This is a genomic window from Flagellimonas pelagia (genome assembly GCF_003584135.1).
Classification (GTDB): domain Bacteria; phylum Bacteroidota; class Bacteroidia; order Flavobacteriales; family Flavobacteriaceae; genus Flagellimonas; species Flagellimonas pelagia.
The window spans coordinates 287,186-344,856 of the sequence record NZ_QXFI01000013.1; the positions used below are offsets into that span (position 1 = coordinate 287,186).

Genomic DNA, 57,671 nt, shown 5'->3' on the forward strand with positions numbered 1-57,671 from the left:
TCGGCATTGGAAACGGCCCCTTCCACCTTCATTTGCAAGGGTGTCAATTTCTGCTGTACCAGTTCCGTGATACCCGGTTTTATTTTAGATTGCAGGGTGTCCCCGGATTTGGCCATTGGTGCTTGGTCGAATATTGGTACGATCTGTACCCCTTTTCCTCCAATGATTCCCGTATCGAACAATTCGGCGATGCTATTTTCAGAAAAATCAAATTCATTGCTCACGGAAAGGGTCACCAGCAATTTGCCGGAACCATCCTTAAACTTGATACTGGTCACATTGCCGACGTTGTAGCCATTGATGGATACCTGGGTACCAGGTTGCAATCCGCCTACATTATCATATATGGCATAAAATGTTTTGTTGTTATCAAAAAGTGGTGAGGATTTTAAGTAGCTCAGCCCAAAGATAAAGGCCACGATTCCAGCGACTATGATAATCCCGGTCTTGATTTCCCTGGATAGTTTCAAAAGATTCGGTTTACGGTTTAAACAAAATTAGGAATATTTTTTACAAGGACGACCACTGATCTGATTGCTACTTCAAAGCATCTGTCAATGGTACCCTGTTTCCATTTTTATAGGCAACGATGTACGAGGTGGTGTAGCCCTTGGCATCTGCATTGGCCTTGAGCTTTTTGGCCTCGTCATATGTGTTAGCATTACCATACATATATCGGAACAGATTTTTGTAGGGCTCCTTGGTCATTTGGTCCAATCCATTAAAGTTTTCACTCTTCAATGGAATGTTTTTGGCACTTGCCATAATCTGTACCTTGTATTCAATTCCTGAACTAGCGGGCTGGGACACCACTTGCGTTTCGGTTTTTGTTTCCTCTTTTAGTGGTGTTGCCTTGGGTTCCTCTTTGATAGGGGTTTCATTTTTCTTGGTCTCTTCGGGAACATTCACGGCAACTTCTGTATCCTCTACCTTTGGGCTCGGGGTACTTGCCACCGTACCGCTACCCACTTCTTCCTTATACGCTAAAACGGCATCCGCAATTGCCTTGCCCATTTCTTGTTGGCCTTTTTTGGAATTCAGATAACTGCCTTCGCTTTTATTGGTCAAGAACCCGGTTTCTATCAATACACTGGGCATAAAGGTTTGGTGTAATACAATAAAACCGGCTTGCTTTACCTTTCTATCTTTTCTATGGAGCCTGCTGGTGAAATTATCCTGCAATTTTTTGCCCAACTGGATGCTCTGTTCCAAAAATTCTTCCTGCATAATGGTCAACCCAATAATGGATTCAGGGGAGTTGATATCGTACTCGGCATAGCGGGTGGCATAGTCATCCTCCAAATAAATAACGGAGTTCTCTTTTTTGGCCACCTCAAAATTTTGTCGGTTGGCGTGTAATCCCAAAACAAAAGTCCCAGCCCCATTGGCATCCGAATTGTGGGAATCGCAGTGTACCGAAACAAATAGATCGGCATTGGCCTGATTGGCAATCTGTCCACGAACGAACAGATCAACAAAGGTGTCATCATCCCGGGTATATACCACTTTGATGCTTGGGTCTTTCTCCAATTCTTCCCCGGCCTTGAGAACAATGGCCAAGGCGATATCCTTCTCCAAATATCCATTTCCTAGGTTTCCGGGATCATGGCCGCCATGTCCAGCATCCAATACAACCACGAACTTATTTTTCGGTGGCACCTTAGTTTCATTTTTTGTAAAAGATGTCAACGGTAGGACAAAGAGAAGAAAAACTAAAAATGCTGACCGACTTTTATTCATAAGAACTGCTTGATTATAGTGCTCTGTATTGGTTAAAAATATGGTAATCCCACATAAGTAGACCAAAAAATATATGTAAGTTTGGGGCCAAAAACTGGGCCAAACTAGCACAAAAATAGGATTTATCACGTTGCAAGCAAATAAACATCTTCTAGTTTTCCTATTTGTTCTTCTATGTGGCAATGCGACCTTAAGTGCTCAGGAAGACCAGATTACACCTTTGCCCATCAAAGCGGCAAGGGATACTATCCAGGCCCCTATTCTTAAGACCAACATCTTCGATAAAACAACGGCGACCGACACTATTGAAGTTGATACAGTCCCCAAAAAACAACCTTTATTGTTGGATAAGATCAAGTACAAGGCGAAGGATTATGTCAAACTCAGCCAAAAGGACAATAAAATTTATCTGTACGATGAAGCGGAAATATACTATCAGGATACCGAACTGAAAGCGGGGGTAATCGTAATGGACTATGTTAAAAATGAAGTCTATGCCGGGCGGATGAAGGACTCCTTGGGCAATTATTCCCAATTACCTTATTTTAAGCAAGGAGACAATGAGGTACGACCGGATTCCATCCGATTTAATTTTGACACCCAAAAGGCCATAATATGGAATTCAAGGACCGAACAACAAGCTGGATTGGGTCAATTGGGCAGCGATGCCATGAAGGTATATGCCCAAGTGACCAAAAAGGAGAATGACTCTGTATATTTTTTGAGTGAGGGCAAACTGACCACATCAAAGGACACCATAGATCCCGATTATTATATTAGGGTACGGAAGGCCAAGTTCGTGCCCAAGAAAAAAATCATTGCAGGTTTCAGCAACATGTACATTGTGGATGTCCCAACGCCTGTTGCCTTGCCTTTTGCCTATTTTCCCTTAACCCAAGGTAGAGCTCCAGGGCTTCTCTTCCCTACCTTTGGTAACGATCCCAATCGTGGTTATTTTATCCAGAACGGTGGATATTATCTACCCATTAGTGATTATGTGGATCTTAGTGTGACGGGAGACTATTATACCAATGGCAGTTATGGGTTTATCGGGCAATCCATCTATACTAAAAGGTATAAGTTCAAGGGTAATATCAGAATCAGTTATGAAAACCTTATACGAAGTCAAAAAGGTTTTAGTGATTATAGCAGAACAAGTAATTATAATATTCGGATATCCCACACCCAGGATACGAAAGCCAGTCCAAACTCGCGGTTTTCTGCTTCGGTAAACCTTGGTAGCAGCCAATATTACAATAACTCACTGAACCAGGTAAATCGTAACAATTCGCAAACGAACACCTTTGCCTCATCCATCAGTTATTCCAAGACTTTTCCGGCGTACCCTTCCGTGAATACCAGTTTGACCTTGAGCCATACCCAAAACTCCAGGACACAGATCATCAATATGTCCCTTCCTACTTTTCAGGCCAGTATGGAACGTATTTATCCGTTCGTAAAAAGGGACGAGGTGAAAAAAGGAATTTTCGAGAACATCAACTTTCAGTATGATGTGAACGCACAGAACAGCATCACTACTACAGAGGAAGATTTCTTTACCAGTAAAATGTTCGATGAGGCCAAGATCGGGGCCAGGCATAGGTTGCCCATTGCCACCAACTTTAAGGTGGCCAAATATTTTAGCGTAAGCCTTAGTGGCACCTATGAGGATATTTGGACTTTGGAAACCATCCGTAGGCAGTACGATGCGGCCGAAGAAGAAGTAGTGACTGACACCATACCCGGTTTTGACCGCTTTAACCGATATAGTTTGGGCACCAGTATCGGAACCACGCTTTACGGTACTTGGAATTTTGGGGAGGGCAAAAAAATACAAGCGTTGCGACATGTCATGCGACCTTCCATCAGCTATAGCTATGCACCATCGTTTGAACAATTTTATGATACCTATGTGGATGGTGATGGCGAAGATGTACAATACACTCCTTTTGAAACAAGTCTATACGGAAGACCTTCCCTATCGCGTGGGAGTTCGGTCAGTTTCAGCCTTCAGAATACTTTGGAAGCCAAGGTCCGGGACAAGGACTCGACAGCTACGGAGCCCAAAAAAGTCAGTATCCTTAGCAACTTAACCCTTTCCACCAGCTATAATTTTGAAGCGGATTCCTTAAAATTAAGCCCAGTGAGCTTGAGTGGAGCCACAGAGATCATTAAGAACGTACCCATCAATTTTGCGGCAACCTTCGATCCCTATGCCATTGATAATAGTGGAAGAAGGATCAATACCCTGAATATAAAAAATGGGGGGGGGCTGGCCCGCTTGACCTCCGCCAGAATAAATACCGGGTTTTCGTTGAATAGTGAGATGTTCCAAAAAGGCGGTACCAAAAAGAAAGATGATAAAAATAATCAGCAAAATACTGATTATGGCGCTAACCCATTTGAACTGGAAGGTGCTCAAACCGGTGACCGACACTTTGGCAATGAAAGGGAGTTGGACAATGAGGATATACCGCTATACAATACCAAATTACCATGGGATGCCCGTTTTACTTATGTAGCTACCTACAACAATAGTAACAGACAGGGCGAAATTACTAACCACTCCCTCATGTTTTCAGGAAACATTCAGCTTTCCCCTAAATGGGAGGTCGGCTTCAACTCCGGATATGACCTCAAAAACAAGGGATTTGCCGATACCCGATTTGCCTTTAAACGGGACTTGGGAAGTTTTAAGCTGAGTTTTGACTGGACTCCCTTCGGAAGGTATGAAAGATGGTATTTCTTCATCGGGATCAAAAGCTCCATCCTCAGCGACCTTAAATGGGAAAACAGAAGCCAGCCATTTAGCAACCGATAATATTTTTACATACCTTGAATCCATAACCTAGAAACCTTGAACACATGAAAAAAATCATCAATACTTCCAAAGCACCTGCTCCTATTGGCCCCTATAACCAAGCTACCTTGATCAAGGACACACTATATATTTCTGGGCAAATTCCAATTGATCCATCCACCGGAGAACTTGTGGAAGGGGACATCAAAAAGGAAACTAAGCAGTCCATGGAAAATCTTAAGGCCATTTTGGAAGAAGCGGGGATGACTTTTGAGCACGTGGTCAAATCCACCATCTTCATCAAGGACATGCACCAATTTGCACAGATCAATGAGGTATATGGTACTTATTTTGATACCGAGACGGCACCAGCCAGGGAAACCGTGGAGGTTGCCAACCTTCCAAAGTTCGTGAATGTGGAGATTTCTATGATTGCCGTTAAATAGTCTCTTTATGGAACTCCACGAGGCCTTCTATGGGCCTTCTTCGGATGACACCCAAAATCAAATCATTGCGTTCCAGGCAAGCTTCGAGCTCGTCCTGTAAAAAATGGGCGATACTCCCCACAAAACTGATGGGGACCTTGGTGGCCAACTCGAACTGCATGATGTAGTTGTTCACGAACTGTTGCAGTCCTTTTTCGATAACACCCTTACAATAAGGATGTTCCTTGTTCTCAATGATAAAACGGGCAAAGGTTGCCAAATAGGTGTTCGGGTTGGGCTGCTTGTACAAATGCTCCTTGATCACGTCCGCATCCAAATCATATTCCTTGGCGAACTTGATACCCAAATCCTGTGGCATCTTGTGAAAGTAATAATCGCGCAACAGCTTTCTTCCGAAGAAATTTCCGCTGCCGTCATCCATCAAAATATACCCTAGAGAGGTCACTTTTTGAATCAGTTGGTGTCCATCATAATAGCTACAGTTAGACCCTGTACCCAAAATACAGACGATGCCCTGCCTGCCAATTTTGGTGGTGGAATAAATGGCTGCGAAGGTATCTTCCCTTACTTCCGCTTTGGCGTTGGGGAAGAAATCCTTAAAAATGGCTTTTAGGAAATTTTTCATTCTATCGGTACCACAACCGGCACCATAGAAAAACAATTGACGTACTTCTGTCCTATTTTTGGAAAGTTCAAAATTATTGGCCAAACGATCCTCGATGACTTCCCTGGTCAGTACCTCGGGGCTCAATCCTAAAGTTTGGGTCAAGAACAACTGCTCCCCTTTTTCATCTAGGGCTATCCAATCGGATTTAGTGGCACCACTATCCACGATCAAAATCATACGTCAAAATTTTATGTGAAATCCTGAAAAGGGCAAAAACCCTTCTCAGGATCATCAATGTAAGATACTAAATTATAGGCTTGCTGCGTGCAATGCCAATTCAACCAATTTGTTGGAGTAACCGGTCTCGTTATCGTACCAGGAAACTACCTTGAAGAACTTGGAATTCAATTCGATACCTGCGTCGGCGTCAAAGATGGAAGTCCTCACGTCACCAACAAAATCTTGGGATACCACCAATTCATCAGTATAACCCAAGATACCGGCCAATTCACCTTCAGAGGCTTTTTTCATGGCTTGCTTGATTCCTTCATAAGAAGTTTCCTTTTCCAATTTCACGGTCAAATCCACTACGGAAACATCGGCAGTAGGAACCCTAAAGGCCATACCGGTAAGCTTTCCTTCCAAGGATGGGATTACTTTGGTAACCGCCTTGGCTGCACCGGTGGCAGCAGGAATAATGTTCAATAGGGCACTTCTACCTCCTCTAAAGTCTTTTCTTGAAGGACCATCAACGGTCAACTGTGTGGCAGTGGTAGCATGTACCGTGGTCATCAATGCCTCAGCAATACCGAACTCGTCGTTAAGCACCTTGGCAATCGGGGCCAAACAGTTGGTGGTACAAGATGCATTGGAAATAATAGTGTCGGTTGGCTTCACTTCTTTATGGTTTACACCCATAACAAACATGGGGGCATCTTTTGAAGGAGCGGAGATCACCACTTTTTTTGCACCACCATCAATGTGGTATTGGGCCATTTCCAAAGTGGTGAAGATACCGGTACACTCGGCAACGATTTCAGCACCAACTTCGTCCCATTTCAAATTCTTGGGATCACGTTCGGCAGTAATCCTGATCGTTTTACCATTTACGACCAAATGGCCGTCTTTCACTTCTACGGTCCCATCGAACAAACCATGTACCGAATCGTACTTCAACAAGTAGGCAAGATGGTCCACGTCCAACAAATCGTTGATGGCCACAACATCCACATCGCCTCTTTTAACGGTTGCCCTAAAGACCAACCTTCCAATTCTACCGAATCCGTTGATTCCTATTTTCAAATTTGACATTTTTACTTTTTTAAAGTGTTTACATTAAGTTGTCATTATATCGGAAACTCTGATGAGTTCTTCGTCTATTTCTGTATGGGCCTTGATGGCTTCCGCCAATGGGGTCAATACCATTTTGGTATCGCGAATACCCACCATGAGGTTCGATTTACCTTCCAGAAGACTTTCCACGGCCTTTACTCCCATTCTACTGGCCAGTACCCTATCAAAACAAGTTGGGCTTCCTCCGCGTTGCATATGACCCAAAACGGATACGCGCACATCGTATATCGGCAAATGTTCTTCCACATATTCCTTGAGTTGGAAAACGTTCTTCCCTATCTTATCACCTTCTGCAACGATTACAATACTGGACGATTTGCCAGAAGCCTTACTTCGCTTCAGCGATTCCAATAACCTTTCAAGACCGAGGTTCTGCTCGGGAATCAAAATTTCCTCTGCACCGGCACCCACACCTGCATTCAAGGCAATATGGCCAACATCGCGACCCATTACTTCCACAAAGAACAAGCGGTTGTGGGAACTGGCGGTATCCCTGATCTTATCGATTACCTCAACAACGGTATTGATGGCCGTATCAAAACCAATAGTATAGGAAGAGCCCAAAATATCATTGTCGATGGTCCCGGGAATTCCTATCACAGGAAAGCCATACTCCGCATTGAACTTTAAGGCACCTGTGAAACTTCCGTTCCCTCCGATGACCACAAAAGCATCAATACCTTCCTTGACCAATTGGTCATGTGCTTTCTTTCTACCCTCCGGAGTCCTGAATTCCTCACAGCGGGCCGATTTTAATATAGTACCTCCCTTGTTTATGATGTTGTTTACGCTACGGGCGTCCATGGGCTTAAAATCCCCTTCGATCATTCCCTGGTATCCTCTGTAGATACCCACACACTCCTTTTCCAAATACGCACAGGTACGAACCACTGAACGTATGGCCGCATTCATCCCCGGTGAGTCCCCACCTGATGTGAAGACGGCAATTTTCTTAATTTCTGAAGCCATTAAAAATTTTAAGAGGTCAAAACTAGGAAACTTTATTGAAATTATGAATGGCTTAATAATTTATTTAATTTCAACGTATTCCTCAAACGTTTTCGTAAAAATTTAGATGAAATTCGTGTAAAAATACAAATCTCCTAGGGCCTGTTCGGGATATTGTCCGCCTTTTGTGAAAACCGTATAAGACTATCCCTTCCCATTACCTCCGAAGTGGGTCTTTGGGGTTCCGGTTGTACTGCTTTCTCTTTCTTTTGGAAGACCTTTTGCATCAACTCCTTGAAACTATCAAAATCCACTTGATAGGACAGACCCACACCTTGGGTATACCCTTGTCGTTCTGCCAAAAATTGCTGAATCTGATTTTCCCGATTGAATATTTTTGCACTTAAGGTTCCTTGGTCGTTCAACAACACCTGTACTTCCACATCCCCGGCAACTACCGTTTCCGATACCCCTCCTACAGGTACCCCAACCCTGCCATTCACCAGAATTTTGTCGGAAATTTGGGTAGAAACTGTCACCCCGATCCTATTTTCGGTTCGGGTGTCGGCATTGGGATCTAAAAGTCCTTGCTCGTAAGATACCCCAAGATTGAATTTATCGTTGTTACTCCCCAAAATGGAGTTGAGCAAACCGGAGGCGGTCTGTATCAAATTTCCTGTAACAGCTTGTTGGTTGATTCCTGTTTGGGCATTTACAAAGGTTCCCTGTGCCAATAGGAAAAAGGCATTACGCTCCTTCACTGTGGGATCTTGCAATCTATATTGAAGTTCCGATTGTACCACGGAATTGGTTCCTGGAAAATCGATGTCAAAATTAACGTTGGGCCTTTCCAATTCGCCATCCAACCGAACGACCACCTCGGTGGCTATCCTACCCGTATACCCGGCATTGTCCAACAACGGGGCCGGATTGGCATTCAGGGAATATACGGCTTCCAGATTCAACTGGGCGGCCAAAGGATCACGTTCCCAAAGAATGGTACCTCCGGGACGAACTTTGAATTTCTTATCGATGATACCACCGTATTTAAAATTGTATTCTCCCGTTACCGCTACGAATTCCCCATACATGTTAAACTTACCATTGGTGTTGATCTCGATCAACAGGATTCCTGCTCCGGTACCCTTTAAGGAACTTCCTGAAGCCCTATCCACCACAATTTCAACCTCCGCTTCAGGAGTAATGGTTAAGTCAAATTTCATCTCTAGACCTTGGTACTCTTCCAAAACCCGTTCTTCCTCGAAGGAATTGGTTTGGTTCTTATTGATGAAATTGATGAATGAATAGTCCCCAACACTGGTGACATCGCTCAATGGGATTTTAAGGGATGTTCCTTTTGCAGTGTTAGCATCAACAGTAATGGTCAAAGCATCTGTGGGACCGTAAATACTACCTGTACCATTGATAAAACCTGTACCATAATAAAGAGATTCCTCATCAAACTCAGTATTAAGGATCATAAAACGGTCATAATTGGTATCCACATCCAAGCCAAGGTACCAATTGGAGAATTCAGTATGGCTAATGGTACCATCAAGAGTCGCCTTGGTTCCTTCTACGACATCAGATAAGCCTACTTTTTCAAAATAGAAAGTTTGGTCGAAGAGTCTCACTCTGGACATTGGAGCAAAGTCGTAATCCACATTCAGGTATGGTATTCCAATCCCGGCATCGTTCAAGGTCAGTTCCCCATTTATGGATGGGTTGGTCGCTTCTCCAGTAATCCGGGTGCTACCATTGACCTTCCCACGAATATTGGAAATGACACCATCTCCCAAGGGACTGAAGGGTTCCAGCGAGAAATCGGTAAAATCGGCCGTCAAGTTCAATTCCTGTTTGTTGTTGAAGTTGGTCACCTTTCCGTTGATGCTCAGTTTTTCCTTCCCATTGTCGTTCAACCAGGTACTCACCCCAAACTCGGTCAGGTCGTTGTTTCCGAAAATACCGATCTCCATGTCGCCCAAATGGATATCGTTGACACTAAAATCCTGAATCTTCAGACTTGATGTGGGCAGATATTTGCCATCCTTCTGTAAAATATTGAGGAAACCGTCCACGGCCCCGTTCATCTTCAGGCTGTCAATGGCAGGGGTAATCTTGTTCAACGACACCAATTTAAATTGAAGGTCCAAATCCTTATAGGTGGAATCCGCTATTTCCCCACGTAACCGAATCTGTTCGTCGTTGTTATTGTCCATCACCAGGTCCTCGATCTTAATGCTGTCCAAAGCGCTATTGAAGATTACTTTGTTCTTGCTATTCCCGTCACGGTTCAACACCCAGGTATTGCCCTTGAAACTGACATCGGATTTTTTGAGCCCGATCACGGATTTGTTGTTCTCGTTGAAGGTGTGGTAAAAGTTTAAGTTGTAGCTATCGTTATATTGGCTACCTCCCTTAAATTCCGTCCTAAAGAAAAGGGTATCCTTAAGGGTAGTGTTGATCAAACTGAAATCCTTGATATCATAATAGGCCGTGGAAAGGTCCTCCACCGAAACGAAGGTGTTGAAAAGAGGATTCTTGTTGTCGATCTTGAGTTCCAAATTATCGAATTTATTCCCAAATGCCTCTATACTCGGCGATTTAAAGGTGAGCTTAAAGTCCCTCTCATCTGCCTGAATGCTACCACGGATAAAGGTATTGGCATCAAAAACAACTTCTGGGAAGAACACGTCCACAATTTTGTTGTATATCTTAAAATTGAAGTCCACATGCTGGCCATCCGAAATCTCGAACGGTTTATAATTGGTGTAAATACTACCGATGGAGTTTTGAACCAATCTACCCAACTCCTCTACCTTGAACTTACCTTTCATATAACCGGTGATGATATCCGGGGAATTGATCTCTACTGTGCGCACGGTATCCTTGTCGAAGGAGGAGTTCACAGTAAAATCCTCAAAGTAGTAGGTGTCATTTATATTTTGATAGGTGGTATTGGTAAAGTTCATTTGCCCGACCATGTCATCCAGGTTGTTTCCTTCGATATCCATGTTCACGTGGCCTTTGAAGATGCTGATGCTGTCGTCAATAAAGTTCAATTCCTTCAAGTCGGCATAATCCACCGCGGCAACAAAGTTGAACTTGTTCTCCCTTCCCCCAAAATCTGCCAATCCTTTAAAATCGAACCTGAAATTATCATCATTACACAACAGAATCCCATCAAAGAGCTGATCCTTCAAAATACCCGAAACCTTTATTTTGTTGTATTCATAGTTGTTGTATTCCAACTTGTATATTTCTCCCCTTACCTCGGTATTCAGACTTTCGGCGACAAATCCCTTACCCTCCACATTCATGTCCAAAGAAGTGAATCCAAGTTGGTCATCATTGATGAAATCACCCAAATTAAAATCCATCAGCGAAATAAAACCAATATAGGAAGCATCCTCTATGGTCTGAATATTGGTCATCTGCAAATCCACATAACTGTCACCCACTGCCGTGTTCAGATTCACCGTGGCATCGATAGAGGTTTCGGTGACTTCTACATCCCCCCTAACGGTAAACTGGCCCAATTTCTGTACGGATTCCGGAATGTTCTCTCCCAAGATTTTAGGCAAGATTCCCCTCAACTGATAGTAACTCGAAGTGAGGTTGTCGATATCACCACGTAACACAAAAGGAGCCTGCTCACTGAACATGTTATCGAACTCAAAGTCGCCCCTGATCCCCGTGTTATCCGTGTTCAAAAACAAGTCCTTCACCTTGATCTGGTTAAGTACCCCGCTAAAATCCCCTGTAAAATTGACCACTTTGTCCTGGCCAAATTCATTATAAAATGTGTTCACCTCATTAAGGGCGACCGTGGACTCAGTAAAATTGGCATTGAGCTGTACGCGGTCCACAAACTGGGCAAAATCCTCCCGATCGTAGGTAAACACCAGATTGCCTTTCAGTTCCGATTGTTCGGTGTCGATGAGCAGGGAGTCGAAGCGCATCTCCTCTTTGGTGTACTTAAAATCCGCCGCCAGCTTTTTCAAGAGAATACCCCGACGCGCCAGCATGGAAAGATCTTCGATTTTTGTGGTCACTTCGGGTCCCAATATCTGAAAATCGGATGCCAAGATGGAGACGTCATTGAAATCCAAAGTTTTTGGTTTTTCCAAATTGTCATCGATCAAACGGAACTTTCCGTTATGGATCTGTATCTCATCCGAAGAAAGGAAAAAAGGAGGAGTCCCCGGGTCCCTTGGTTTCCCATCATCCAGTTTAGCCACAAAAACATCCAGATTGGTGTCCGTTTCCCCTTCATAAGTCCTTAGGTTGAAAACAAGGCCGTCCACCTCAATGTCCCCAAATTCCATTTTGTTGTTGGCCATATTCCGAAGGCTCAAGATGGAAGTGGTCAGTTTGTGGATGTAGAACAAGGTGTCCTTTTTATAATCCTCCACATAAATTCCCTTAACCCCTGTGTTCAGATTGAATAGGGAAAGACTAACGCGATCGATCTGAATATTGGTCCCAAATTCCTCGTTTACGGAATCCATGGCATATTTGGCCAACTTGGTCTGTACAACGGGCATGGAAAGCACCAGCGAGCCCAATACCATGAACAGCAAAATAGCCAGTAGGATGCGCAACAGTATTTTACGAAGTTTTTTGATAGGGCTTTATGTTTTACCTTTGATGACCAATTTTTGTTCCAAAACCAGTGACAGATACAAAAAAATATATTCTTGCGATCGAATCATCCTGCGATGACACTTCTGCTGCCGTACTTTGTCATACAAATGTACTGAGCAATGTAGTGGCTACGCAAGAAATCCACAAGCAATATGGAGGTGTTGTCCCAGAGTTGGCTTCTAGGGCACATCAACAAAACATTGTTCCCGTGGTGCACCAGGCCTTGGCCAAAGCAAATATCGATAAAAAAGAACTATCCGCCATAGCCTTTACACGAGGTCCGGGACTCATGGGTTCCTTGCTCGTTGGCACCTCATTTGCCAAGTCTTTAGCTTTGGGTCTCAACATTCCTTTGATCGAGGTCAACCACATGGAAGCCCACATCCTGGCGCATTTCATTGAGGATGAAAATAAGTCCAAACCCACCTTTCCTTTTTTGGCCATGACCATAAGCGGTGGACATACCCAAATTGTAAAAGTGACCGATCATTTTACCATGCAAGTATTGGGTGAAACATTGGATGATGCCGTGGGCGAAGCTTTTGACAAAAGTGCCAAGTTGATGGGACTACCCTATCCCGGGGGTCCTTTGGTGGACAAATATGCCAAGCTGGGAAATCCTAGTGCTTTTGATTTTCCAAAACCGAAGGTAGATGGGCTCAATTTCAGCTTTAGTGGCCTAAAAACAAGTATCCTGTACTTTTTGCGAAGGGAAACCCAAAAGAACCCCAAATTTGTGGAAGAAAACATCAACGATATCTGTGCATCGGTACAGCACACCATTTTGGATATTTTGATGGAAAAACTCCAAATGGCTGTGGATCAAACCGGAATCAAACAGGTAGCCATTGGTGGCGGTGTTGCCGCTAACTCTGGAATCCGGGCAAGACTGAAGGAAGCCGAGGAAACCTTGGGTTGGCAAACCTTTATTCCTAAATTTGAGTATTGCACCGATAATGCCGCCATGATCGGAATTGTGGGCTACCTTAAATTTGAAAAGGGAAAATTTACGGATCAAAGTGTGGCCGCCAAAGCCCGTTATGCTATCGGCAGCTAACCAACCTTAAACTTAAGACCATGCAACTTTTCTTTAACCCTTCGTTGGACAGCAGCATCAAACAATTTGTTTTTCCTCCCGAAGAGAGTAAACATATTGCCAGGGTGCTCAGGAAAACCGAAGGGGACATTGTACATATCACCAATGGAAAGGGATATCTGTTCGAAGCAGAGATCTTGGTCCCTGATCAAAAGAGGTGCAAGGTCAAGATCGTTTCCGAGAGCAAATCGGTTCCCAAGCGCTATAGCCTTCACATGGCCGTAGCCCCTACCAAAATGAACGATCGGTTTGAATGGTTCCTCGAAAAGGCAACAGAAATAGGAATTGATGAAATCACTCCCCTGATCTGTGATCACTCCGAACGAAAAACGGTTAAATTGGAGCGCATGGAACGGGTGTTGCAATCCGCCATGAAGCAGTCCTTACAAACCGTATTGCCAAAACTTAATCCTCCGATGTCTTTCAAGGATTTCATGGAAATCGAAAATACCGGACTAAAATTTATTGCCCATTGCGATGAAGGGGAAAAGATGGAACTTAAACGTAGGGTAATCGCGGATATGGACACTACCATTTTAATTGGTCCCGAAGGAGATTTTTCCATGGAGGAGATCGATGCCGCAAAGGCTAAGGGCTTTGTCCCCATTTCTTTAGGGAATAATAGACTTCGCACAGAAACCGCGGCCATCGTGGCATGTGCCACGGTAAACATCATCAATAGTTAATACAGTATTTTCTTTTTAGCGGCCCCTGTGATATCCAAGTCGGCCGTCTCCAATAGGAGCATTAAAGTGAGCCCGTCGTTCTTAGAGATGATATCCGGAATTTGGATGGATGATTCCCCTCTTGAATGTTTCAATTCAACATATTTTTCCTGTACCACTATGTTGCTGTTCTTTAAGGTTCGGTTTCTGTTCTCGCCTCTTTTTACCTGGGTGACCCGTTCGTCAATCACTAAAACCGCCCGAAGCAATTTATGATCAATCTTACCGGTTGCTACATACGAAAATGCTACTGTCCCGTTGGCCACATCAGTATTGGTAATCTTGATCATATTCTCTGCACTATGGGTTTTATAAGCATCAATTTTGGAATACAGTTCCGCACGGTTGGATCCCACAAAGTGCTCCCTCCCATTGATCACCATTTGAGGAGTGTAGATACTGTTCGACCTAAACTTTTCCCCGTAGGCCCTTTGCTTCTGGGTATACTCTGGCTTTGCAAAGGGATCCTTCCAACCTATGTAGTCCCAATAATCCACATGATAAGACAAGGCAAAGACATCATTCGGGAATTCCTGTTTCACCTTCCATAAGAGCGCATCCGCGGGAGGGCAACTGGAACATCCTTGGCTAGTGAACAATTCCAACACCACGGATGAAGGGCCTACAGCAGTATCTTTAGGCTTATGAATATCTTCAGTAGGGTATGCCTTCAATAAAGCGAATAAGGACATTATAAGAAGAGTAGATGAGACAATTATGATTTTTTTCACCATGAATACTGTACATTTGACTAGTTGGTTAATCGTAACTCCATGAAACACCTTACCCTTTTGGCATTGATTTTAACGCTTTTTGGATCAGGTATGGTCAAGGCGCAGGAAATTGCCGTGCTCAAATATGGAGGTGGTGGCGATTGGTATTCCAACCCGACCTCCATACCCAATCTTATCCAGTTTTGCAATGCCAACATCGGTACCAAGATCAATCCCCAACCGGAAACAGTCGAGCCGGGCAGCGTATCCATATTCAAATATCCATTCCTGCATATGACGGGTCATGGCAATGTATATTTTACGGACGAAGAGGCCGAGAACCTTCGGACCTATCTGCTTTCAGGTGGTTTTTTACATATCGATGACAATTACGGCATGGCCCCGTACCTCAAAAGAGAACTGGAAAAGGTCTTTCCAGACAAACAATTGGAAGAATTGGGTGCCGATCATCCAATATTTTCACAAAGATTCAACTTTCCGGAAGGTTTGCCAAAAATCCATGAGCATGATGGAAAAAGACCTCAGGCCCTGGGCATTTTTGTCGAAGGAAGATTAGTGCTTCTTTTTACCTTTGAGTGTGACCTTGGGGATGGCTGGGAAGACCCAAGCGTGCACAACGATCCAGAAGACGTGAGGCAAAAGGCTTTGCAAATGGGAGCGAATATTGTTGAATATGCCTTTAAAAGCTGATACATGGATGCTAAGACCATAGCAAACGGAATACTGCGTGCAGTGGCCATATTGGCCGGAGTGGTATTGCTTGCCCTTTTTCTTTATAAAATACAGTCCGTATTGGCCTATTTGGCCATAGCCGCGGTGATTGCACTATTGGGAAGACCCATTGTCCTTTTTCTAAGGAGACGGTTGAAATTTCCCAACACTTTGGCCGTGGTGACCACCATGGTGTTTATGCTGGCCATTTTCTTGGGGATTTTGTCACTTTTTATTCCGCTTATTTCCGAACAGAGCAAGAATCTTTCCCTATTGGATATTGATGAGCTTAAATCCAATTTGAATACACTTTATCTGCAGGGGCTGGAATATTTTGGGGCCTCGACTGGCAGTGTCAACAATCTTATCGAAGATGCCCATATTGAGGAAAGTATGCTCAAAGGACTTGATCTAGGTTTTATTCCCAATTTCTTGAACTCGCTTGTCAATGCGTTGAGCAGTTTCAGTGTCGGATTGTTTTCGGTTTTGTTTATTTCCTTTTTCTTTTTGAAGGATAGCAACTTGTTCCAAAATGGCATCTTGACCTTTGTACCCGACAATAAGGAAAGTAACCTTATAAAATCCATCGACAAGATCAATGGTTTACTCTCCCGATATTTTGCCGGAATCCTGCTCCAACTTTTTATCCTGTTCGTGATCTATATGATTGCCCTGCTCATCGTGGGGGTGGAAAATGCCATTGTCATTGCATTCCTATGTGCGCTCTTCAACATCATTCCCTATGTGGGTCCCATCATTGGTGGCGTCATCATGATCACCCTTACGATGACGAGTTCATTGGGGGAAGATTTCAGCACCGTAATCTTGCCAAAAGCGCTTTATGTTTTGATCGGATTGGCCATTGGCCAGCTGGTGGACAACTTCTTTTCACAGCCCTTTATTTTTTCCACAAGCGTTAAATCCCACCCATTGGAAATCTTTCTGGTCATCATCATTGCGGGGCTACTTTTCGGGGTCGTGGGAATGGTCGTTGCGGTACCTGGGTACACCGCAATAAAGGTCATTTTAAAGGAGTTTTTAGCCGAAAATCCCTTTGTGAAAAAATTGACCAAAAACTTATAGTGTCAGTTTGAATAAATTAATATTAAATACTGGTATACAGGATTTTATATTTGAAAATCAGAATACTGACATTATGTCGGTTTTGCTCAAAAAACCCATGTTTGAAGGGGTTTCCCAAAAGGAACTCGCCGAGCAACTCGAATCCCGAAAAAAATGCCAGGACAAACTCCCAACTTGGTTTAAAACCGAAGGTATTTATTACCCCAATAAACTGAACATTGAACAGACCAGTTCCGAACCAACGGCCGAATACAAATCTCGACTGGTATCTGGAAAAAAGCTGTTGGACATCACTGGTGGTTTTGGTGTCGATTCCTATTTTTTTTCAAAGAAAATGAAGCAGGTGACCCATTGCGAAATCAATGCCGAATTAAGTGAAATTGCTTCCCATAATTTTGAAATATTGGGAAGCAAAAACATCAATTGTGTTCCCGTGAACGGTATCGAATTTTTAAAAAACACAATCGAGAATTTTGATTGGATCTATGTAGACCCATCCAGACGAAATGATAAAATAGGAAAGGTATTTTTGCTAAAGGATTGTATCCCCGATCTCACCCAACACCTCGACGACATTTTACAAAAGACATCAAATGTTCTGATAAAAACATCGCCTCTTCTTGATATCAAACAGGGTATTTCCGAACTCCAATTTGTAAAAGAGGTACATATATTGGCTATCCAAAATGAAGTAAAAGAACTGTTGTTCGTTATCGAAAAAGGGTATGTTGATACTATTGACATCAAAACAATGAACCTCTATCAAGGACAAGAAGACCACTTCAACTTTAACCTCACTGAAGAAGAAAATGCTCCTTTGGAATTGGGGGAACCGCTCACCTACCTTTATGAACCCAATGCAGCTATTTTAAAGTCGGGCGCTTTTAAAACCGTTGGAAATACACATCAACTAAGAAAACTGCATCCCCATTCCCATTTGTACACCTCGTCAAAACTTGCAGAGTTTCCGGGACGAAGGTTTGCCATCCAAACCGTGCTTCCCTACTCCAAGAATACATTGAAATCATTAGGAGTGACAAAGGCGAACATTACCACCAGAAACTTTCCCCTTTCTGTGGCCGATTTGAGAAAGAAACATAGGATTGCCGATGGTGGGGACCACTACCTTTTTTTTACCAAAAACATGGACGACACGTTATTGGTACTGGTTTGTGAAAAAGTATAGTTCAGTCCAACTGTTCGACCCATTCAAAAAACAGATTGATCCAGTTCCTAAGAACAGGGTCATGTAGTGCCAATGAAAATCCATGCCCCCCCTTTGGATAGATATGCATGGCTGCCGAAACCCCTTCCTCACGAAGTGCCCTAAAAAACAAAATGCTGTTTTCAACGGACACACCATCGTCATCTGCTGCATGCACCAAAAATGTTGTTGGTGTATTCTTGTCCACATGTTTTTCATTGGACAAGTAGTCTATTTGTTCTTGGGTAGGGTTGTCTCCCACCAAGGATTTTCTAGAACCGCTATGTGTGCTTACCGCTCCCAACGTAATCACCGGATAGACCAGAGCCATAAAATCGGGGCGGGCGCTTAAATCATCAATATCGTCCTGTCTGTCATATACCTTCTCATTGTAATGCGTGCCCAAGGTAGATGCCAAATGCCCTCCGGCCGAAAAACCCATAATCCCAATTTTATTGGGGGAAATATTCCACTCGCCTGCATTTTGCCTCACCATCCTTATGGCGCGTTGCGCATCTTGCAAGGGAACAATATTTTTATTGCTGGTGATGGATTTGGACCATGGCAATCGATACTTGACCACAATGCCGGCAATTCCCTTGGCATTGAAGGCCTTCGCAATATCAGTGCCTTCCCAATCATAGGCAAGCCCATAGTAGCCTCCCCCAGGAAATATAAGCACGGCTTGGCCTGTTGCAGTCTTTTTGGTAGGTAAGTACACCTCTATGGTAGGCTCTTGCACGTTCGTAATCCACAAAATGCCATCATCGTTAAACGTCGCATCTTCTTTTTCATCCGTTTCCTTTTGATTGGGAATTTTGTTGGGCCATAAAGGTAAAATGGCATGTTGGGCAGAAATTTTCATGGTCACCAGCACTATTAAAAATGTATATTTCTTGAAATGTTTCATTCTCTTGTTCATTGGTTAATCTTCACAATCCCATTTAAAATCGGCTACTTTGTCATTGGAGCCTGCGGATAGGTTGTAGTGCCACCATTCTGTCCTGATGGACCAAAATCCATGGGCTTCCATGGTTTCCTTGAGTAATTTACGATTCTCCAGTATTTCTTCGGGGAGATCTAAATTATCATGATAGGCACGTTTGCCAAAGAAGTCAAAATCGGTTCCCATATCCAGTTCATTTCCTTCCATATCCACCAAGGTGATATCGACAGCTCCTCCTTTGTTATGGATGGATCCTTTTACGGGATCGGCAACGTATTGTGGATTCGGTACAATTTTCCACATTTTGTACTGAACCGAGTTGGGACGGTAACAATCAAAAAACTTGATCTTGACACCGTGTTTCAGAAAATCCGCATTGGCCTCTATCAATGCCTTTGCAGTCTTTACCCGGGTGTAGCATTCGGCACAATCATACACCTTGGCCTTTAGAAAATTATTTTCAGTGGCATACCGAAGGTCATATGCGAAATCATCACTGAAATCGGCCAACCTAACAAAAGTGGTGTCGGCGAGGCCATCAAAGGTCTTGAAGGTTTTTTGTTCTTTAATGGAAATGGTGTCCAATGGCTTTACTTCGACCTCTTGCGCATTTGTATCAGTTGTCATTTTGGGCTTTTCACGGCACGAGAATATTGTCAACAAACCCAAAAATAAAAGCGAGTACTTCATGAAAATCAATTTATACGTTTTTGCTTCGCCATCCAGGTGTAAAGGGAATCGGTGGTATAGGCCCTGTCCCATGCATTGTGGCCAACACCTTTATATCTGGTATAACGAACATCGTATCCCATTTCCTTCAGTTTTTCCACCATTTTGTCCGATTCCTCCACATCAATGACCTCGTCCTGTTCCCCATGAAAAACCCAAATGGGCATTTTTTTGTCGATCCAATGGGCATACGGCAAAGGAGCCATACCACAGACCACGGCGAGGGCAGCAAAGGTATCGGGGTATTGTGTGGCCAGTTCCCAAGCAGCACTTCCTCCCCTGCTCAGACCCGTTAAATAAATGCGCTTTTTATCGACGCGATTGTGATCCACTACGGAATCCAACAATTGCATCACAGCTTGAGTGTTCCACCATTTTTTCTCGTGGGGGTTCTGCGGGGCCAAAATCAAAAAAGGAAATTGTTTGCCTTCGACCAATAGTTTTGGCGGTCCCGTTTCCTTGATTTCTTCCACTGCCCTGCCGGATTCCCCACCTCCATGCAAGAAGAGCAATAGCCCAAAGCTTTCGCTTTCGGAAGAAAAATAATCCTCAGGATAGTACAGGTAATATTTCAAGTCTTCCTTGGTTACGGTCTCCAACTCATCCTGGATCAAATGCGATTGTGCTGCACAGGCCTGGAGCAAAAAAACACTCATCAACAGCAACAAGCTTGGTATGGTCTTTGGCATCTGCATCTTATAATAATTTATCGGCAATATCTTTCCAAGTATCGGCCCTTTCAAAATCGGTAGTATTGGTGTTGTGCGGAGAAGTGAACATAATGGTCCGTCCATCAAAATTTTTGAGATTTTTACTCCTGTCATCGATGAGGAGGTCTCCCTTCAAAATAAACTTATCACCGCATAAGATACGTTTTTGCCATGGGATAAAGGGAAAAAATTCATCCAGCCAATCGGATTTCTCACGAAGTGACTGAGGAAATTCCATGGCGGCAGAAGCAATAAAAACCTCGTGTTTTTGGCTCAACTCCCTCAGTACTTCCTGACTATCAGGGATTACCTTCAAATCCTTGAAAAATCCCACCCTATGCGTATGCAGCTTGATGGATTGTTGATGCTCAACGGGAACGCATTGCCAAGCTTCTTTACCAAAACAATCCTTTAGTTGCAGGTTAGCATTGAACTCTTGGTTGTAAATATCGATATGGGCCATATAGGCATCGGCAATCACCTCATCCATATCCACAAAAATGGTCATACGGTTTGTTTTTTGTGAAGTACGCTAAAACTTGGGGGAATTTCAAAAAATGCGGCATGATAATTTTAAATGCCAATAGGTCGGATTTTATTATTCTGGGAAAAGGAGCCTGCTTGAAAAACGCCAAAAGATGATTCTGCGTTTTTTCAACCAAAAAATATTATTGCTATAACTGTGATTAGTGCCATTATCAAAATGACAATAAATGAAAACTTCATCGATTTCTTCGTGTCATGAATATCATGCAACAGTATGGTTTCAGTACTTGCTATGATTCCATTTGATTTAACAATTTTGTCAATTAACGGTCTATCCTCATCAAGCAAAAAGTACCTGACATCTATATTTGGTCCGGTCTGGTCGTTTATATCCGAATAAAATGGAACCTCATTAGTATGCAATAAGGATTCAAACTTAACCTTATCCTTTACTTGTACATATAACTTGAAGTGGTCCTTATATTTTACACCAAAATTTTCATCCATTTTTACCACATTCCCAAAACTTAAATCTACCACCCATTTAACGGCTTTACAGTGTTTTAATTTAATGAAATAACCGTTACCTTCACAGCTTATGACCAAAACCAACCCACGAACATGCTGCCCAAAGGTAATTTTCCTGCAAAGGTTTTTTTGAACGGTGAAATTGTAACCAGTGAAAACGCCACCATTTCGGTATTTGACCGTGGATTCCTCTTCGGGGATGGTATTTATGAGGTAATGGTACAACTGGAAAACGGCATTTTTTACAAAAAGGCCCATTTGGACCGACTACAGGAAAATCTCGTAAAAATTGGCATCGAGTATCAGGTATCCGACCTGGAAAAAGAAATTGAACCCTTATTGATTGCTTCGGAACTTGTCGACCAGCCCTGTCTTATCTACATGCAGGTTACCCGCGGTGTGGCCCCTCGAAAGCATTCCTACCCAAAGGGTATTCCCGCCACTGCGATGATGTACGCCCTACCCTTTCAATTGCCCTACATCAACCAAAAGAACATGCATGCCATTTTGCAAACCGATTTTAGATGGCACCGCTGCGATATCAAATCCATTTCCCTGTTGGGCAACATCATGACCAATGAGGCCGCCATGCTGGCCGGAACGGATGAGGCGGCTTTAGTTCGTGATGGCATCATTACCGAGGGATCACACACCAACATCTTTTTTGTGAAGGATGGTTCGGTGATCACCCACCCTGCCAACGAGCATATTTTGGATGGCATTACCCGAAAAATACTTGTGAAGCTTTGCCAAGAATTGAACATCCCACTGGTGGAAAGAGGAATTTCCGTGGAAGAAATACCAACCATGGAAGAGGCCTTCTTTACAGGAACCTCAACGCAGATAGCATCCATAGCTCAATTGGGCGACCATACCTTTCATGCACCGGACAATTTTGGTCCAATAACCCGAAAACTGCAAGAAGCCCTTGCTGCCCTTAAAGAAATTGACACATCTGAAGTGACCGTATAAAAATGTAATTATGATCCATAAAACACCACCTTTTGTTAGCACGATGATTCTTTTGGTATCCGTGTTGATTCTTTCATCCTGCAGCGAGCAATACGACCTGCTTATTCTGAACGGGACCGTTTATGACGGCAAGGGAGGGGAACCTGTTGTGACCGATATTGCCATCAAAGATTCCATCATCGTAGCCATAGGAGATTTGGATAATGCCAAGGCAAGCAGAATCATTAATGCTGAAGGTTTGTCCGTATCACCTGGTTTTATCGATATGCATGCCCATTTGGAACCGATTATGAAACTGAATTCCTGCGAAAGCCATGTAAGACAAGGAGTGACCACAGCACTGGGCGGTCCGGATGGTAGCTCGCCCTACCCTATGAAAGCTTTTATGGACAGTCTTCAACAAAAGGGTATCGGCATGAACGCCGCTTTTTTGGTGGGCCATAACACGGTACGAAGGAATATTATGGGACTCGAAAATAGGTCTCCTACTCCCGAGGAACTCAAAGCTATGGAAGCAGAGATCGACAGTGCCATGAAAGATGGGGCCTATGGCATTTCCACTGGCTTGAAATATTTACCCGGAGCCTTTTCCAAAGTGGATGAAGTAATCGACCTTTCCAAAGTGGCCTCCAAATACGGGGGCATCTATACTTCTCATTTACGGGAAGAAGGATTGGGCCTTTTTGATGCGGTGCAAGAAGCCATCCAAATTTCCAAAGATGCTGATATTCCCGTAATCCTTACCCATCACAAAGCCATTGGAAAACCCATGTGGGGCAAGAGTGCACGCACTTTGGCTATGGTAGATTCCGCACGAGCAAAGGGATTGGACATTAAAATGGACCAATACCCTTACGCAGCCAGTTATACCAGTATTTCTGTGCTTATCCCAAGTTGGGCAAGGGCTGGTGGTCAAGAAGAATTCAAGGCACGGGTGGAAGACCCAGTACTTAGTGACAGTATTAAAAATGGGATTGTCTTTAATATTTTGAACGACCGGGGCGGTTCAGACCTGGACCGAATCCAATTCGCGAAAGTGGAATGGGCCCCTGAACTGGAGGGAAAAACATTAAAGTATTGGTGTGAACAACACAATTTGGAGCCCTCCGTGGAAAATGGGGCGGACTTGGTCATCAAGGCTCAATTGAACGGTGGGGCATCCTGTGTATACCATGCCATGGCCGAAGAAGACGTGGAGCGCATCATGAAGCATCCGATGACCATGATCGGTTCGGACGGACGTTTGGTAGAACCAGGCATGGGTCACCCTCACCCACGTTGGTATGGAACCTTCCCAAGGGTATTGGGGCTTTATGTGAGGGAAAAGCATACTTTAGAACTTTCCGAAGCCATAAGAAAAATGACCTATCTACCTGCCCAAAGCCTGAATCTCACGGACCGTGGACTCATAAAGGAAGGAATGAGGGCAGATATCACCATATTCAATCCAGAGACCATCATCGACAAGGCCACTTTTGAAAAACCCCACCAATATTCCGAAGGCATCGAATATGTTTTAGTGAATGGAGGGTTGGCCGTGGATGAAGGAGAGTTCAAGGATATCAAATCAGGAAAAGTATTACGTAAACAATAGCACCTCAACATGATGAAAAAAACTTCAATAGCATTCGCTTTGGCCATTGGGCTCACATCCCATGCAATTATGGCCCAAGAAACCCCTGCAATCGAAAAGCAGTACACCAAAGAAATTGAAAAATTGACCAAAGCCAAAAAGGTAAAGGCCGCTTTTGAAATTATCAAGGGTCAAATGGACCAAACTACTGCCGACCACATTACCCTTACGGAAGTGTTGGCTCCTCCTTTCATGGAAGATGAAAAAGGAAAGGTATTCGCCAAAATGTTGGAAGAAGCTGGCGTGGATAGTATCTGGACCGATAAAGTCGGAAATGTCATTGGCCTCAGAAAAGGAACCTCAGACGAATCAGGTTATGTAGGTGTGGATGCCCATTTAGATGTGGTTTTTCCCGAAGGTACCGATGTGACCGTGCAGAAAGTAGGTGATACACTGAAAGCACCCGGAATTGGGGACGATACTAGGGCTCTCGCCATGCTCATTAGTATGTTGAAGGCCATGAACAAGGCCGATATCAAAACCGGAAAAGATGTATTGATCGTGGGTTCTGTTGGCGAGGAAGGCCTAGGTGACCTTCGCGGCATGAAATATATGTTCAACGAATCCGGGTTGGACATCGATTCATGGATTGCCATTGATGGTGGAAGCATGGGCAGGATCAGCAATGCCGGATTGGGTTCCAAACGCTACAAATTGGAAATCAAGGGAAAAGGAGGTCACTCTTGGGGAGCATTTGGGTTGGCAAACCCACATCACGCCTTGGGTAAGGCCATCGATATTTTTTCCGAAGCAGCTTGGGCCTATACTTCCGGGGATATTCCCAAGACAAGTTTCAATGTAGGTCGAATTGGAGGTGGTACTTCTGTCAATTCCATTCCTTTTGAATCTTGGGCGGAAATAGATATGCGGGCCATCGACCCCAAAAATTTGGATGAAATTGAGGCTATCTTGAAAAAATCCGTGGAGAAGGCCATAACAGCGTACAATGCCAGTGGTGTTAAGGGGGAAGTAACCTATGAGTTGATCAAAATCGGGGACAGACCTTCTGGTGAGTTGCCTGGTTCCCTGCCCTTGATCCAACGTACCATGGCCGCCACCCAATACTTTGGTGTTGTCCCTAGTTTGGGACGTGGTTCCACCAATATCAACATACCTGTTTCCAAAGGAATCCCTTCCGTATGTATCGGTCGCGGTGGAAAAGGTGGAGGTGCCCATTCCTTGCACGAATGGTTTTTGAACGACGAACCAGCGGATGAATCCATCCAATTGGCTTTATTGGTCACTTTGGCCCAAGCAGGATTGGAAAAATAAGATGATGAGAATTTGGAATCCTAAAATAGTAAGTTGTTTTCTTTTCCTCTTGTGGGCCGCTACATATGGCCAACTGAATACGGAAAAAGAAGCGCAAATTGACAGTCTATTCCAAGTATGGAACAAGCCCAATCACCCTGGAGGTGCCATAGCCATTATGCAAGGCGATAAGGTGGTGTACTCCAAAGCCTATGGATTGGCCAGTATGGAATACTTGGTGCCCAATTCCACGGGGACTTTGTTCAATGTGGCCTCGGTTTCCAAACAGTTCAGTGCATTGGGTATTGTGCTATTGCAGGAACAGGGAAAACTATCTGTTGATGATACCATCGACAAATACATTGATGGACTTGCTCCTTTTGGCAGTAAGATTACCATCCGTCAGATGATGCACCATACCAGCGGCCTTCGGAGCCTCCACGCCCTCTTTGCCTTGGCCGGATGGCGTAATGATGACTCTCGCACCAATGCAGATCTAGATCGGATCATGGCACTACAAACAGAACTTAATTTTGAACCGGGTTCCGAGTATCTCTACTGCAATACGGGATATATGTTCTTGGCCAACATTATTGAAAAAGTGACCCATAAGTCCTTTATGGATTTTATGAAAGAAGACATTTTCATTCCTTTAGGCATGCACGAAACCTATGTGGAAGATCGCTACGATCGGATTGTTCCAAATAACGCTACCTCCTACTATACCCAGCGCAATGGGTTTATCCGTGCAGTGGAATATTGGGGTTATGTGGGTTCTGGCAATATGCACACCACTACGGCCGACCTTTTAAAGTACCTGAAAAACTATTATGATCCGCAACCTGGATGGGAAAACATATTCCGAACCATGCAGACCTTGGACCCCTTGAACGACGGAAGTTATCTGGAATACGCTTTTGGTGTGAATGTGGATAAACTATACGGCAAAAAACGGATAACCCATGGCGGTTCCATTGGTGGTTTCCGTTCCAATGTAGCGGTATTCCCAGAGGAAAAAACGAGTATTGCCATCATCACCAATTTTTCATCTTCGGGACCTGGGGGCAAATCCAATGACATTGCCGGTATTCTATTCGGCAAGCCCGCTCCTTTTAAAAAGTTGAAGGTGGCCAAAATTTCAAAGTCGATCATGGAATCCTATGCGGGTGATTATTGGGATGATGACACCTATGAAGAACAACAGGTTACTATAAATGGGGATACGTTGTTTTTAGGTCAGTCAAAAACTGCTTTTATACCGATTGCTGAGGGAAAATTTGAAGCCTTGGATTCTCAAAATGGCACCAAATTGGAGTTCCATGAAAATGAATTTGATTACATCCCAGGCTCCAACCGATCGCTTCATTTTAAAAAATTCAAAGAAGAACCCCTAACCGGTGCCAATGCGGAAGAATATGTAGGGGCCTATTACAGTCCCGAGATCCATACCTCCTATTCCATCTTTTATAGGGAAGGTAAGTTGTATGCCTTTCATATACGATTTGGTGAATTGACCCTTACGCAAAAATTCAAGGATTTATTACAGGGTGAATATCCATTGAGCACATTAAAATTCAAACGTGAAAATGGAAAGATTACCGGAGTTTGGATTTCCGATGGCAGGGTAAGAAACCTATGGTTTGTAAAAACGGAATAACACAATTTGGTTTCTATGGCCTTGTAAAAAAGACCCCCGCATATAGCAGGGGTTCTTTTCTTTTTCAATCAGCAATTTTCATCCTCAATTTTCCAATCGCCCAGAATCAAGGGCCATTGATCGTATCAAATTGACACGTTCGGTAAGTTCCTGTCCAAAAAGCTGGACACTAAGGCGTTCCGCTTCAAGGACCTGACGTTCGGCATCCACCACATCAATATAGTTTACCAATCCTTTTCTATATCGCTCATTGGTCAATAGGGCAGCGTCCCTTGCTGCGACCACAAACTCCTGTTGTGCCAACAACTGTTCCCGTATCCAATGCAAATTGGAGAACGCATTTTCTACCTGTTTGTAAGATTGAAGCAAGTTTTGCTCATAATTTCTATGCTCTTCCTCCAATTCACTCTTTCTCAGCTTAATCTCAGCGCGCTTCTTACCTCCTTCAAATACAGGAAGAGAAGCCGTAACACCCGCAAACCAGGTCCTGCTGTCCCTTTCTATAAGATTGTCCGAAGCTCCGGAAAGATAACCGTAAGCCCCACTCAATTGGAATGAGGGCAACAATTGTTTCTTTTGATTGACCAGCATTTTTTCCGCTGACTCTATCATCAATTTTGAAGCCCGTAGATCCGGTCTGGTAACTACCAATGAATCTTTCCTCAAAAATTCAACATTGGGTGGAAGATATTGGATGTTGGCATGGGGCACCTCAAACGTACTGGCATCCTCTCCCACCAACGTGGCCAATATAAGTTCTATTTCGGACCTTAATCTTTGGGTGTTTTTCAGTTGTACCTGTACCGAAGCCAATTCGGTTTTTGCCCTAAGCTCATCAATCTGGCTTACCAGACCTGCGTTGTAACGCGTTGAAGCTATCTCCAGATTATCGAGTCTCGTTTTTTCCGTATGCTTCAACAAGTCGATCTCGGCATCCAAACGGACCATTAAAAAATAATTACTGGCCACTTCGGTGGTGACTTCCAATACAATCTGTTTGCGGTTTTCTTCGGTGGCTTTGTAAATCAAATTATTGGCCTCCAAATTGTTGAAATTTTTCCCAAAAACATCCAATTCATAGGAAGCCGTGACCGGAGCTTGGTAGGTACTCAAAGTCGCTGCTCCCAGTTGCCCTCCAAATGGATTGGGTCGGTTGGCCGAAAACTCCTGTCTCGTGAACGATGGTTCCACCCGAATGGTCGGGAACATAGTCGACATGGCGATATGTTTGTTGGCCTTGGCCTGGTTCAGTTTGGCCAACGCGATTTTTAAATCAAGGTTCTGCTCGAGGGCCTTGCTTTCCAAAGTATCAAGAGCTGGATAGCCAAAAGATTTCCACCACTGTTTATCTTGCGTGATGGGCCATACATTTTTGCTTATGGTATCATTTCCAATATACAGTACCACAGTCTCTTTGGATGTATCCCGCCATCTCCATTTGGAAGTATCCATCTCCTGCCCATGGGCAGAGAGCACCCCAAAAAGGATCAAAACGGATTTTATTATTGTTCTTGAATATTTCATTCCTGTTATTAGTTTAATTCGATTGCCTTTGTTTTTCTTTTCCCAATATTTCTACAGAGCACATAAAAAACCGGTGTGAACAGTAAACCAAAAAAGGTTACTCCCAACATTCCACTGAACACTGCCGTTCCCAAGGAGCGTCTCATTTCTGCCCCGGCCCCGGTTGCCAATACCAAGGGTACAACACCCAAAATGAAGGCAAATGCGGTCATCAATATGGGACGAAGTCTTAATCGAGCCGCTTCCATGGCCGCTTTTTCCAAAGGATATCCTTGGTCTTCCAACTGCTTGGCAAACTCCACTATTAGGATGGCATTTTTACTGGCCAATCCCACAAGGACCACTAATCCAATCTGGGTAAGGATGTTATTGTCCATACCCACCAATCCAATGCCCGTCATGGATGACAGCAAACACATGGGTACAATCAGGATCACGGCCAAGGGAAGTACCCAACTTTCATATTGTGCTGCCAACAAGAGGAATACGAACAAGACGGCCAATCCAAAGGCAATCCCTGCGGTATTTCCTGATTCTTTTTGTTGATAGGCCAGTTCCGTCCATTCATAATCAATTCCCTCGGGCAAGATTTGGTCAGCCAAGCGCTCCATGGCTTCAAGGGCCTCCCCTGAGCTGTAGCCAGGGTTAACGTTACCCGAAAGTGCCAATGCCGGGTAAAGATTGTATCTGGGTACCCGTGCTGGTCCCGAAATATCCCTTAACTGGCCTACAGCACTCAAGGGTACCATTTCACCATTCCTGTTCCGTACCCTTATCCGGGTAAGGTCTTGGGGAGTATATCGATATTCCCCATCTGCTTGTGCCGTTACCCTGAACGTTTTCCCCTGCATGTTAAAGTCATTCACGAAGGCAGAACCCATGTATACCTCCATGGCGCTGGAAATTTCTTCGATTGGCACTCCCATGGTCTGGGCCTTTTCCTTGTCCAAATCAAAGAACAATTGTGGTGAACTTGAGTTGAAGAAAGTGAACACGCTGTTGAGCGCAAGGTCTTGGTTGGCAGCCGCCATAAGTTGATACCCGGCCTGCAACAACTGCTCCGTACCCAGTCCCCCACGATCTTGGATCATCATTTTGAATCCACCTGCGTTTCCAATTCCGCGAACCGGAGGAGGAGCCACCACCACGGTAAAGGCATCGTCAAAAGGAGTCAATTTTTTGGTCAACTCTTGCTGTAATCCCTTAAAGGTGATGCCTTTTTTCTTACGGGTCTCAAAATCTTCCAAGGCCGTGAAAATGGCCCCGGCGTTGGAGGAGTTTGTAAAGGTGGCCGCATCAAAACCTGTGAAGGCCACGGCATTTTTTACCCCGTCTATGGTCAGAACACTGTCAATGGCCTTTTGCATTACCTTATCGGTCCGTTCCAAAGAAGAGCCAGGAGGCAATTGGATAATGTTGATGAAATAGCCCTGATCCTGTTCTGGAATAAATCCTGTGGGTACCCGACTAAAGGCAAAAACAGTAAGTACAATAAGTCCCACATAGGATAGCAAGACCCACTTGCGCTTCGCGATAAATTTTTGGGTAATATTCCCATACTTCAACGATACCCAATCCATGACTTTATTAAAGCCAGAAAAGAACTTGGGAACAAAACCGAACCTTGCTGTCGCCACTTTTTCATGGTCTTCCTCCTTATGTTTTTTCATGACGATGGCCGCCATTGCAGGACTTAGGGTAAGTGAAACAAATACCGAAATCATGGTAGCCACGGCCACGGTAACACCAAATTGACTGTAGAACGCTCCACTGATTCCCTTTAAGAATATGGTTGGCAAGAACACGGCAACCAATACTAATCCCATAGCCACCAAGGCTCCTCCTACTTCATCCATGGTCTTTCTTGCCGCTTTTTTAACGCCCATGCCATCCCTCAGGTTCCGCTCCATATTTTCCACGACCACAATGGCATCATCCACCACAATTCCGATGGCCAGTACCAGACCGAAAAGGGTCAAGTTGTTCAGGGAATATCCCAATCCCTGCATTACAGCGAAAGTTCCGATAAGGGATACGGGTATCGCCAAAATAGGTATGATGGCGGCCCTCCACGTTTGAAGGAATAAAATAATCACCAACACTACAAGGATGATGGCTTCGTAGATAGTCCCTCCAACCTCGTCAATGGATTGTGCAATGAATTCCGTTGGGTTGTAGGCAACTCTATATTCCACCCCTTTTGGAAAGTCTTTGGAAACTTCCTTCATGGTATTTAAAATGGCATCCGCGGTTTCCAATGCATTGGTTCCCGGTCTTTGAAACACGGGAAGCGCCACGGCAGGGTACTTATCCAGATATCCTTTGGTGGCATAACTTGCCGAACCCAATTCCACCCGACCAATGTCCTTCACCCTTACCAACTGGCCTCTATCGCCGTTTCTAACAATAATGTCCTCAAATTCCTCTTTGGTATTGAGCCTACCTTGGGTCTGTATGTTTACCTCAAAGGCATTTTGATCCATTAAGGGTTGTTGGTTCAAGGTACCCCCGGCCACCTGAACGTTCTGTGCCCTCAAGGCACTGAGTACCTCGTTGGGCGTCATGTCCATACTGGCCATTTTATCTGGGTTGAGCCAAATTCTCATCGAATATTGATCCCCACCGAACATCCTCACATTTCCTACCCCGTCAATCCTTGAAATCTTGTCAATGATCTGGAAATTGGCATAATTGGCCAGATAGGTTTGGTCATACGTATTGTCAGGAGAAATCATGTGGATGACCAACATAAGGTCCGGGGAACTCTTTTGTGTGGTGATACCGAGTCGTCTTACCTGTTCAGGCAATCTAGGCTCTGCAATGGCCACCCTGTTCTGTACAAGTACCTGTGCCTGGTCCACATCAACCCCTTGTTTGAAGGAGATGGTAAGGTTCAGCAACCCATCGTTGGTTGCTTGGGACAACATATAGATCATGCCTTCCACCCCGTTGATTTCCTGCTCCAATGGCGTGGCGACGGTCTTGGAAATGGTTTCCGCGCTCGCCCCTGGATACGCAGCGGTCACTACCACCGTAGGGGGAGCCACTTCCGGATATTGTGACACCGGAAGCGAGAAATAAGCCAGTCCTCCAAGAATCATCAAAATGATGGAAATCACAATGGAAAGGATGGGCCTTTTTATAAAATTATGCGTGAATTTCATATTGAAATATTGGTTTTTTGATTTACTATGTATTTGTTGTTCCTTTTGAATTTTGAAAAGACCTGCCCTAGCCTGCCCCATCTATAATGGGACAAGCTTGTATAAAAGGGCTTTGTAATGTGAAATACTTACATGCCTGTTCAAAAAAGGATATTGGATGCTTACATGGCTGCCAAAGAGGTATCAGGTTCAACCTTGAAGGTCTTTTGTTCCGGTTTGATCTGAATTCCCGGACGGACCTTGAGCAAATTACCGCTGATGACCTTATCGCCAGATTCCAGACCACCCAAAACAATTCTGTACTTGTGGTTGTACAACTTGCCTATCTGGATGGGTTTTACCTGAACCGTATTATCTTCACCCACCGTATACACTATTTTTTGTGATTGATTGGTAGTGATCACTTCTTCGGGAATCAGTAAGACCTCGGTTTCTTGTCCCAACAATCGCATACGCCCGAACATACCTGATTCCAGTTCCATGTTCTTGTTGTCAAAAACTGCCCTTCCTCGAATGGTACCGGTGGTTTGATGGATTTCGTTATCCACAAAGTCCATATATCCGACCCTGTCATAGGAAGTTTCATTGGTCAACTTCACCAACACTTGCTTTTTACCGGTTGAAGCTTTTCCATCGTTGGTTCCAGGATTTCCAAAGAAATCCGTTTCACTGGCATCAAAATAAAAGTGCATAGGGGTCACTTGAAGGATCGTGGTCAAAAGGCTGGCATCTGCCGACCCTCCTGAAATATAGTTTCCCGGATCCACATATTTTTCACTGACCTTTCCACTGATCGGTGCTTTAATGGTGGTGTATGAAAGATTCAATTGTGCTTCGGCCAACCTAGCGCTTGCTGCCATTAACCTAGCCTCTGAGGATTTCGCAATCTGTTTGCGCTGTTCTACTTCTTCCATGGAAACTGCCCTCGAATCCTGCACGGACGAAACACGATCATAATCACTTTTAGTTCTTTGCAGATCTGCCTCCGCTTGCAATTTTTCGGCTTCCGCTTGTTTTAAGGCCGCATAAAATGGGCGTTGGTCCACAATAAAAAGCACTTGGCCCTTTTCCACAAAGTCGCCATCCTTGAACTTAACGGATTCCACATATCCGTTTACCCTAGATCGCACCTCTACTCTTTCCGAAGCTTCAAAACGGCCGATGTACTCATCCCAATTGGTAATCTTTTCTGTAGATGGGAGAATATAGGGTGTTGCCATGGCAACCACCTTTTGTTCTGCAGCGTTGGAATCGGCGCAAGATGTCAATACCGACCCAAGGATTGCCATAATGCATATGGCCAAAACTGTCTGTAAATTTTCCTTTTTCATGGTGTTGTTGTTTTTGGTTATAATGATTGATAATGCAAATACCCAAACCCCAATACAGGCTTGGTATGATAAAATTCTTTTAATGTTTAAATGAAAATACCCTGTCACGAACCGATCGGCCGGCCGTGATATGGTCAATGTCCAAGAACAAAAGTTTGTCTAGATGATGTGCTTTCGTTGTTTAATTGAGCATACGATAATCGTTCGGGGAATATCCCACTCGTTGTTTGAACAGTCTCGTAAAATGCTGCGGGTATTTGAACCCGAGTTCATAGGCAATCTGGCTTACTGACTTTGTGGTATCAAAGATGCGCTCCTTGGCCACATCAATCAATTTTGTCTGTATATATTCCTGTGCGGTCTTACCGGTTTCCTTTTTGACCAGGTCCCCAAAATAATTGGACGACAGGTTGAATTCGGAAGCAAAATACCCAACCGAAGGGAGGCCAATGTTTTTTGGATTATCCGATGTAAAATAATCGTTCAGCAAACCCTCGAACTTATTGAGAACTCCTTGATTTTGATTGTCCCTTGTGATGAACTGTCTGTCGTAAAAACGTAAACAGTAATTCAGGAACAATTCAATCGTTGAAACGATCAGGGTCTTGCTATGCTTGTCGATGGTCTGTTTCAATTCAAAAGCAATTTTTGAAAAGCTATCCAAGACTATTTCCCGTTCGCAATCCGAAATATGTAACGCCTCATTTACCTGATAAGAAAAGAAATTATACATATTGATGTTTTTGCCCAATGCCGTGCCTTTGATCAAATCAGGGTGAAATGCCAAGGCATGTCCTTTGGGTTTCATCCTTTTGCATTCCTTTTTTGACAGCTCCTCTGGTTTTGGAGCTCTACCCGCCACTTGACCAGGAGCCATGAACACCAAGGTTCCTTCTTGATAATCATAATAATGTTTTCCGTATTGCATATCCCCACACTTCACATCCTTCAGCATAACCAAATAGAAGCCAAAGTTCATTTTGGATGGCATTTTGGGTTCCACTTTTGAAAAGTCGATCACAGAGACCAAAGGGTGTTCTGTTTTTACCCCATAATGCTTGTTATATTCACAAATGCTGTCGAATTTTATGATCTTTTCCATGGGTCCTGTTGCTTTACGTCAACCAAAGTTAGGTCATTATCTTAGTCATGGTACACCTTGCGGTAATAATGGTATGCTTTCGGTAATTTATATACCAACACGCTCCAATGGTAAACCGTTATCGGCTCCTCTCCATAGTGTAATCGTTTATATCCTGAAGAACTTACATCTCTAATTCAAGTATTAAAAGATTGATTCCCAATCAATATTATGGGTTTTACTTAACCTACCCAAGATTACCTTTACAAGGTTGTACCAAGACTATTTAAAAACACGAAATTAGCGGTATAGTCAAGGTCAAAACATCCTTATAAAACCAAAAACAATGGTATTAAAGCATAAATCGATACTTTTTGTTATCCTGTTTGTCTTCCTAATAGGTTGCAGGACCAAAATAGATGGAGCAAATGAATCCATTAGCATAACAGAAATAGAGGGGCCTCCAAAATTCACAAATCCACCGACTGAAGTACCAGAAGGTATGGTGTGGATACCGGGCGGAGAATTTATGCAAGGGGCCGTTCCACAGGACAATATGGCCATGATGCATGAAAGGCCGGCCCATAAAGTGCATGTGGATGGCTTTTTTATGGACATTCATGAGGTCACCAATGAACAGTTCGCCAAATTTGTGGAGGAGACCAGTTATGTAACGGTGGCAGAACGGGAAATTGATTGGGAGGAAATGAAGAAACAGTTGCCACAGGGGACTCCAAAACCCCACGACTCTATTTTACAACCTGGATCCCTAGTGTTCAAAAAGACCAAATCCAGCGTACCCAACCTGTATGATTATTCACAATGGTGGGAATGGAAAATAGGTGCCAATTGGAACCATCCCAACGGGCCGGAAAGCACTATTGAGGGTAAGGAAAACGAACCTGTGGTGCACATTGCCCTTGAGGATGCCCTAGCCTATTGTAAGTGGGCGGGAAGAAGGTTACCGACGGAGGCGGAGTGGGAATACGCCGCACGGGCAGGCAAAAAGGATAAACTGTTTTTTTGGGGCAACGATATTTCCCAATTGAGTTCCCATGCCAATTCTTGGGAAGGAGAATTTCCAGTGAACAATACCATGGAAGATGGGTTTGAGCGTAGAGCACCCGTAATGAGTTATCCCAAGAATGATTTTGGCCTATATGATATGGCAGGTAATGTGTGGGAATGGACCAGCGACTGGTACAACACAAATTATTACAAGGAACTTGCCGATAAGAACGAGGTTACCCAGAACCCAAAAGGGGCATCCACTGCCTATAACGTTTTCAATCCATATGCAAGGGAAAAAGTAATAAAAGGGGGGTCTTTCCTTTGTAGTGCTTCCTACTGTGCCAGCTACCGAATCAGCGCCAGAATGGCCACCAGCCCTGACTCGGGAATGGAGCATTTGGGCTTTAGGACGGTTCTTGAAAGGAAAGGTGGATAAATGCATTCCAAACCATTCTGTCAACAGCTATCTTAACCAAGTTTTTCCTTGAAGAAATCGATGGTGCGTTTCCAAGCCAATTCGGCCGATTCCTTATCGTACCTCGGTGTTGTGGTATTATGGAATCCATGGTTCACATTGGGGTAGATAAACGCGGAATATTCCTTACCATATTCTTTGAGTGCTGCTTCATAGGCAGGCCATCCTGCATTTACCCTTTCATCCAAGCCTGCATATTGCAACATCAAGGGAGCATTGATCTTATCGATATCCTCTGTGGGTTGCCCTCCATAAAAAGGAACAGCTGCCGCCAAGTCAGCTATTTTAACAGCCATCATATTCGATATCCATCCCCCAAAACAGAAACCGACCACGCCTATTTTTCCACTGCAATCCTTATGGCGCTTTAAATACTCAAAAGCGGCGATAAAGTCTTCCAACATCTCATCGCGGTCTCTTTTCCGCTGCATTTCCCTACCTTCATCATCGTTGCCAGGATACCCGCCAAATGGAGTGAGCGCATCGGGGGCAATGGTTACGAAACCTTCCAAAGCGGCCCTTCTTGCCGTATCCTCTATATATGGATTAAGTCCACGATTTTCATGCACCACCACAATACCTCCCAATTTACCTTTGGCGTCCTTGGGTTTTGAGAGCAAAGCTTTCATCTCTCCACCACCCTTTGGAGAATTATAGGTGATGTATCCCGACTCAAGGTTGGGATCGTTCTTGTCCACCAACATAGTGTCTACATAGTTGGGCATAAGGAAACTCATCAATGATGCTACCGTTATACCACCAACGGCGTACAGTCCCAGTTTCTCCAAAAACTCCCTGCGTTGGATCTTGTTATGGGCGTAATCATCATATAGGTCGAACACCTCCTGTTTGATGTCCTCTTTTCTTAATTCTTTCATGATCTATTTTGTTGGCGTTACTTCATTCTACACGATATTGGTTATAAGCCCCTAAAGGGGGATATTCCCTTAAAAATACCAATAAAAAAATAGAAATCTTATTCCATCCTTAAAATATACTTTAAGCATTGTGATCAAGAGCAGGATGGAAATCTGGCAATTGGTGAAACAGGTATTTCTATTCCACATTACACCAATGTTTGGCCAATATAATTCACTAACAGGGGTTTGGTAAAAAAAAGCCCCTTAAAAAGGGGCTTTTTGTAGTGATCGCGGAAGGATTTGAACTCCATTCGCAATCCCTTGATTTTATTAGCTTTTACCTTGCTGATGTTTTGTTACTAACCGAATTACAGACTACTAAGGGTAATCTCCTTTCGTATGAACCAAAACTAATCAATATTTATTAAAAAGATTTAGAACTAGCTCGAGTTAAAAACTTGGCGCATTAATTAATCAATTTTCTGTTTAGATTTATCCATAAAATATCCAATGGCCCCGCCAATCAATGTAAAGACCACTACTCCAATCAATGCATCCCAAATAATATCCATCCCACTGCCCACAAATCTGTCCACATCATCCACAATTGTCACAAAATTTTTCACATACCCTGTGATGCCACCTGCCATACGTTGAACCATCTCGGATTGAAAATAGTAGCTAAAAGGAATTCCCAATAATGCTCCCATAAGGGCAAAGGTCACCATCTTACCTGCCATTTTGTTCAGCACTAGATACACTCCCAAATAGGCCAATATTCCTAACGGAATAAACAACAATGTAAGGACAACAAATATAACCCTCATGATGATAGGTTGTAGGTTCAATTTTAACGCGAGCTTGCTGCTTACTCCCAATAAAATCTTTTCGGGACGAGTTATTAATTGGATTATTTTCTGTGTATCCATTTGTTTTAGGTAATGATTGTTGGTTTAAAATTAAGATTGACATCTCTAATCTAAAATCGCTAATGATTTTCTGCCCTTTCCCACTTATTTTGTGTAGCATATCCTTTATTCTTTGCGAAAATGTGTATTTTCATTTTGACTTCAAATTAATTAATCGGTTGCCATATGAAATACATCTTTACCTTGATGTTATTCTCCATTGTAGTGCATTCTTCCGCACAACAATTTCAAATGGAACTAGATTCCCTGATTAAGAAAATTGACTCAAGTACGGTTGCCAATCAAGAAACCATCGACTTAAGAAACCAATACATCAAACAGGCCCTTTTTGCCAATCCTTCCGATACCACCCTCTTGACATTTTCAAAAAAAACGGTAGACTTGGCAACGGACTTGAGATATTGGAAAGGACTTTTGGTGGGATATGAACGTGTGGCCTTAGTGTATCAATATTCCTTCTCCAACCCATACAAGGCCCTGGAATATTATCACAAAGCCTTGGGTCTCATGGAAAAGGACAAGGACTTGCAAACGCTTGGATGGAGTATTTATGGAGGTATCGGCACTTTGTACTATGAGCAGGAAGAATACGGTAAGGCCTTGGAGCAGTTTAAAAAGGTCTTACATAACGATAAAAACCTTGAGCTGACCGCCACTGCAAACATTGCCAATATTTTCGGATCATTGAACCAATTGGATTCTGCCATTTATTATTACAAAAAGGCATTGAACTTGGAACAGGTAACAAACAATCCAACATACAAGGCCAACCTGTATAGCAATCTATCATTGATTTACAGTCAGGCAGATCAATTGGACGCCGCATTGGCATCTGCAGAAAACAGTATCGGCCTTATTGAGCAATATGGAATTGAATTTGTAAGACCCACGGCCTACGCCAATGCCTCAATGGCCTACCTGGGCAATAAGGATTATGTTAATGCTGAGCTATACGCCAACGAAGCATTACAGCTGAGTGAAGCACAGGGAAATGTTTTTCTTCAAAAGTCCGCTTGGGGCACGCTGGCCGATGTGTACTCGGCCAAAGGAGAATTTTCCAAGGCGTTGGAAGCCTACACTAAATTTTCAGTATTGAAGGATAGCCTCAACAACCAGAACCGGAGGGTAGAAATCAACCGCAGTCAATTGGAGTTTGAATTTGAAAAGGAAAGGACCATTGCTCAAGCGGAAATCGATAGGCAGTCTACCATCAAAACGGCTTCGCTCTTGGGGGGTGGAGGTCTTTTAGCAGCATCGGTATTAGGATTTGTGCTGTACAAAAGACGAAGGGATGTCTTGGAACAGAAAAAAGATGCAGAATTCAGGGTATTGGTTGCCGATACAGAATTAAAGGCCTTGAGAGCGCAAATGAATCCACATTTTATATTCAACGCTCTCAACTCCATAGGTGATTATATCCTTAAAAACAACAATGAAACGGCATTGGAATACCTTACCAAGTTTGCCAAATTGATGCGGATGGTGCTTGAAAATTCAGAAAATAAATCCATTCCTTTGGAAGAGGACCTAAAGTTTCTTGAACTCTATCTTCAGGTTGAGGCCAAAAGACAACCTGGTAAATTTTCATATCATATTCAGGTTGATGAAGCACTCGAAGTTGAAAATACATTGGTACCCCCATTGCTGTTACAGCCTTTTATTGAGAACAGTATCTGGCATGGATTCCGGGATAGAGATGGAATGGGACAAATTCAAATAACCATAAATGAAAATCAAGACATGCTCATTTGCTCCATCGAGGATAATGGACGGGGAATAGAGCATACAGCAAATGGAAATGAATCCAAAAAGTCTTTCGGGGTGGCAATTACTGAAAATCGACTCAAGATTTTGAACAAACAAAAAAACAAAGAAGGTAGATTGCAAGTTATCGACCTTGGAGAACAAAAGGGTACGCGGGTAGAAATCAGCTTACCACTTGAACACCTTTTTTAAATTGGAACAAAAGCCCATATGAAAATAGCTATAGTAGATGATGAGCAGCATTGCATAAATCACCTAGCCAACTTATTGAAACCCCATAGCGCTGATATGCAATTGTTCATTTTTGAAAATGCAGATGATGCCATTATCGGGTTGGAAAAAACACGCCCCGATATCGTTTTTTTGGATGTGCAGCTCCATGACAAAACGGGTTTCGATGTATTGTCGTCCGTTTCAAAACGAGATTTCAGCCTAATTTTTACCACGGCATATGAAACATATGCCATAGAGGCCTTCAAATTTTCTGCCATTGACTATCTTTTAAAACCAGTGGACAAGGATGATTTTGAAATGGCCCTTCAAAAAGCCACGGATAAGATAGAACAAACACAATTACATGACCGGGTCAAGGTACTGCTCTCCCATATTTCTACCAATAACAGCCCTAAACGCATCAGTGTTCCCTCCAATGATGGATATGTTTTTCTATTAATGGAAGATATTGTTCGTTGCCAAGCCGATGTAAACTATACCCATATTTTTACAACTGATGGTAAAAAATATACAGCTTCCAAAACCCTAAAACATTTTGAAAAACTTCTGGAGGGAGACCATTTCTTTAGAATCCATAATTCCCATCTTATTAACCTGTTATATGTAAACTCCTATCATAAAGATGGCTTTACTATCCTCAAGGATGGTATGAAATTAGAAGTATCCACCCGTAGAAAAGAGGCATTCATCAAATTATGCGGGAAATTATGAGTCAGAAGATTATCGTTTATTTGAACTTTGTTTTAATTAAACCACACTATTCGTGTTTGGAAGTCTAAAAATCCAAACGCCAATTACTATGATTAGTGAATAAATTAATGGCCAAACCGTTTTATCTGTCCATCTCGTTATAAATCCTTCATCAACAATATAGAAAGTAATCCAAACGGATAAAAAGGAATAGATTGAAAGTAATAATTTCCTTCTCCAAAATGGAATAGAAGATTTTAAACTTCTCTGTATTAATCCAAAAACAACCATTGCAGGAATTGAAAACAAGGAACCAACCAAGATCATTAAAATAATAATCTCATAAGATTCAAATATCTCGGAAAGGCTCGAATTATTAATTATAATTCCCAAAACAACTGCCAACACCAGCGGTGAGGCTATAGTTGTTAGAACCCATATTTGAGCAATGTATTTCACCAATAATTTGAATCGTTTATTTGAACTTTAAGTGAATCAATTATACTATACACTTTTATTATTTCTCAGCTATTAATTCAATGTGGTCACAATTGAGTCGAATCATTTTACCATTTTCAAAAAGATAAAATAATATCATCATTTTCGTCAGGCTTACTATTCCTCCTAAATCCGTCATTTATATCTCTCAATGTTTTTGGGAAAAATGAAATCACACTTAAAATATTTTCATCCTCTGGAAATTCTGTATTATCACCTTCTAAGGTGTTTTTAAAACTTACATTTTTATGACAGAACTTTAATCTTTTGAATTCATTTTCATGAACCCAATTTCCATTTGATTTAACAAAATCAACTTCAACCATATTTTCAGATTCCGAAATCTCGCAAAACTCAAAGTTGTTATGCAAGTCAATATGAACTCCGTTTAAAGTAACAGCATAATTTTCCTCTATATCAAAATTGGTTTTCATTCAATCTTTTGAATCGTTTATTTGAACTTTAATAAATGTAAGAATTTTCTAGTTGTTAAAATTTGGTTTTCGGGAAAAGGATAGAATAGTGGTCAATCAGTATTGAGAAATAGAATTTAAATATAGGGGTAAAAAAGGGTCTAAATGGGAAACCAATTAAGTGTACGGAAAAAGTAAACTCTTTAGAATCCGTGAACTTGTTTAAGAGTGAAAGTTCAAAAAAACCTCTCATAAATCAGAAATCGATATAATGGCGAACGCAACGCAGTGGAGTGCTGCAAGCCCCAAATCTTGCCAAACTAACCTTACTGAGTGAGGCAATTTTATCCAATAATCCGGTATACTCTTCTCATCATTCGAAGTAATCCAATGGTCTATTGGTCTCAATTTTATATCGTTCCAATCTCCATTCCGTTATTTTAAGCTTTAGATTGCTTTTCCATAGGTGCGATTTTGTTTTTTAGTGAAATTGCGTCAATTTTTTCGTCAAAAATTTCCAGTGTTTACTGGGCCTGCCAAAGGGTTTACTGTAGATTTCGGAAAAGTCTACTGTAGCCCCAATTTTTGAACAGTATTTCAAATACTGTTCAATTAACTGGTTTTCAACTTGTTGAAGACCCGAAAACAACCGTGATGGCGCAATTTGCGCATCACCCTCTTGCTATTCGATTTTTCACGCGAGCGTGAAAACCCAAATACCTTTCTTTGGTGTGCTAAGCCATCAATAAATCCAGTGTTTTTTTTAAATAGAAGTTATTGATTAAACATATCTTACCGAACACCACAAAAGTCAACCTCAAACGTTGAAGTAAGGACTTGGGACAAAACATACGAAGTGCATTTATGAATGGCTTTTCAGAAATACAAATCAAAAGTCAAGATTTCCAAACTTTCCCATATTGTCATTTGAATCTGAAAACTTCGAATCCAGAATCGTTTCTAGACCACTCATATCTTCACTTATTTTCTTATCCAATACTCTTGCATAAACTTGGGTAGTGGCCAATTTTGTATGACCTAAAATTTTGGAAACAGTTTCTATAGGAACCCCATTACTCAAAGTAATGGTGGTGGCGAAAGTATGTCTGGCCACATGGAAGGTTACATTTTTTGTGATGTCACATGCATCCGCGATTTCCTTTAAATAACTGTTTAATTTTTGATTGGATATCCTGGGGAACAATTTCTCAGATTCCCGTTTAGGATGATATTGATATCGTTTAATAATAGATAATGCTGGACCTACCAATGGAAGCTTAAAGCTATTTTTGGTCTTCATCCTTCTTGTACTTATCCAATATTTTCCATCTATCCCTAATACCAAATTGTCTTCAGAAAGGTCCATTATATCACAATAGGAGATACCTGTATAACAACTAAAAATAAATAAGTCCTTAACAATTCGTAACCGTTCAATCCCTGTAAAATAATCTTGAATTTTTTGAAGCTCCGATAAAGTCAAAAACTCTCTTTCCTTTCTTTCCATCCTGACCTTGAACTTTTGAAATGGATCTTTATCTATCCATTCATTATCAACGGCTATCCTAATCATTTTGCGTAGGCGTTGAATATGCTTCATAGCGCCATTGTTTGAAAGGTTTGCATGATGGTTAATGGGATGCAGTTTTCGTAAATATGTTTCAAACCCAACAATAAATTGATGATTGAGTTGTGATAATCTGTAATCATCACATTTATATTGCTTTTTGATATACCTTAATAAGTACTTTTGACAGGTCTTGTAATGACTAAGAGTAGCCCTGCAAAGAATATGTGCATTGTGCGTATTGTGGTACTCGAACAAATTCTTTAAAGTAAATTCACTCACATCTTCTCCAAAATAGTGAGCCTTGACCATCTGTGGAGTTATATGTGGCGTTCTAGATCGAATTTCACGATAGCATTGAAATAGTTCTGTTTCAACTTCCATCAGATAAGTATTGATTTCCTGAGCTTCTTTTGTTCGCCCCAGAACCTTTGACCCCTTACTGTCCCATATCTCTTTCGGGATAGTATACTTTAAACTCATGTTTGCCCTTTGCGAATCAACGGTGATTCGGGCATAGATCTTTGCAGTGTTGTCACTCCTTCGGGATGTGCTTATCCAAAAACTGATTGAAAATGTGGACCGGGTTCTCATAGGTTTTGTGTTAAATTGAACGAAAATCACCTACGAAAGTCAAATACTAAGTGTTTGTAATATAGTTAATTACATCCTTATTCGGTTAACACTTTGAAGAAAAAAATTTACTAACCGAATTACAGACCAAAACATACCAAATCAAACCAGTTCAAATGAGGGTCTTAATACATCAAAACCTTGCAAATCAATAAGATGTGCAAGGTTTTGTTTTTGTTTGAACTCTAAAAGTGAACTCAAGAGGACAAAGTTCAAACTTTTTGAAAGGCGATATTGAAATTATTATCAACCAATCATTGCATGTTAGGAGGCTTTGATTTTTAATAGTATACCTACGGGCACATTATCCGAAAGAGGTTAAATACCTTCACTGTATCACTGGTCTGGTAAAATTTTATACCTCTTACCTAACGATTCAACGGATTAGATTAGGTACGAACTGAAGACAATTATGTAAGATTTAGCAATGTCTATTTTGAATCTTGATTCAAAAATCGCTTTCGGACAATTCTTGCAGTTTGGTGCTCTCCCGTATAACACCATCCCGGGGGCATGAATACATACAATATTTTGTTTTTTAGGCCTGGAGCACTGACCACATCTTTGTAGAGTGCTTTGAATTCACCAAAATATACATCAAAGAAACTTCCCGAATCCATCTCACGGGTTATGCCATATTGGATGGGAAGGTGGTCTTCCTCATCTTGATAGGTTCCAAAAACCCTATCCCAAATGTTCAAGAGATTACAGAAGTTGGTATCCATATACAGGGGATTTCTACCGTGGTGAACCCGATGGTGCGAGGGAGTTAAAATAAGCTTTCCAAGGAACCCTAAACGTCCCTTTGGCAGCACATGCTCACCAACATGGATAAAAGTGGCATAGGTAATATCCAGCAGAAGAATGGAAAAGAACAGCTTTGGGTCAACTCCAAGGAGTATGCATGTTGCGGTGCGGATAAAATCAGCATACGGGAACTCTAGAAAAAAATGCGCATGGTTTACGGATAAGTTCATGGTCTCCGCCGCATGGTGTGGGGAGTGGAGGCACCAGAGCAAACGAACTTTGTGGCCAAAATAGTGATAGATAAAACTGCCCAATTCCCAGACTACATATCCATAAATGAACCAATACCAAGTGTAAGAGGTCTGAAAAGGTGCATATTCTTGAAAGAAACCGATACACCACACAATAGTGCCCAATGAAAGAATACGGCCAATCACCCTATTAAAGACAATGATGAAGAAGTTTACTTTGTACGTCTTTAATTGTTCCCTTTCCCTGAAAAAAACAATGAAGAACTCAACAAAAAGTAAAATGGGAAGCGCTAGGAAGACACAGGACATGATACCATCAAAACTTTTGAAAAATGCGTAATTTTCTGTTTTTAAGGCTTCCAGTATGCTGGTGAAGCCCATAAAATTCATTATTTCCTCAAAAACTGCATTCAAGAAATCCATAAGTTGATCGTATTTCACTTTGTTCAAATATACTATTTTTTATGTATGAACATATGAACATGCCTATAAGTAAACGGTTTGCGAAAACGTTTTAATAGTTCTCATGGAGCGTACCGGCGAGAGTTTACTATAAGTAATAACTTTATGCTATCAATAATTCAAACCTTCATATAATAATGAATTGACAAAAAAGAAACATTTTTTTTGGCAACATGCAATAAATATCTATATTTGAACATATGTATGAACATATGAACATAATATGCCTGATTTTAGATTGGCCAAAGATGGGCTGGGTTGGGTAAAATAGATGATATTTTAATAGAATTATTTGAGTTGTTGGGTTTAGTTCTAAAGATGAAAATGGGAAGAAGGAAGTGTTGGTTCAATGCTTTCGGTCTTCCCATTTTCGTTTAATGGCTTGTTCAACAAAGTGTACCGTTAACTAAACTATCCTTCAAACTGTGTATTTATGAAATGTTTGCGATTACTTTTATTACTGTCGGTCATGGCTGTATTAAGTTGTGATGACGACCCAGAACAAAACCCCGAAGGGTTTACCGAGTTCGTCACCAACATTGACGGTGACTGGAAGATTGACCAAGTGCTCCAGAATGGGAACGATATCACCAATTTTATCGATTTTCAATCTTTTTCCTTGCAATTATCCTACGAAAATGGGATGCCATCTTCATATACCCTTTCCAATCTAACAACACCTTTTGTTTTGGGGCAGGCGAGTGGGAACTGGTCATTTGATGATCCTGTATATCCTACCAAGATCAATTTCTCGGATGGTACAAGCCTGGATATTCAGGGAGCAGTGCTTTCCGGAGGGGATGAGCTTACAGTGACCGTTCCTATGGGCTGTACCTCTAATACGTATACGTATCGATTGAGCAAATAACCAGAAACTAACATACACTGAAATGAAAAACAAACTATACAAACTAAAGCGCATCCTGTTTCAGCCAAAAGCACTGTTTCTGTTGTTTTTGTTGTTGAGTATGTGTATTACGATTACCAATGTAAATCAACCCTCTTCCATGGGTGTAGGGGAAAGAATGGACATCACTATAGATGTTGATGTTGCCCCAGCCGAAGATGCGGCCCACAACATTATATTTGGCGTTTTGGCTCCTGAGGCTTGGGACATAGCTTCCAATGCCACGGTTTCCTACACTTCTGATAATGGAAACGGGGCCATGCGACTGGCCAATGGTGCCGACCCGGATTATGCTACACCCATTATGGATCTTGCCGGAATCGGTGAAAATTATGGGCTGGTAGAGTGGGTGGTGTTCATTTCCGATGAAACGGTATCCGGTGCAAATGGAGTGAACTTTTCCGGACAGATCCAGCTTTCCATGGATGTCGGGACCGATAACCTTAAAACACAACTGGGATATATTGTGGGAACTTCGGGATATGGCATCACCGAGGGAGAGACCGATATAAGGTTCACCCCTTGCATGGAAGTGACCGGAGGGTCCAATCCGTTGATAGACCTATGTGGTCCACTTCCCTTTCCAGTGACCTTTAAACCGGCGGAATATACGTATGATGATATTATCCATATTGGGTTTGATGCCACAAAAGGACCCGAAGGATCACCAACAGCGCTTTCCGGGGCTACTGATGTATATCTCTGTGCCAAAGCTGTTATAGATGGACAAGCTATTGAGGTGTGCGATAATGCCAGTATTACCAAAATGCGCAGTATCGGCATTGACCAATGGGAAGTATCTATATGGCCCAGACAGCTTTTCAATGCTTTGCCAAGTCAGGAAATTGCGGATATCACCTTCAGTTTTATCAATGAAAACGGAGATGTTGAGGTCAAGAATCCAGATACCGGGGAAGACTTTCAAATAATAGCCAACTGTACGAATTAAAAACATGACGATTATGAAAAACAGAACAAAAGGCCTTGTTGTCATTTTTTTGGTGCTTGGCAATCTTGTGGCCTTTGCACAAAACATTACCATTCAAGGGGTGATCACCGCAGAGGACGATGGTCTTCCGCTACCCGGGGCCAACGTAGTGGTGAAGGATATGGCCATTGGGGCCTCCGCCAACTTTGATGGAGAATATACCTTGGAAGTCCCGAGTGGGGATGTGACTTTGGTTTTCAGCTATCAGGGGTTTAGTTCCCAAGAAGTTTCGGTGGGTGGACAACGGACCATCAATGTAGCCTTGAAAACGGATGTGAACGAATTGGACGAGGTGGTCATCATCGGGTATGGAAGCACGACCAAGAAAGATCTTACGGGGTCTATTGCCACCATTAAATCCGAGGATTTGGAATCAGTACGTTCCACTACGGCCGATGACTTTGTGCAAGGAAGGGTCTCGGGACTGTTATTGACCCAAACTTCGGGTCAACCCGGGGGTGCTACTTCTGTCCGGATTCGGGGAAGTAGTTCCATCAATGCCAGTAATGAACCTTTATATGTAATCGATGGTTTTCCTGTGGACAACAACAGTGACAACCTTTCCGCAGGTGTGGCCGAGGGGCCTTCCATCAATGCCCTTTCTACCTTGAGTGCCAACGATATTGCCTCCATAGATGTGTTGAAGGATGCTTCTGCTACGGCCATTTATGGTTCCCGTGGAGCCAATGGGGTCATCATAATTACCACCAAAAGAGGATTGAATGGGGATGCTCAAATCAATTACGATACCTATTTAGGGGTCAGCGAGGTTATAAAGAAGTTAGATGTACTCAATGCATCACAGTTTGCATTTTATGTGAACGAGTCCAAGTACAATGGTTCGGGGGACCCTAGGTTTTATACAAACCCAACCTCTTTTGGAGTGGGCACCGATTGGCAGGATGAAATTTTTAGGACTGCCATTACCAAAAGCCACGACCTTTCCATAAAGGGAGGGAACCAAGATATCAAGTATGCTGTTTCCGGGTCATATTTAGATCAGGAAGGAGTGGTTATTGAAACCGATTTTAAACGGTACAATTTTCGGGTAAACCTCGATTTTAAGGCTACGGAAAAATTGTCCATTGAAAACTCCCTGAGCTTGAATAGGACCAATTTTAATACCGCGAGGACCGAGACCACAGGAGGGGTGGAGGTTGCCAGTAGTGCCATTACGGGGGCATATCAATTCAATCCCCTGTTGCCTGTTTTTGACCCTGAAGGAAATTACACCAAAGGAAATTTTATTGTTCAGGACGATGGAACCTTTGTGAACGACGTGAGCAACATCCAAGAGCAGATTCCTAACTTCCCAAGTCCGGTAGCCTATCAAAAATTGACCGAAAGCAAGGGGAAGGCCACTAGGATATTGGACAATTTGGCCATTAAATGGGATGTGGCCAAGAATCTGCAATTGAAGACGACTTTGGGGGTGGATTTGAACATCAACGAACAGTTTTATTTTAGGACTGAGGAAATCGATTTTGGAAATTCACCGGGGGCATTTGCGGCCCAAGCCAAGAATACGGCCACCAGCTATTTGGCGGAATCCACTTTGAATTATACCAATACCTTCAACAATAGACATCGTGTGAATGCCTTGGTAGGGGCTTCGTGGCAAGATTTTACCATTGAGTCCCTTTCTGGGAATGCCTTGGGATTCCCTACGGAGAATTTCGGTTCCAACAACTTGGGGCTTGGATTGAACCCTGGGGTCAGTTCCAACATCATAGAGTCCAGATTGATATCCTACTTTGGAAGGGTCAACTACATTTTGGACAACAAGTACATCTTTACGGCCACTTCACGGGTTGATGGTTCATCCAAATTTGGGGATGGCAATAAATATGGATTTTTCCCATCAGGGGCTTTCGCATGGAATGTTTCGGAAGAAGACTTTCTTCAAGACTCCGGACTCTATCTAAAACTGCGTTTGGGGTACGGAATCATAGGGAACGAGTCCATTGCACCCTATTCCGCGCAATCCACATTCAAGCCTACCTATCATTCCTTTAATGATAATGAGGTGGTGGGGCAATTGCCCAGTACACCGGCCAACAGTGCCCTTAAATGGGAGCGTACCGAGCAATACAATATTGGTCTGGACCTTGGATTTTTCAATGACCGATTGGGATTCACTATTGACGGATACCGAAAAAACACGGAAGATTTGTTGCTGAACCTCCAAGTACCTTCACAAACCGGATACATCCAAAGTGTGGTCAATGCCGGAAGTGTGCGCAACGAAGGAATTGAATTGGGTATCAATGCACAAATGTTCAAGGGGAAGTTCAATTGGGACGTTAACCTGACCGGGGCCTATAACAAGAACAAGATTCTGGATTTGGCCGGCTTGGACAATATTCCAACAGGCTTTGGAATTCTGGGTATTACCAATTGGCAGTTGCTTGTGGAAGGTGGCGAGATCGGGGCATTCTACGGTTATGTTTCGGATGGTATTGTTCAATTGGATGATGACCCTGCAACCACCCCAAGGTTTGCAACCGACACGTTTACCCCCGGAGAGCGAAAGTATAAGGATTTAAATGGAGATGGTGTCATCGATGCCGATAACGATAGAACCTTCATCGGAAATCCCATTCCAGAATACACCTTTGGGATAAACAATACCATAACATGGAAGAACTGGGACCTTAACATATTCATGCAAGGGGTGTACGGTAATGAAATAGCCAACTTCAACAGGATCAACCTTGAAAATTTAAATGGCCAAGGAAATGTATTGTTGGAGGCCTTCTCCAACAGATGGACCCCGAACAATCCCAGCAATACCTACACCAGGGCCGCGGATGGTCCTCGTAACATTGTGTTTTCCGATCATTATGTGGAGGATGGGTCTTACTTAAGATTAAAATCGGCCACTTTGGGGTATTCCATACCGGGTAAATTTTTGTCCAAGATGAAAATCAACAAACTTAGATTTTATCTCACAGGAAAGAATCTGTTCACCCTAACCGATTATAGCGGAGTGGACCCAGAGGTCAGCTTTGGAGGACAGAACAACAACCTTAGTGCAGGAGCGGATTTTGGGGGATATCCCACCTCAAGGACCTTTCTCTTGGGTCTTAACGTAAACTTTTAAAAGTCAAAATCATGAAACAATTCAAAAAATATAGAATGTACTTCGCTGCCCTGATTTTGATCTTGGGTTGTGAAAGTGCCTTGGAAGAGGAAGTGAAGACCTTTTATACCGAGGATACATTTTACCAAACAGAGCAGGACGTCAAATTGGCCATTAATGGTATTTATGGACACTTGGGGGCCACATATGATGAAGCATTAAACTCCAAAGGATTGTATTTTGCCAACTATTGGACGGCCAATGCCCTCCTATCCGATGAAGGTGAAACCAGCTTTAATAGAGGAGACGGTTACAACCAGCTCTCTGCGATGGCCCATACACCGGAAAACACCATAGCATTGGAGATTTGGTCCAACCTTTACTTAGGAATAAATGCAGCAAATATGGCCATCATTAATATTCCGGACGTGGATATGGATGAGGATACCAAGGACGATTTATTGGGAGAGGCCCATTTCTTGCGTGGATTGCTTTATTTTGAATTGGTGCGTTTCTTTGGAGAAGTTCCATTACAATTGGAACCACAGATAGTATTTACCTCCAGTGCCTTTCTGGGTAGAGCAGCAATATCTGAAGTATATGCCCAGATTTTTGCAGATTTGACCATAGCCGAAAACAGCCTTCCAACAGAGCAGACGGGCTTGGATAACGGCAGGCCCACAAGTTGGTCCGCCAAAGCTTATATGGCCAAAGCGGCACTTCAACAAGGTGAAGACCTTCAATTGGCCAAAACCAAGTTGGAAGAAATCATGACCAGTGGACGTTTCGAGCTTTGGGAAGACTTCGCGGACGTTTTCAAAATTGCCAACAATAACGGAAAAGAAGTACTGTTTGCCATAAGCTTTTTGGAGGGTACGGATTTGTTCACCACGCTTTGGGAAGGCGGGCATTTGGTCTACAGGACACTCCCAGGCGGGGTATATGGCGGAAGGCCCAATGGTGGCGGACTTGAGATACCCACTATGGCCCTGTACAATTCTTTTGATGATGAGGATAGAAGAAAAGAAGTGACTTTTATGACTGAAGATGTCATCAACGGGGAGTTGGTGGAATTTGACTCTCCCCATATCGTAAAGTATTGGGACCGGGTAGCCGAGCCTCTGGTGAACAATACGGCCAATGACCTTCAACTTATTCGTTATGCGGACATATTGCTCATGTATGCCGAAGTACTGAATGAACAAAATAATGGGAGCACACCAGCAGCGTTGGACGCCATCAACGAAGTAAGAGAAAGGGCAAGATTTGCCGATGGGGTGGAGCGCAATATACTCCCAGATTTATCCGCAATGGGATACGAAGCTTTTAAGGAAGCCATACTGGAAGAACGAAAAAAAGAACTTACGTGGGAAGGCCATCGTTGGTTCGATTTGGTTCGATTTGGCAAACTGGAAGAAAAAGTTACTGAGGCCAAGCCCGGGGTTCCCGTGGCCGCAAGACATAACCTGCTTCCTATACCCCAAAGAGAAAGAGATATTAACCAAAACCTGACACAGAATCCTGGTTATTGATATGAACAACACTTTCTTTAAGGCCCTTAAGGTAGTTTGCATAATGTTGATGACCTTGGGTGGTTTTTCGGCCTGGGCGTCTGAAAACATTGCCAAGCAAGCCACTGTGAGAGTCTCATCCCAGTTGGAAGGAAATGAAGCCTCCAATTTGATTGATGGATTGATCCGCCTGGATGGACAGGGCGAATGGGCCTGTATAGGGGAGCGCAAAGCATGGGGAGCCAATACATTGCCTTGGCTCCAAATGAATTGGGACAGACCGCGGAGCATCAACAGCATTGTCATTTATGATCGTCCCGGTTTGGAGGAGCACACTGCTGGAGGGGTTTTAAGGTTCAGCGATGGTTCCCTGATTCGCGTAAACACCATTCCCAACAATGGCGATGCCAAGAAAGTGGAGTTCCCAACAAAAACAGTGGAATGGGTGCGCTTTGAGGTCACCGATGGGGAAGGGCTCAACCTTGGTCTATCCGAAATGGAAGTATTCGCAGCACCCGATGACAGCACAAATCCCTTGCATTGGGTGAATCCGTTTGTGGAGTCGGCCAAAGGCCGGTATTTTTTCTTCACTCCTGGTGCACACCCCATGGGAATGGTAGCTGCGGCACCGGTGACCCGCAATAAAAATCAATACGGTGGAGGGTACAGTTACAATTCCACGGAAGTATTGGGTTTTGGACAGATTCACGGTTGGTGCCTTTCAGGAATACAGATCATGCCCACGTTGGGGAATATAGACCCTACCTTGGGAGATCAAGGTTGGAAATCCAGTTTTAGTCATGACGATGAAGTGGCCATGCCAGGATATCAACGTTTGTATCTAAAGAAACATCATGTCTGGACAGAACTGACCAGTACCAAGCGTACTACCCTGTATCGCTTTACATATACCCAAGCGGACAAGGCCAGTATATTGACCAATTTGGGAGGATATTTGGGAAATTCAACCATGATCAATGCAGATGTCCGTAAAGTCAGCCAAAATGAACTGGAAGGCTCCTTTGATTCAGCTGGAAGATTTTGGGGCGGACCGGAGAAGGTCAAAGTGTTTTTTGTTATCCAGTTTGATAAACCTTTCCAGACCTTGGAAGGATGGAAGGATAAGGAGAGATTCAGCGATATTACCACTATAAAAGGCTCAGATACCATGACCCGTAGGGATTCGGTCGTTTTTGCTGGAATCACCCAGAGTTATTGGAATGCGCCCACTACCGGTGTTGCTGCTACCTATGATGTAAATGCAGGTGACGAGGTTCAGATGAAAGTGGCCATTTCGTACACCTCCGTGGAAAACGCCCGTAAAAATCTTCAAACCGAAGCACCCCATTGGGACTTTGACCGCTATAAGGAAGATGCCTTCAACATATGGGAAGAGCAGTTGGGGAAGATTGAGGTCAAGGGAGGAACAGAACAACAACGGATAAAATTCTACACAGACCTATGGCACATTTTGTTGGGAAGAAGAATTCTGAACGATGTCAGCGGGGATTATCCTGATTATACCCAGGGAGAGCGCCAAGGAACCTTCACAAAAGCCGACCTGAAAGTAAGAACGCTACCCAAGGATAAGGATGGCAAGTCAAGGTTCAACATGTACAATTTTGATGCGCTTTGGCTCACCCAATGGAACCTGAACATTGTTTGGGGGTTGGCTTGGCCGGAAATTTTGGATGATTTCTCGGCTTCTTTGGTCCAGTATGCGGATAATGGAGGGCTGTTACCCAGAGGTGCCATAGCAGGCGGATATTCCTATATCATGACAGGAAACCCGGCAACGAATATGCTCGTGAGCACCTACATGAAGGATTTGATGACAAAAACAAATCCAAAACATGCCTTCCAAGTGATGAAACGCAATCACATGCCCGGTGGCATGATGAGCGATTCCGCAGAGGACCTTGAGTTTTATATGGCCAATGGATACTGCCCCGATAATGCCGGAAAGACCCTGGAGTGGGCTTTTCAGGATTGGTCGCTTTCCCAAATGGCAAAGAAGATGGGGAAGACAAAGGATCATGCCTATTTCTCAAAAAGAGCTGAAGGGTGGTCCAAATTGTTCCATCCCGACTTAAAGCTGGTATTGCCCAAAGACCGATCGGGGAATTGGCTTCATACGGATTTGCTATCCGGTCAGGGTTGGGTAGAGTCCAACGCGTGGCAAGGAACCTGGTCGGTGTCCCACGGTATTACGGAATTGTCTAAGCTTATGGGTGGAAACGATGTATTATCGGCCAAACTCAACTTTGCTTTTGAGCAAGCAGCTCCCCAGGATTTTGTATTTGGATATTCGGATGGATATGTCAGTTATGCCAACCAGCCGGGCTGTTCCAACGCCCATGTCTTTAATCATGTGCAAAAACCATGGCTTACACAATATTGGGTGAGAAGGGTGAACGAACAGGCTTACGGTGCCACGACCGTGGACCAAGGCTATGGCGGACATGATGAGGACCAAGGCCAGATGAGTGGCGTAAGTGCGTTGATGTCCATGGGACTTTTTAGCTTGACGGGGAACAATTCCATCACCCCTAAATATGAAATTACCAGTCCGGTTTTTGACGAGATAACCATAAAACTCAACCCAACCTATTACCAAGGAAAAGAGTTTACCATCAAAACCTTGGACAACAGTAAAGAGAACAGTTATATCCAAAAGGCAAGGTTGAACAATGAGCCGCTCCAAACATTTTGGTTTACCCATGATGTTTTTCAAAAGGGAGGGGAGCTTATCCTGCAACTTGGGCCTGAACCGAATACCAATTGGGGAATTCAAAATTGAGGGCATAGAATAGAGGAGCCTTCCATTAACAGAAGGAGTATGTAATGAAAAAAGGGATTGTAACATCTGGGATTTGGTCTTTTGTACTCTTGATTTTGGGTGCGTCGTGCACAGAGGGTACAAAGCGGGGGGAATATCTCTTCCGGCCAGTGGCGGCCAAAGTCTCTGGAATCCATTTTTCCAATGACCTTCCCTTGGATGACGATTTGAATATCCTCAACTACATCTACTACTTCAATGGCGGAGGCGTTGCAGTGGGAGATATCAACAATGACGGATGGGATGATCTTTTCTTTACGGGAAACCAAGTTTCCAACAAATTATACCTGAACCAAGGCAATCTAAGGTTCAAGGATATCACCGAGGAAGCAGGTCTGGAGTCCAAAGGATGGTCTTCTGGAGTGAGCATGGTGGATATCAATACAGATGGTTGGTTGGATATTTATGTGTCCCGATCTGGACATTTAGATCCAGAACAACGAAAAAACCTACTCTACATCAACCAAGGTGATGGAACCTTCGAGGAAATGGCTCAGGAATACGGGTTGGCAGATTCTTCGTATTCCACACAATCCGCTTTTTTGGATTATGACAAGGATGGTGATTTGGACATGTACCTGCTCAACCATATGCACCAAATGACCGGGATGAACAATCCTGTGCCACGAAAACTGAATGGGGAATCCGAAAGCAATGACAAACTGTACCGCAACGATGGTGTTGGTCCATTGGGGCACCCGGTCTTTACGGATGTTTCTGATGAAGCTGGTATTACGATCGAAGGGTTTGGTCTTGGGGTAGGGATAAGCGACCTTAATCAAGATGGGTATCCGGATATTTACGTGTCCAACGATTTTATTTCCAATGATATCCTATATATCAACCAAGGGGACGGAACTTTTAAGGACAGATCCAAGGAGTTTCTCAGTCACCAAAGCCATAATGGCATGGGTAATGATATTGCGGATATCAACAACGATGGCCTTACCGATATTTTGGTGTTGGACATGTTGCCGTCGGATAATCGCCGCAGAAAGCTAATGCTGAACAAACCCAATTATAACTTATTTGAATTCAGTAAAAGTTTGGGGTATCAACCCCAATACATGAGAAACACCTTTCAATTGAACAATGGCAAGCATGCCCCGTTCAGTGAGGTGGGCCAACTTATGGGGATTAGCAGTACCGACTGGAGCTGGGGAGGGCTAATGGCGGATTATAATGGTGACGGTCTAAAGGATATGTTCATTACCACGGGCTACTTGAAAGATATGACCGATCTGGATTTTATCGTATATAGGAGGAAACAGTTCAAATTTAGGACCCGAGAGGAAGCGGACAGTATATATTTGGCCAGTATCAATAAACTACCAGAGGTCCCACTCCAAAACTACTTTTACAAGAACAATGGAAGCCTGAATTTTGAAGATACATCATTAAAATGGGCACCAGGGTCGCTAGGATTTTCAAATGGTGCGGTGTACGCAGACCTGGACAATGATGGCGATTTGGACATTGTTACCAATAACATTAATGAAAAAGCAAGTGTACTGGAAAACACATCGTCCCATAAAGGAAATGAAAGACGTAATGGGTTAAAATTAAATTTTAAAGGTCCACAAACCAATCCAAATGGGATAGGGGCGAAAGTATGGGCATATGCAGATGGCAGTGTTCAATTTTTGGAAAACTATACTACTCGTGGATTTCAATCCAGTGTGGCGCCTTCACTGTATTTTGCCTTTCAAGAGCATAAAAGAAAGGACAGTCTTGTGGTAGTTTGGCCAGATGGAAAGAGAAAATCTTATGGCAATTCAGTCATGGACTCCATCGCAACACTTCGATATACCGATGCTACCGAAACAGTCTTGCCAAAAAGGGATATAGAAGAGGGGCAAATTTTTGCAAAGGTGGATGGGTTACTCCAGTTTGAACACCAAGAAATTCCATTTTCAGATTTTGATATAGAACCACTTATTCCACAGAAATTCTCTACTAGTGGGCCCTCACTTGCGGTGGCAGATGCCAATGGGGATGGTCTGGATGATATTTTTATAGGGGGTTCACATGGCTTTCCCGGTCAACTGCATATACAAACCATGGACGGGAAATTTATCGCCAATACTTTGGGGATGGATGCTGAACACGAAGATGTTGGCAGTTTATGGTTTGATGCGGACAATGATGGTGATAATGATCTCTACGTGGTTAGTGGGGGGTCTGAGTTTTCATTGATGAAACCGGGATATTATCAGGATAGATTGTATTTAAATGATGGTCAAGGAAATTTATCCTTGTCCATTGACGCTTTGCCCAATATGAATACAAGCGGAAGCTGTGTAGTTGCTTCGGACTATGATCAGGATGGAGACCTTGATCTTTTTGTTGGGGGAATGGTGGTTCCTGGAAGTTATGGAGTGTCGCCCAAAAGTTATATACTGGAAAACAATCAAGGCAAATTCTCTGATGTAACTGCAGACAGATTGGGTGAACAAGAGTTGGGCATGGTGTCCTCGGCACTTTGGACGGATGTGGACAATGATGGTCGGACCGATCTTATGGTTGTTGGAAAGTGGATGCCGATAACTATTTATCTAAATAAAAAAGAAAGTTTCGAAAAGATAGAATTACCCATTTCAACAGGTTGGTGGAATAGCATCAATGGCGGCGATTTTGATAATGATGGGGATACGGATTACATCATTGGAAACCATGGGACGAACAGTGTTTATAGTGCAACAGAAGAATACCCGATGGAGCTATATGTAGGCGATTTTGATAGGGATGGGAAGATAGACCCACTTATTTCTCAATATAGTTTGAGTCCTGAAGGAAGCTTTAAAAGTTATCCTTTGGCATCCAGGGATTTATTGGCGGAACAAATGGTTTCCATTAAAAGTAGATATAAAAACTACCGTTCCTATGCCGATCTAGAGATCAAGGACCTTCTTTTGAACAGTATGGAGGAAAACCCTATTAAGAAAGAAGTAAGACAGCTAAAGAGCATATATGTTGAGAACCTTGGAGAAGGTAAATTCAAATTAAAGGAATTACCAAAGGAAGCTCAATGGGCCCCGGTTATGGGTACCAATATTACTGATTTAGATCAAGATGGCAATCTCGATGCGGTCCTCATTGGAAATTTCTATGATTACGAAGTGGGTTATGGGCAAAACGATGCTTTTCTCGGGCTTGTTTTAAAAGGGGATGGAAAAGGGAACTTTGTGCCTATGCACCATAAGGCCACTGGTTTTTTAATACACGGGAATGCCAGGGCCTTGGTCAAAGTTATGGGGCAAGACAAAGAATTTTTGGTGTCCTCACTCAACAGGGATAGTATTCAGGTTCATAAAACCCGGAAAGGGTCGGGCAATATAATAGAGATTCCAGCTAATGCGAAGTCTGGAATAATCACTTTAGAAAACGGAATAAAAAGAAAAATAGAATTCTATAACGGTGCGGGTTATTTATCGCAATCCACCAAAAAGATTGTTTTGCCGAAGAATGCCGAAATAGCGTTTAAAACCAATCAAGATTAAAGCTTCATGCAGGATAAAAATACGTACTACCTCGGTATAGATATAGGTGGCAGCCATTTTGCCATGGGTGTTGTTAATGCCGATACGATGTCTTTGTTAACAGGAACAGTAGAGCGTTTTCCTGTGGATAGTGGATTATCGGCCCTGCCTGTATTGAACCAATTGATCCGGGCTATAAAGCAGACCATTACAAATTTTCAAAAA

43 protein-coding genes (2 of these 43 running past the window's edge) are annotated in these 57,671 nt (G+C 43.0%); 21 read left to right on the plus strand and 22 right to left on the minus strand.

Going from position 1 to position 57,671, the window contains the following annotated elements:
• A protein-coding gene (locus D2V05_RS05765; protein ID WP_119646581.1) for an MlaD family protein crosses the window boundary here: on the minus strand, positions 1–470 show its 5' end (the start). The gene continues 499 nt to the left of window position 1, outside the view; only the first 470 of its 969 coding nucleotides appear in the window; it begins with the start codon at positions 468–470; its stop codon lies beyond the left edge, outside the window.
• 67 nt (positions 471–537) lie between these two features.
• On the minus strand, positions 538–1,740 hold the full coding sequence (locus tag D2V05_RS05770; RefSeq protein ID WP_119646583.1) for an N-acetylmuramoyl-L-alanine amidase family protein: 1,203 nt from the start codon (positions 1,738–1,740) through the stop codon (positions 538–540).
• 130 nt (positions 1,741–1,870) lie between these two features.
• On the opposite strand from D2V05_RS05770, the gene D2V05_RS05775 reads away from it, so the two are divergent.
• Complete coding sequence (locus tag D2V05_RS05775; RefSeq protein ID WP_119646585.1) at positions 1,871–4,561, plus strand: putative LPS assembly protein LptD; 2,691 nt, start codon at positions 1,871–1,873, stop codon at positions 4,559–4,561.
• Positions 4,562–4,605: 44 nt separating this feature from the next.
• On the plus strand, positions 4,606–4,986 hold the full coding sequence (locus D2V05_RS05780) for a RidA family protein (protein WP_119646586.1): 381 nt from the start codon (positions 4,606–4,608) through the stop codon (positions 4,984–4,986).
• On the opposite strand, the gene D2V05_RS05785 is transcribed toward D2V05_RS05780, so the two are convergent.
• From D2V05_RS05785 to D2V05_RS05800, 4 genes are all read right to left on the minus strand, one after another.
• Positions 4,979–5,830: an N-acetylglucosamine kinase gene (locus D2V05_RS05785; protein WP_119638382.1), complete on the minus strand. Its 852-nt coding sequence runs from the start codon at positions 5,828–5,830 to the stop codon at positions 4,979–4,981. The genes D2V05_RS05780 and D2V05_RS05785 overlap by 8 nt on opposite strands.
• A gap of 72 nt (positions 5,831–5,902) precedes the next feature.
• Positions 5,903–6,904: a type I glyceraldehyde-3-phosphate dehydrogenase gene (gene gap / locus D2V05_RS05790; protein ID WP_119638383.1), complete on the minus strand. Its 1,002-nt coding sequence runs from the start codon at positions 6,902–6,904 to the stop codon at positions 5,903–5,905.
• Between the two features lie 24 nt (positions 6,905–6,928).
• The gene (gene pfkA / locus D2V05_RS05795) at positions 6,929–7,915 is read right to left on the minus strand and encodes a 6-phosphofructokinase (RefSeq protein WP_119646588.1); all 987 of its coding nucleotides are present in this window, start codon (positions 7,913–7,915) and stop codon (positions 6,929–6,931) included.
• 134 nt (positions 7,916–8,049) lie between these two features.
• Positions 8,050–12,441 carry a translocation/assembly module TamB domain-containing protein gene (locus D2V05_RS05800; RefSeq protein ID WP_183114792.1) on the minus strand — a complete coding sequence of 1,464 codons (4,392 nt, stop codon included), beginning with the start codon at positions 12,439–12,441 and terminating at the stop codon, positions 8,050–8,052.
• A 128-nt stretch (positions 12,442–12,569) separates the two neighbouring features.
• Here D2V05_RS05800 and tsaD point away from each other — a divergent pair, with 128 nt between their 5' ends.
• Both tsaD and D2V05_RS05810 read left to right on the plus strand, forming a co-directional pair.
• Positions 12,570–13,598, plus strand: coding sequence for a tRNA (adenosine(37)-N6)-threonylcarbamoyltransferase complex transferase subunit TsaD (tsaD, locus tag D2V05_RS05805; protein WP_119646591.1), 1,029 nt, complete (start codon positions 12,570–12,572; stop codon positions 13,596–13,598).
• Positions 13,599–13,618: 20 nt separating this feature from the next.
• Positions 13,619–14,323, plus strand: a complete 705-nt coding sequence (locus D2V05_RS05810; protein ID WP_119646593.1) for a 16S rRNA (uracil(1498)-N(3))-methyltransferase — start codon at positions 13,619–13,621, stop codon at positions 14,321–14,323.
• Here D2V05_RS05810 and D2V05_RS05815 read toward each other — a convergent pair.
• The gene (locus tag D2V05_RS05815) at positions 14,320–15,054 is read right to left on the minus strand and encodes a DUF1223 domain-containing protein (RefSeq protein WP_183114790.1); all 735 of its coding nucleotides are present in this window, start codon (positions 15,052–15,054) and stop codon (positions 14,320–14,322) included. The genes D2V05_RS05810 and D2V05_RS05815 overlap by 4 nt on opposite strands.
• 81 nt (positions 15,055–15,135) lie before the next feature.
• On the opposite strand from D2V05_RS05815, the gene D2V05_RS05820 reads away from it, so the two are divergent.
• The 3 genes from D2V05_RS05820 (at position 15,136) to D2V05_RS05830 (ending at position 18,076) form a co-directional block, all read left to right on the plus strand.
• Positions 15,136–15,786, plus strand: coding sequence for a DUF4159 domain-containing protein (locus D2V05_RS05820; RefSeq protein WP_119646598.1), 651 nt, complete (start codon positions 15,136–15,138; stop codon positions 15,784–15,786).
• 3 nt (positions 15,787–15,789) lie between these two features.
• Complete coding sequence (locus D2V05_RS05825) at positions 15,790–16,890, plus strand: AI-2E family transporter (protein WP_119646600.1); 1,101 nt, start codon at positions 15,790–15,792, stop codon at positions 16,888–16,890.
• A 73-nt stretch (positions 16,891–16,963) separates the two neighbouring features.
• Positions 16,964–18,076, plus strand: a complete 1,113-nt coding sequence (locus tag D2V05_RS05830; RefSeq protein ID WP_313786747.1) for a class I SAM-dependent methyltransferase — start codon at positions 16,964–16,966, stop codon at positions 18,074–18,076.
• A gap of 1 nt (position 18,077) precedes the next feature.
• Here D2V05_RS05830 and D2V05_RS05835 read toward each other — a convergent pair whose 3' ends face one another.
• From D2V05_RS05835 to D2V05_RS05855, 5 genes are all read right to left on the minus strand, one after another.
• On the minus strand, positions 18,078–19,004 hold the full coding sequence (locus D2V05_RS05835) for an alpha/beta hydrolase (protein ID WP_119646691.1): 927 nt from the start codon (positions 19,002–19,004) through the stop codon (positions 18,078–18,080).
• 15 nt (positions 19,005–19,019) lie between these two features.
• Positions 19,020–19,730: a M15 family metallopeptidase gene (locus D2V05_RS05840; protein WP_119646695.1), complete on the minus strand. Its 711-nt coding sequence runs from the start codon at positions 19,728–19,730 to the stop codon at positions 19,020–19,022.
• Between the two features lie 5 nt (positions 19,731–19,735).
• Positions 19,736–20,458 carry a carboxylesterase family protein gene (locus D2V05_RS05845; protein WP_119646693.1) on the minus strand — a complete coding sequence of 241 codons (723 nt, stop codon included), beginning with the start codon at positions 20,456–20,458 and terminating at the stop codon, positions 19,736–19,738.
• Between the two features lie 7 nt (positions 20,459–20,465).
• The gene (locus tag D2V05_RS05850) at positions 20,466–20,987 is read right to left on the minus strand and encodes a 5' nucleotidase, NT5C type (protein WP_119646604.1); all 522 of its coding nucleotides are present in this window, start codon (positions 20,985–20,987) and stop codon (positions 20,466–20,468) included.
• Between the two features lie 146 nt (positions 20,988–21,133).
• Positions 21,134–21,505 (minus strand): hypothetical protein, encoded by a 372-nt coding sequence (locus D2V05_RS05855; RefSeq protein ID WP_147378234.1) that lies wholly within the window; start codon positions 21,503–21,505, stop codon positions 21,134–21,136.
• Positions 21,506–21,586: 81 nt separating this feature from the next.
• Here D2V05_RS05855 and D2V05_RS05860 point away from each other — a divergent pair, with 81 nt between their 5' ends.
• The 4 genes from D2V05_RS05860 to D2V05_RS05875 are packed head-to-tail and all read left to right on the plus strand — an operon-like array spanning position 21,587 to position 27,006.
• Positions 21,587–22,465 carry an aminotransferase class IV gene (locus D2V05_RS05860; RefSeq protein WP_119646607.1) on the plus strand — a complete coding sequence of 293 codons (879 nt, stop codon included), beginning with the start codon at positions 21,587–21,589 and terminating at the stop codon, positions 22,463–22,465.
• Between the two features lie 10 nt (positions 22,466–22,475).
• Entirely contained in the window at positions 22,476–24,059 is a 1,584-nt protein-coding gene (locus D2V05_RS05865) for an N-acyl-D-amino-acid deacylase family protein (protein ID WP_119646609.1), read from the plus strand.
• Positions 24,060–24,068: 9 nt separating this feature from the next.
• Positions 24,069–25,370: a M20/M25/M40 family metallo-hydrolase gene (locus D2V05_RS05870; protein WP_235855400.1), complete on the plus strand. Its 1,302-nt coding sequence runs from the start codon at positions 24,069–24,071 to the stop codon at positions 25,368–25,370.
• A 1-nt stretch (position 25,371) separates the two neighbouring features.
• Entirely contained in the window at positions 25,372–27,006 is a 1,635-nt protein-coding gene (locus tag D2V05_RS05875) for a serine hydrolase domain-containing protein (RefSeq protein WP_183114791.1), read from the plus strand.
• A gap of 84 nt (positions 27,007–27,090) precedes the next feature.
• Here the strand turns inward: D2V05_RS05875 and D2V05_RS05880 are convergent, their stop codons facing one another.
• The 4 genes from D2V05_RS05880 to D2V05_RS05895 all read right to left on the minus strand — a co-directional run bounded on the left by D2V05_RS05880 (position 27,091) and on the right by D2V05_RS05895 (position 34,127).
• Positions 27,091–28,530 (minus strand): efflux transporter outer membrane subunit, encoded by a 1,440-nt coding sequence (locus D2V05_RS05880; protein WP_119646612.1) that lies wholly within the window; start codon positions 28,528–28,530, stop codon positions 27,091–27,093.
• 8 nt (positions 28,531–28,538) lie between these two features.
• On the minus strand, positions 28,539–31,694 hold the full coding sequence (locus tag D2V05_RS05885; protein WP_119646698.1) for an efflux RND transporter permease subunit: 3,156 nt from the start codon (positions 31,692–31,694) through the stop codon (positions 28,539–28,541).
• A gap of 161 nt (positions 31,695–31,855) precedes the next feature.
• Positions 31,856–33,025 (minus strand): efflux RND transporter periplasmic adaptor subunit, encoded by a 1,170-nt coding sequence (locus D2V05_RS05890; protein WP_147378235.1) that lies wholly within the window; start codon positions 33,023–33,025, stop codon positions 31,856–31,858.
• A 181-nt stretch (positions 33,026–33,206) separates the two neighbouring features.
• Complete coding sequence (locus D2V05_RS05895; RefSeq protein WP_119646616.1) at positions 33,207–34,127, minus strand: helix-turn-helix domain-containing protein; 921 nt, start codon at positions 34,125–34,127, stop codon at positions 33,207–33,209.
• A 325-nt stretch (positions 34,128–34,452) separates the two neighbouring features.
• Between D2V05_RS05895 and D2V05_RS05900 the strand changes: the two genes are divergently transcribed.
• The gene (locus D2V05_RS05900) at positions 34,453–35,553 is read left to right on the plus strand and encodes a formylglycine-generating enzyme family protein (RefSeq protein WP_119646617.1); all 1,101 of its coding nucleotides are present in this window, start codon (positions 34,453–34,455) and stop codon (positions 35,551–35,553) included.
• Between the two features lie 32 nt (positions 35,554–35,585).
• On the opposite strand, the gene D2V05_RS05905 is transcribed toward D2V05_RS05900, so the two are convergent.
• Positions 35,586–36,470, minus strand: a complete 885-nt coding sequence (locus tag D2V05_RS05905) for a dienelactone hydrolase family protein (RefSeq protein WP_119646619.1) — start codon at positions 36,468–36,470, stop codon at positions 35,586–35,588.
• Positions 36,471–36,922: 452 nt separating this feature from the next.
• Complete coding sequence (locus D2V05_RS05910) at positions 36,923–37,381, minus strand: PspC domain-containing protein (RefSeq protein WP_119646621.1); 459 nt, start codon at positions 37,379–37,381, stop codon at positions 36,923–36,925.
• A 165-nt stretch (positions 37,382–37,546) separates the two neighbouring features.
• Here D2V05_RS05910 and D2V05_RS05915 point away from each other — a divergent pair, with 165 nt between their 5' ends.
• On the plus strand, positions 37,547–39,337 hold the full coding sequence (locus D2V05_RS05915; protein ID WP_119646623.1) for a tetratricopeptide repeat-containing sensor histidine kinase: 1,791 nt from the start codon (positions 37,547–37,549) through the stop codon (positions 39,335–39,337).
• A gap of 18 nt (positions 39,338–39,355) precedes the next feature.
• Entirely contained in the window at positions 39,356–40,090 is a 735-nt protein-coding gene (locus D2V05_RS05920; protein WP_119646624.1) for a LytR/AlgR family response regulator transcription factor, read from the plus strand.
• Positions 40,091–40,126: 36 nt separating this feature from the next.
• On the opposite strand, the gene D2V05_RS19565 is transcribed toward D2V05_RS05920, so the two are convergent.
• From D2V05_RS19565 to D2V05_RS05935, 4 genes are all read right to left on the minus strand, one after another.
• On the minus strand, positions 40,127–40,528 hold the full coding sequence (locus tag D2V05_RS19565) for a hypothetical protein (protein ID WP_147378236.1): 402 nt from the start codon (positions 40,526–40,528) through the stop codon (positions 40,127–40,129).
• Between the two features lie 116 nt (positions 40,529–40,644).
• Positions 40,645–41,001 carry a hypothetical protein gene (locus D2V05_RS05925; RefSeq protein ID WP_119646626.1) on the minus strand — a complete coding sequence of 119 codons (357 nt, stop codon included), beginning with the start codon at positions 40,999–41,001 and terminating at the stop codon, positions 40,645–40,647.
• A gap of 868 nt (positions 41,002–41,869) precedes the next feature.
• On the minus strand, positions 41,870–43,141 hold the full coding sequence (locus tag D2V05_RS05930; protein WP_119646628.1) for a site-specific integrase: 1,272 nt from the start codon (positions 43,139–43,141) through the stop codon (positions 41,870–41,872).
• A 470-nt stretch (positions 43,142–43,611) separates the two neighbouring features.
• A complete protein-coding gene (locus tag D2V05_RS05935; RefSeq protein WP_235855402.1) occupies positions 43,612–44,619 on the minus strand; it encodes a sterol desaturase family protein in 1,008 nt (335 codons plus the stop codon).
• A gap of 454 nt (positions 44,620–45,073) precedes the next feature.
• On the opposite strand from D2V05_RS05935, the gene D2V05_RS05940 reads away from it, so the two are divergent.
• The 7 genes in view from D2V05_RS05940 to D2V05_RS05970 are tightly spaced (at most 44 nt apart) and all read left to right on the plus strand, a layout consistent with a single transcriptional unit that may run on beyond the window.
• Positions 45,074–45,508 carry a DUF5004 domain-containing protein gene (locus tag D2V05_RS05940; protein ID WP_119646630.1) on the plus strand — a complete coding sequence of 145 codons (435 nt, stop codon included), beginning with the start codon at positions 45,074–45,076 and terminating at the stop codon, positions 45,506–45,508.
• A gap of 22 nt (positions 45,509–45,530) precedes the next feature.
• Positions 45,531–46,496, plus strand: a complete 966-nt coding sequence (locus D2V05_RS05945; RefSeq protein WP_119646632.1) for a DUF4961 domain-containing protein — start codon at positions 45,531–45,533, stop codon at positions 46,494–46,496.
• 13 nt (positions 46,497–46,509) lie between these two features.
• A complete protein-coding gene (locus tag D2V05_RS05950) occupies positions 46,510–49,638 on the plus strand; it encodes a SusC/RagA family TonB-linked outer membrane protein (RefSeq protein ID WP_177190121.1) in 3,129 nt (1,042 codons plus the stop codon).
• Between the two features lie 11 nt (positions 49,639–49,649).
• Positions 49,650–51,149, plus strand: coding sequence for a RagB/SusD family nutrient uptake outer membrane protein (locus D2V05_RS05955; protein WP_072879457.1), 1,500 nt, complete (start codon positions 49,650–49,652; stop codon positions 51,147–51,149).
• Position 51,150: 1 nt separating this feature from the next.
• Positions 51,151–53,928 carry a GH92 family glycosyl hydrolase gene (locus D2V05_RS05960; protein ID WP_083569646.1) on the plus strand — a complete coding sequence of 926 codons (2,778 nt, stop codon included), beginning with the start codon at positions 51,151–51,153 and terminating at the stop codon, positions 53,926–53,928.
• A gap of 44 nt (positions 53,929–53,972) precedes the next feature.
• Entirely contained in the window at positions 53,973–57,467 is a 3,495-nt protein-coding gene (locus D2V05_RS05965; protein WP_072879459.1) for a VCBS repeat-containing protein, read from the plus strand.
• Between the two features lie 6 nt (positions 57,468–57,473).
• Positions 57,474–57,671, plus strand: the 5' portion of a protein-coding gene (locus D2V05_RS05970; protein WP_119646634.1) for an ROK family protein. 2,490 nt of this gene lie beyond the right edge of the window; only the first 198 of its 2,688 coding nucleotides appear in the window; it begins with the start codon at positions 57,474–57,476; the stop codon falls past the right edge of the window.

Bases quoted from the DNA above. Each gene is read 5' to 3' on its own strand.
- D2V05_RS05840 (WP_119646695.1), bottom strand. From the start codon at position 19,730: ATGAAGTACTCGCTTTTATTTTTGGGTTTGTTGACAATATTCTCGTGC.
- D2V05_RS05825 (WP_119646600.1), top strand. From the start codon at position 15,790: ATGGATGCTAAGACCATAGCAAACGGAATACTGCGTGCAGTGGCCATA.
- D2V05_RS05950 (WP_177190121.1), top strand. From the start codon at position 46,510: ATGAAAAACAGAACAAAAGGCCTTGTTGTCATTTTTTTGGTGCTTGGC.
- D2V05_RS05870 (WP_235855400.1), top strand. From the start codon at position 24,069: ATGATGAAAAAAACTTCAATAGCATTCGCTTTGGCCATTGGGCTCACA.
- D2V05_RS05895 (WP_119646616.1), bottom strand. From the start codon at position 34,127: ATGGAAAAGATCATAAAATTCGACAGCATTTGTGAATATAACAAGCAT.
- D2V05_RS05865 (WP_119646609.1), top strand. From the start codon at position 22,476: ATGATCCATAAAACACCACCTTTTGTTAGCACGATGATTCTTTTGGTA.
- D2V05_RS05815 (WP_183114790.1), bottom strand. From the start codon at position 15,054: ATGTCCTTATTCGCTTTATTGAAGGCATACCCTACTGAAGATATTCAT.
- D2V05_RS05920 (WP_119646624.1), top strand. From the start codon at position 39,356: ATGAAAATAGCTATAGTAGATGATGAGCAGCATTGCATAAATCACCTA.
- D2V05_RS05945 (WP_119646632.1), top strand. From the start codon at position 45,531: ATGAAAAACAAACTATACAAACTAAAGCGCATCCTGTTTCAGCCAAAA.
- D2V05_RS05800 (WP_183114792.1), bottom strand. From the start codon at position 12,441: ATGCCCGTTGTACAGACCAAGTTGGCCAAATATGCCATGGATTCCGTA.
- D2V05_RS05785 (WP_119638382.1), bottom strand. From the start codon at position 5,830: ATGATTTTGATCGTGGATAGTGGTGCCACTAAATCCGATTGGATAGCC.
- D2V05_RS05830 (WP_313786747.1), top strand. From the start codon at position 16,964: ATGTCGGTTTTGCTCAAAAAACCCATGTTTGAAGGGGTTTCCCAAAAG.
- D2V05_RS05810 (WP_119646593.1), top strand. From the start codon at position 13,619: ATGCAACTTTTCTTTAACCCTTCGTTGGACAGCAGCATCAAACAATTT.
- D2V05_RS05850 (WP_119646604.1), bottom strand. From the start codon at position 20,987: ATGACCATTTTTGTGGATATGGATGAGGTGATTGCCGATGCCTATATG.
- D2V05_RS05960 (WP_083569646.1), top strand. From the start codon at position 51,151: ATGAACAACACTTTCTTTAAGGCCCTTAAGGTAGTTTGCATAATGTTG.
- D2V05_RS05835 (WP_119646691.1), bottom strand. From the start codon at position 19,004: ATGAAACATTTCAAGAAATATACATTTTTAATAGTGCTGGTGACCATG.
- gap (WP_119638383.1), bottom strand. From the start codon at position 6,904: ATGTCAAATTTGAAAATAGGAATCAACGGATTCGGTAGAATTGGAAGG.
- D2V05_RS05885 (WP_119646698.1), bottom strand. From the start codon at position 31,694: ATGAAATTCACGCATAATTTTATAAAAAGGCCCATCCTTTCCATTGTG.
- D2V05_RS05900 (WP_119646617.1), top strand. From the start codon at position 34,453: ATGGTATTAAAGCATAAATCGATACTTTTTGTTATCCTGTTTGTCTTC.
- D2V05_RS05915 (WP_119646623.1), top strand. From the start codon at position 37,547: ATGAAATACATCTTTACCTTGATGTTATTCTCCATTGTAGTGCATTCT.
- D2V05_RS05845 (WP_119646693.1), bottom strand. From the start codon at position 20,458: ATGCCAAAGACCATACCAAGCTTGTTGCTGTTGATGAGTGTTTTTTTG.
- D2V05_RS05965 (WP_072879459.1), top strand. From the start codon at position 53,973: ATGAAAAAAGGGATTGTAACATCTGGGATTTGGTCTTTTGTACTCTTG.
- D2V05_RS05930 (WP_119646628.1), bottom strand. From the start codon at position 43,141: ATGAGAACCCGGTCCACATTTTCAATCAGTTTTTGGATAAGCACATCC.
- D2V05_RS05905 (WP_119646619.1), bottom strand. From the start codon at position 36,470: ATGAAAGAATTAAGAAAAGAGGACATCAAACAGGAGGTGTTCGACCTA.
- D2V05_RS05925 (WP_119646626.1), bottom strand. From the start codon at position 41,001: ATGAAAACCAATTTTGATATAGAGGAAAATTATGCTGTTACTTTAAAC.
- D2V05_RS05860 (WP_119646607.1), top strand. From the start codon at position 21,587: ATGCTGCCCAAAGGTAATTTTCCTGCAAAGGTTTTTTTGAACGGTGAA.
- pfkA (WP_119646588.1), bottom strand. From the start codon at position 7,915: ATGGCTTCAGAAATTAAGAAAATTGCCGTCTTCACATCAGGTGGGGAC.
- D2V05_RS05890 (WP_147378235.1), bottom strand. From the start codon at position 33,025: ATGAAAAAGGAAAATTTACAGACAGTTTTGGCCATATGCATTATGGCA.
- D2V05_RS05940 (WP_119646630.1), top strand. From the start codon at position 45,074: ATGAAATGTTTGCGATTACTTTTATTACTGTCGGTCATGGCTGTATTA.
- D2V05_RS05780 (WP_119646586.1), top strand. From the start codon at position 4,606: ATGAAAAAAATCATCAATACTTCCAAAGCACCTGCTCCTATTGGCCCC.
- D2V05_RS05770 (WP_119646583.1), bottom strand. From the start codon at position 1,740: ATGAATAAAAGTCGGTCAGCATTTTTAGTTTTTCTTCTCTTTGTCCTA.
- D2V05_RS05875 (WP_183114791.1), top strand. From the start codon at position 25,372: ATGATGAGAATTTGGAATCCTAAAATAGTAAGTTGTTTTCTTTTCCTC.
- D2V05_RS05955 (WP_072879457.1), top strand. From the start codon at position 49,650: ATGAAACAATTCAAAAAATATAGAATGTACTTCGCTGCCCTGATTTTG.
- D2V05_RS05820 (WP_119646598.1), top strand. From the start codon at position 15,136: ATGAAACACCTTACCCTTTTGGCATTGATTTTAACGCTTTTTGGATCA.
- D2V05_RS05910 (WP_119646621.1), bottom strand. From the start codon at position 37,381: ATGGATACACAGAAAATAATCCAATTAATAACTCGTCCCGAAAAGATT.
- D2V05_RS05880 (WP_119646612.1), bottom strand. From the start codon at position 28,530: ATGAAATATTCAAGAACAATAATAAAATCCGTTTTGATCCTTTTTGGG.